Source organism: Comamonas sp. GW821-FHT11H03 (genome assembly GCF_058807955.1).
Genome location: NZ_JBXARF010000005.1, coordinates 177,606 through 222,149 on the forward strand (window position 1 = coordinate 177,606; position 44,544 = coordinate 222,149).

The following is a 44,544-nucleotide window of genomic DNA, read 5'->3' on the forward strand; positions in this document are numbered from 1 at the left end:
ATAAACCAGGGCTGGCTCAGGTTCAGCGAGATATCGTTCACCTCGAAAACCGTCGCGCCAAAGCGTCCCAGTTGCTCGCGCAGCGAGGCCTGCGCCTTTGCGGCATCGGTAGCGCTCTGGTGTTCCTGGTCAATGGCGGCCGCGCCGACAAAGCCGTCCTCATCGGTCAGCGTCAGCGCGAAGCCCGAAGCGGTCTCCTTGAACTCGGCCCACAGACCGATGCGGCGTTCGCTGGACTTCTTCTCCAGTGTGCGCACCCAGTCCATATCGCGGTTGCGGTTGATTTCCAGGCCCTTGCGCAGGTCCTTGAACTCGGCAATCTCGTTCTTGGGGAAGACACGCCAGATGCCTTTTTTGGCACTCACGCATTCGGCACGGTTGATGTGCACGCCCACCAGTTCCTTTTGCAGATCGTAGTAGCACAGACCGTCGCCGTTGTGCAGCTCGGTGGCCTTGTCGCTGGTTTCGATCTCGAACCATTTGTCGCCGACCTGTGTCACCCAGCCGATCGCACGACCCGGGGTCTTGGGCGTGTCGAAGGCGCCGATGTCATCCTTGCGTCCGTTGACGAAGTAGTCTGTGAACTCGCGGTTGAAATTCTGGTCCGGATCGGGTTCGAACGAGAAAGTGGTGCGGCCTGACGACGAGCGCGCCAGCGGCTGATCGGAGAACTCGCGCTCCTCGATGATTTCGTCTAGCAGTTTGCGGTAATGGGCCGTGATGTTCTTCACATAGCCCATGTCCTTGTAGCGGCCCTCGATCTTGAAGCTGCGCACGCCGGCGTCGATCAGGGCACGCAGATTGTCGCTCTGGTTGTTGTCCTTCATGGACAGCACATGCTTTTCGTGCGCGATGATGCGGCCGCTGGCGTCCGTGACCTCATAGGGCAGGCGGCAGGCCTGGTTGCAGTCGCCGCGGTTGGCGCTGCGACCCGTGTGGGCATGGCTGATGAAGCACTGGCCCGAGTAGGCCACGCACAGTGCGCCATGCACAAAGTATTCGATGGTAGTGCGGGCCGGGTCTGTCGCGGCGCGCACGGCAGCAATCTGCTTCAGATCCAGCTCACGCGCCAGCACGATCTGCGACAGGCCGGCGTCCTGCAGAAAGCGGCCCTTCTCGGGCGTGCGGATATCGGTCTGGGTGGATGCGTGCAGCTGGATGGGGGGCAGGTCCAGTTCCAGCAGACCCATGTCCTGGATGATCAGCGCATCGGCGCCGGCGTTGTAGATCTGCCAGGCCATATCGCGCGCGCCCTGCAGTTCATCGTCGCGCAAGATGGTGTTGAGTGTGATGAAGATGCGGCTGCCGAAGTGGTGGGCATGCTTGATGAGCCGCTCCAGATCGCGGATGTCGTTGCCTGCCGTCGCGCGCGCGCCAAAGGCCGGTCCGCCGATATAGACGGCGTCCGCGCCGTGATTGACGGCTTCGATGCCGATATCGGCGTCGCGCGCCGGGGACAGGAGTTCGAGCTGGTGGGGCAGGAGAGACATAGGGGCAGGATTATCTCAGCAAGCCCCGGTTTCGGCACAGTGGCGGGTAATCGCCTGGTTCAATGGCCGCGTGGGCTGAATGTGCGCGGAAATACCACGGGTCCGCTGCGGTCCGCCAGCCGGTAGCCCATGGCGGGGCGGTTCGACACACCTTCCACATGGCCGGCCTCGACCAGAAAGTTCGCTGCCAGCATGCGGGTGCGGAAGCCGCTTTTGTCCACGCTGCGCCCCAGCACGGTTTCATAGACTTGCTGCAGCTGGGGCAGGGTGAAGGGCTCGCTCAGCAAAAAAGCGGGCAGCGAGGTGTATTCGACCTTGCTGCGCAAACGCTCCACTGCCGCCTGCAAGATGGTGCCATGGTCAAACGCCAGAGCGGGCCGGCGCAGCAATTCATCCACTTCGAACCAGGCCACATCGGCCGCATTGGCGCCTTTCGTCAGTTGCAGCTCATGGGCGGGAATCAGCGCAAAGTACACATGGGTGGCCGACCAGCCACGCGGATCACGCGCCGCACTGCCCCAACTGCCAAGCTGCTCCAGATAGGGGCTGTCCACACCCGTCTTCTCCTTGAGCTTGCGCGCGGCGCAGGCCTGCAGATCGGCATCCAGGTCCACATTCACAAACCCTCCGGGCAGGGCCCAGAGGCCGGGAAACGGGTCGTCTTCATGGCCTGGGCGTTGCACCAGCAATACATTCAGATGGCCCTGGGCAATCGTGAAGATCACCACATCCACCGTGGTGTAGGGGCGGGGAAAGTCCGGCGCTGGCTTGGAGTGACGCTGTGTAACGGTCATGAATCAGGCTTGACTGGATGAATGTTGGGTTGTATTGTACAACTTGCATAAGTTGCTCAATACAACTTATGTCCTGTAGCTGGAGCCCAGACCAAGCATGCAGACGCATGCCAACAAAGCCTGGCCTGGGTTTGCGACAAGGCAGTGGCACCGTGGAAAGTACGACAAGGTCGGGTCCCGGTAGCGCAAGAGCCTGTCATGAGCCAGGCAGGCAGCTTCAAACAAAGAGAAAAAGAGAACAAGAAAATGAAAAACCCAAACACCACCGCTCGCAGCAAGTTCCTCAGCCTGGTGCTCAGGCACAGTCCCGAGACCATAGGACTCAAGCTTGACGAGGCGGGCTGGGCCCAGACCGATGAGCTGCTGGCCTGCCTGGCACGCTCCGGTCGGCCCATCAGTCTGGTGGATCTGCAGACCATGGTGGCTGACAACAACAAGCAACGCTATTCCTTCAGCGCGGATGGCAAGCGCATTCGTGCCAATCAGGGCCACTCCATCAAGGTCGAGCTGGGCCTTGAGGCAAGGCGTCCTCCGGCAGTGCTCTTCCACGGAACGGCCACGCGTTTTCTGGATGCGATTTTTCATGAGGGCCTGAACCGGCAGTCACGCCACCATGTGCATCTTTCCGAAAGCCAGGCAGTGGCTGCTCAGGTCGGCAGTCGCCATGGCAAGCTGGCCCTGCTGCAGGTGGATGCCGCGCGCATGCAGGGCGAGGGCCATGTGTTCTACCGCTCCGACAACGGTGTGTGGCTGACCGATGTCGTCCCTGCCCGGTATCTGCTGAAGCTGGCGCCATGAATGCCTCGGGAATCATCGCCGTCGACGCGGATGGCGTGCTGCTGGACTACAACCTGGCATATGCCTCAGCCTGGGAGCGGGAATTTGGCGAGCGGCCCGCGCTGAAGCGGCCTGACGCCTACTGGGCCATGGACCGCTGGGGTGTTGCCAGCCTGCAGGGCGAGGCCTTGAGCCGCTTTCGCACCAGCTTTGATGCGCAGTTCTGGTCAAGCATTCCCGCGATTGACGGAGCGCTCCAGGCTTGCGAGCAGCTGTGCGCTGCGGGGTATGAGCTGGTCTGCGTGTCGGCGATTCAGCCGCAGTTCGCCGAGGCCCGGCAGGTCAATCTGCGGCGGCTGGGTTTTCCGATCTCGCGTGTGATCGCCACCAGCGGCCGCACTGATCCGGGTCTCAGCCCCAAGGCACAGGCCCTGGCGCAGTTGCAGCCCCTGGCATTTGTCGATGACTTTCTGCCGTATTTCGACGGCGTGGGAGCGCGGATTCACAAGGCGCTGGTGCTGCGCGAGCAAGGTGGGTCACCCAATACGGGGCCGGGTTTGCAGGCCATTGACTCCACGCACGCCACGCTGGCGGACTTTTCCCGTTGGTGGCTGAACCATTATCAAGAAGAACAGACATGAACCGAGATTACGAAATTCGATCCGTAGCCGATCTGGTGGCCCAGCTCGACCAAGGCTACCGCCCCAAATACCTTTGTTTCTGGGGCCATCAAGCCGAAAGGAATGGCTCAGTGGGCAAAGGCTGCCTGAGCCAGTGGTTCTCTGCTCCATTCACTGTGCAGGGGGATCGCTTTGCCACGGCGGAGCATTTCATGATGGCAGGCAAGGCGCGGCTGTTTGGGGACGAAGAGGCGCGCGCGCAGGTGCTGGCTGCGCCGTCTCCGGCCAGTGCCAAGCAGATAGGGCGCAGCGTGCGCAATTTCAACGAGGCACGCTGGAAGGCCGAGTGCTTCGACATTGTGGTGAGCGCCAATGTCGCCAAATTTTCCCAGAACCCGGCCATGGGGGAGTTTCTGCTGAGAACCGGCGAGCGTGTGCTGGTCGAGGCCAGTCCGCGCGACCGCATCTGGGGCATCGGCCTGGGCGCTGCCCATCCCGATGCCGAGCAGCCGCGCAAATGGCATGGACAGAACCTGCTGGGTTTTGCGCTGATGGCCGCACGCGCTCAGTTGAGAGCCGGACAATGAGCACGCTGGACCGTTTTGAAGGCGCTCTGCTGGGCCTGGCTTGTGGCGATGCCGTGGGTACGACGCTGGAGTTTCGGGAGCGCGGAAGCTTTGTGCCGCTGACCGATATGGTGGGGGGCGGGCCTTTTTCACTGAGGGCTGGACAATGGACGGATGACACGTCCATGGCTTTGTGCCTGGCCGAGAGCCTGGTTGTCAAAGAAGGTTGCGACCCCGGGGACCAGATGACGCGCTACGCCAACTGGTATCAGTGGGGTTACTGGAGCTCCACCGGTCACTGCTTTGATATCGGCATGGCAACGCGCGAGGCGATACAGCACTATCTGCGCACCGGCAATGCGCTGGCGGGAAGTGACGATGCGCGCAGCGCCGGCAATGGCTCGCTGATGCGGCTGGCCCCGGTGGCCATGGCGTATGCCCATGATGAGCAAGAGGTGCAGGAGCGGGCGGCGCTGAGCTCTCGCACCACGCATGCGGCTGCCGAGTGTCTGGATGCCTGCCGTCTGTTCGCCGTGGCACTGAGCCGCGCCCTGCGGGGCGCAGACAAGGCGCAGGTGCTGGATCTGGCTGCGCTGCCGTTTGGCAGCCCGCGCATCGCCGAGATTGCACAAGGCAGCTGGCGCAGCAAAAGCCGCGAGCAGATCCAGAGTTCGGGCTATGTGGTGCACAGCCTGGAAGCTGCTTTGTGGTGTTTTGACAGGCTCGATAGCTTTGAAGCCGTCGTGCTGGAGGCAGCCAACCTGGGTGACGATGCCGACACCACTGCGGCCATTGCCGGCCAGATTGCGGGTGCGTTCTGGGGGCGCGGCGGCATTCCTGCGCACTGGCTGGAAAGACTGCATCAGCAGGCCGATATTCGCGCGCTGGCGCAATCGATTTATGCGCTGAATCAGGGGCTGGCCCGATAGATTTTGCGTGGCCATGCGCCCTTCGCGGGACCTGTTCACACCTTGCAAGTAGGTCGCAGGCCCTTGGTTGTTGCAGCGCAGGTCGCGAAAGCCGCACCGGGCCTGCGCGCTCTGCAGGTGCCTGCGGCCGCCGGCCTCCAAAAGGCTTGCCCGGCAGCCAGGAAAGCCGGGCGCAGCGTGCACCACCCCTGTCAACGCGGCACAATCAAGGCGCTGAGTCGGCGACGGTGCGAGGGCAAGGTCGGCCGCTTCAGCCGAAATCCGAAATATACCCAGCAGCCGGAGTCTGTGCTCAACGCCGCAAGAGTCGAGCCTGCTGGGGCTTGCTAGCAATTGCCCCAATGGAGTTCTGTTCCTTAGACTCCAGGGATTGCCCCTTCGCTTGCACATTGAACTGGTATCGCCGGCTTTGCCGCTACGCTTGAGGCTTTGGCCTGGCGTAGGCTTGCATGCCACAGCCTTCCGCTTCATCAAGGAGAAAGCATGTCCATGACTGATCGCTCGGCCCAGAGCCGCCGTGTCCGCACCTCGTGTTCCCTGAGCCTGGCGCTGGTCGCCGTGTCCCTGGCGTCCGCCCATGCAGCGGATGTAGAAAAGCCTCTGGTGGTACGCATCGCCCATGGCGGACCGGTCTCGGGTCCCATCGCAGCCCTGGGCAAGGATGAGGAAAACGGCGTGCGCATGGCGATTGACGAGCTCAACGCCCGCAAGCTGCAGCTGGGCGGCCGCCCCGTGCACTGGAAGCTGGAGGCCGGTGACGATGCGGGCGATCCCGGCCAGGCCACGGCGTTGGCACGCCGTTTCTGCGACAAGAAGGTGGCGGCCGTGGTGGGGCATCTTCAGTCGGGCACCACGCTGCCAGCGGCCAAGATCTACAACGAGTGCGGTATTCCAAACATCACCCCAGCAGCCACCAATCCTGCGATTACCGAGGCCGGCTATGACGACACCTTCCGCGTCATCGCCAATGACCGGGCCATGGTCAATGCCTTGCTGGACTATGCCGTCAAGCACCAGGGCGTCAAACGCATCGCGATCGTGGACGATCGAACAGCCTATGGACAGGGCATCGTCAAGCTGTTTGAGGCCGCAGCTGCCGAGCGCGATGTGCAGATTGTCGACAAGCAGTACACCAGCGACAAGGCCACGCAATTTGCGTCCATTCTCACGGCCATCAAAGGCCGTAAACCCGATGCGATCTTCTTCGGCGGGCTCGATGCGCAGGCTGGTCTCATGCTGCGTCAGATGTCGCAGCTGGCCATGAATCAGATGAAGTTCCTGGGCGGTGATGCGCAATGTTCGGAGCGCCTGCCCGCCATGGCTGACAAGGCGCCGACGCTCAAGAACGTGGTTTGCGTGATGAGCGGCAGCTCTCTGGGCAATATGCCTGGTGGTCTGCTCTGGAAGCAAAAGTACGACCAGCGCTTTCCCGGCCAGTATCAGGTCTACAGCCCTTACGCTTATGACGCGACCATGGTGCTGGCACAGGCCATGCTGAGCGCCGATTCGGCCCAGGCCGAGGCGTATCTGCCGCGCCTGCGCCAGACCCGCCACGACGGGGTGACCGGCACGATTGCCTTTGATTCGCAGGGCGAGCTGCAGAATCCGCGTGTCACGCTCTACGGCTATGACTCCGGCGAGCGCAAGGAACTGGTGATCAGCGGCCATTGAGCGGCGCTGGTCTTTTCAAGCAATTGTCATTCGGGCCTTGTCTGTCAGCCGCATAGAGCTATGAATCTTGATGCTTCCGTGCACGAACACTTCATGCGCCAGGCGCTGGAGCAGGCGCGCTGCGCCGCCGACTGTGGCGAAGTGCCGGTGGGGGCCGTGGTCGTCAAGGACGGGCAGGTCATAGGCCGCGGTCATAACAGCCCGCTCTCTGCCCAGGATCCGACGGCCCATGCCGAGGTGCTGGCTCTGCGCGAAGCAGCTCGGACTCTCGGCAATTACCGGCTTGAGGGCTGCACGCTGTATGTGACGCTGGAGCCTTGCACCATGTGCAGCGGCGCCATGCTGCATGCGCGTGTGGATGCCGTGGTCTATGGTGCGGCCGAACCCAAGACCGGTGCGGCCGGATCGGTGCTCGATGTCTTCGGCTACCCCGCCATCAATCACCAGACGCGGGTGCTGCGCGGTGTGCTGGCCGAGCAATGCTCGGCGCTGATGGCCGAGTTCTTCCAGCTGCGACGCCAGGAAAAAAAGGCGCAGCAGCCGCACCCGCTCAGGGACTGGGCGCTGCGCAATGCCGATGAGGCGTTTGCCGACCTGCCCGCCTGGCCCTGGCAGCCGCAGTGGCGCAGCGACCTGCCGGCGCTGCAGGGCCTGCGTCTGGCGGTGGTCGATGAAGGGCCGCAGGATGCAGCGCTGACCTGGCTGTGTCTGCATGGCAGCCCGGGCTGGGGCTATGGCTTGCGGCATCTGTTGCCCGATTTGCTGGCCGCCGGTCATCGTGTGGTGGTGCCCGATTTGCCGGGCTTTGGCCGCAGCGACCAGCCCAAGAAAGACAAACAGCACAGCGCGCAATGGCATTTGCAAGTCATCGCCGAGCTGATCGAGGCGCTCAACCTGCGGCGGCTGCTACTGCTCGGGCAGGGCGATGGCGGTCGCCTGGGGCTGGCCGTGGCGCAAGCCCTGCCTGAGCGCTTTGCCGGTGCCTGGCTCATCGATACCTGGCCGCTGAGCACGCAGCCAGAGCAGCGTCAGAAATGGTTTGAACAGGCTGCGCGCAAGCCCGGTTGGGATGTGGCCAGGGCCATGGCCGAATTGGAGGGGAGCAGCAATGCCGAAGAGGCCCGCGCCTGGAATGCCCCGTTTGCGCAGCCCGGTCATCGGGCCGCACTCAAGGCGTGGCCCCGCCTGCAGACCGAGCTTGCTGTGCCGCCCGTCGATCTGCTGCAGCAATGGGCGCAGGCCGGCAGGCTGTGGCTGCAGCCCGCAGCCACGCAGCAACCCGTATCTGTCGCGCAATGGCGGGCGGCCTGGCTGCAGGCCGTGCCGCAACTGGCGGCGCAGGCCAGTGTCTGGCGGCAAACCCGGCCTGGCGCTCTGGTTCCTGCAGCACGGCAGGGCGGCGGTGCAGCGGCTGTGGAATACTTTGCGCCGTAGCCCGCTCGGTCAGACCGGCGGAGCAAGCATTTGAACTAGGACTTACGCAAACAAGAATGCAACAAGGGCCCGCCTTCTGAGGCAGTCGCCCGGCCTGAAGCTGTTTTGCGCAAGTCGTATGAACTTCTGAATCTGCGGATTCATCCACTTTTTTTTCGGAGCATGCGGCCGATGGCCGCATGAAAAGGCTTTGGCAACCTCGCGCAAATCCCCTGCATCCACTGCAGCGCCCCAGCAGCAAGATCCGCAGCACCACGCCCAGGCTCACGGGCAGGAACCGTCTGGCGAGGCGCATGTGCATGACGAGCACTGCGGCCACGATCATCATGACCACGTGCACAGCGCCGATGGCAGCTGCTGCGGCCATGATCACAGCCATGGCGGCAAGCATGTCTATATCTATTCGCCCTCGGGTGCGGTGCGCGACAAGGCAGCCTTCAAGCGCGGCATCAAGCAGCTGGAGGCCCTGGGCCACGAGGTGGAGATCGATGCCGATGCACTGGCCAGCAGCCAGCGCTTTGCGGGTGACGACGCCACCCGTCTGGCGGCTATCCATCGCGCCGCCGCCAGCGGAGCCGATGTGGCGCTGATTTCGCGCGGCGGCTACGGTCTCACGCGCATCCTGCCGGGCATCAAGTACAAGACCGTGGCCAAGGCGATTGCCAATGGCACCAAGTTTGTCGGCCTCAGCGACTTCACGGCTTTTCAGCTGGCCATGCTGGCACAGACCGGTTCGGTCACCTGGGCCGGCCCCGCGCTCAATGCCGACTTCGGTGTGGACAGCAAAAAGACGGGCGAGCCCGTGGACGACATCATGCTGGACTGTTTCGAGGACCTGCTCAGCGGCCAGGGCGAGGGCGCGGGCTGGCAGATGCCCAGGATTGGCGAGTTGCCCAATGGCAAGCCCCAGCTCAAGGACTTCTATGTCCCCGGCGGAGCCACCCTGTGGGGCGGCAATCTGGCGGTGCTGGTGTCGCTGCTGGGCACGCCTTACTTCCCGCAGGTCGATGGCGGCATTCTGTTCATCGAAGACGTGGGCGAGCACCCCTACCGGATCGAGCGCATGCTGACGCAACTGCTGCTGGCGGGCGTGCTGCAAAAGCAAAAAGCCGTCGTCTTCGGCCAGTTCACCGAATTCAAGCTCACCACGCATGACAAGGGCTTCAAGCTGCAGACCGTCATCGACTGGCTGCGCATGCAGCTCAAGCGCCCCGTGCTGCAAGGCCTGCCCTTCGGCCATGTGCCCACCAAGGTGCTGCTGCCCGTGGGGGCGCAGGTGTCGCTGTCCGTGGAAGGGCGCGATGCGCTGATCTACTGGGGGCATGTCTGACGGCAGACGGCCGCTGAGGTTGCAGGGGCGTAGTGAACATGGTCTGCGCCTTCTGCTGTGCCTAAGTGATCTCTATTTTGATAGCTTTAAACGCAGGCTGCATATTGGATAAGTGCCGATCTGGCTTGTATTTTGGAAATCGGGAAGGACGCATGCATGGGCAAGGCTGCACTGCAGTGGACCGAGGAAATGCTGGCCCGCCTGGGCCAGGAGAAAGACGCAGTGCTGGCCGAGCGCTGGGGCACATCGGCCAAGACGGTCAACCTCAAGCGCAATGCGCTGGGCATTCCGGCCTTCGGGCATTTCCAGTGGACGCAGCCAGCGCTGGCTCTGCTGGGGCGGGAGGCTGATGCCGAAGTGGCCAAGCAGCTGGGCATCAGCAAGGCCAGCGTGGTGGCCAAGCGCACCGAGCTGGGCATTGCCTCGTTGACGGGTGCTGCTGCCCGCAGTGCTTTTGACTGGTGCGACGAGGCTGTGGCTTTGCTGGGCACCGCATCCGATGCCAAGATTGCCGATCAACTGGGCCTGAGCCGCCTGACGGTCTACAACGCTCGCATCGCCAGGGGGATTGCTGCAGCGGGCCGGGGAGCGGACAAGAGCTGCGAGCCATGAACCTCGCTGGCGCGCCAGTGACCGAGCCGGGGCTGACCCGGCCACAGACCCTGCTGCGCGCGGTATTGCTGGGCTGGCTGTGGCTGGCGGCCCTGGCCGGCTTTTCCCATTGGCTGACGCGCTTGCCGCCCTGGGGCTGGCTGCTCGCAGTCTTGCTGCTGGCGCTGCTGCCAGCCTGGGGGCATTGGCTGCTCCTGATGCTGCGCAAAAAGCTGCTGCGCATGCAGTTTGCGCCACAAGGGCATATAGGCCGCTGGCTGTCCGGGGGCTGGTGGCCGGCCTGCAAGGCATTGGCGCTGGCCTTGCTGCTGTGCACCAGCGCACTCTGGCAGGCATGGTTTCTTGCGCCCTGGGAGTGGACCCTGCTGGCGCTGGCTCCCTTGCTTTATGCCTTGCTGGCCCATGGCATGCAGGCGAGCCTGAGGCGAGAGTTTTCATCCACGGCCTTTGCCTGGGCCTTCACTCAGCGCGCTGCTACTTGGCTGCTGCTGGTACTTTTGGGCGGTGGCTGGCTCTATGGCATGGCCAGTCAGCAGGATATGGGGCGGGCGCTGGCGGCCGGCATGGAGCCCGAAGCGCTGAGTCTTGCTCTGGCGCAGATTCATGCCGCGCCCTCGGGGCTGGTGCGCTGGGGGCTGGATGCCCTGCTGGCCGTGCAGCTGGCCAGTGGCGCCATGGCCGATCTGCCCCAAATGCCCGTGCTGCGCCTGTTGCTGCTGGCTTTGTTTGGCCCGGTAGGCGTGCTGCTGTGCCTGGGGCGCGCCATGCAAGGGGCATCGACTTCCTCGGCTCTCCTGCTGCAGGCCAGGCCTTTGGCGGCAGTGCGCAATGCCGGGCCTTCGCCGGCAGCGCCTTTGCTGGCCCTGGTTGCCGTGCTGGTGCTGGGTATTCTGGTGCAGACCACGGCCGCCCTTGACGGTCTGGCCCGTGCGCAGGAGAGCCCGCTGGCGCTCAAGCGCCTGCCCGAGTGCGAGCGCATCGGGCAGCAGCTCTACAGTCTCGGCACGCTGGACGCCACACGCCAGCAGGTTCTGCAGCTGCTGGGCCGGGCCCAGGCCGGGCAGGCCTTGTGCCAGAGCATCCCGCAGATGAACCGGCAGCTGGATGCGGCCGTCGAGCGTTATCTGGACTGGTATTTCAGCCTGGGCGCGGAGTGGGGGCGCATCCTCAGTCTGCTCACGGGCGATGTGAGCCAGTTTCTGCAGAACAAGCTCAGCGAAACCCTGGGCGACACGCCAGGACTGGAGGGCTGGGTGCAGGCTTTACAAAGGCAGGCACTGACCAGCGGTGCCGCTCTGGCCGAGGGCCAGCAGCGCATCGAGGAAACCCTGGCGCGCCATCATCTGGCCTTGAGTTCCGAGCAATGTCTGGTGCGTGCCGAGGTTGCCAGTCTGCCTGCGCTGGAGCTGCTGGGCGATGCACGCCAGCGTCTGACGGCCAGCGCCCTGGCGGGCGCGGGGGGCGGTGCTTTTGCCGCAGCCGTTGCAGGCAAGGCCATGGCCAAGGTCTCGATGAAGGCCGCCAGCAAGGTGCTGGCCAAGGCCGCTGCCAAGCAGGGGCTGGGCAAGGCCGGGGCAGCGGCAGCCGGTGCGGCCCTGGGCTCCGTGGTTCCCGGTGTCGGCACCGCCGTGGGGGCGGTGGCGGGAGCGGTCGCCGGTGTAGTGCTGGGCGTGGGCATCGACTGGGCGGCACTTTATGCCGAAGAACTGCTGACACGCGATGCCATGCGCGCCGATCTGCGTGCCGCGCTGGACGAGCAGTTGCAGGGCCTGAGTCGGGCCATGGGCTGTCCCTAGCTGACTCCGCAGTCGGCCCGGCGCTGCGCCAGTAGCCACGAAAACCTGTGCTGCTGGTGCTGTCTAGGGCTGCATTCCTGCGAGTGCAGGCGTACAGTGAAGTTTCGCTGCAGGAGTTGCATATGCTCAATTACTCCCTCATGAAACCCGAAGGCATCTTGCTGCTGGAGCCCAATGGGCCCCTGACCGAGCAGGATTTCGACGGCGTCAGTCAGGACGTGGACGATTTCCTGGCCGAGCATCCCAAACTGCATGGGGTGATGATTCAGTCCAAGGACTTTCCCGGCTGGGAAAACTGGGCCGGCTTCAGCGCCCATATGGGCTTTGTCAGAGACCATCGCCATCAGGTGGAGCAGATCGCTCTGGTGACCGACAGTCATCTGGCGGGCATGGCCGAGTTCGTCGGCAGGCATTTCACGCATGCCCAGGTCAGGCATTTCCCCTTTACCGACGAGGCCATGGCCATGCAGTGGCTGCATGCGGCCTGAGCCGCCTGTCTGAACCAGTGCTGCAACTGTGCCGGCGAGCCGTGGCACAGTTGCCCGGATCAGCCTAGCCCTGTTTCCGGTGGCCGGTCGCTGCGCCAGAAGCATGCGCACTGGCGGCTGCCTGCTGCGGGGCCTGTGCGTAGCGCTTGAACTCCATGGTGTAGGTGGCGCGCCCCTGAGTCATGGAGCGCAGGTGCGTGGCATAGCCGAACATTTCCGATAACGGCACCTCGGCCCTGATGGTCTTGCCGTCGCCCGCCATATCGTCCATGCCCTGCACGGCACCACGGCGCGAGGACAGATTGCCCATCACGGCGCCTGCGTATTCCTCGGGTGTTTCCACCTCGACGGCCATGATGGGCTCCAGAATCACCGGGTCGGCTCTCTTGCAGGCCTCCTTGAAGCCCAGGATGGCGGCCATGCGGAAGGCCTGCTCCGATGAGTCCACCTCGTGGTAGGAGCCGAAGGTCAGCCGCACTCGCACATCGACCACCGGGTGGCCGGCCAGAACGCCCGAGTTCATGGCTTCGCGCAGGCCTTTTTCCACGGCGGGGATGAATTCGCGTGGAATCACTCCGCCCTTGATGTCGTCGACGAATTCAAAGCCCTTGCCCGATTCCAGCGGCTCCACGGTCAGCACCACATGGCCGTACTGGCCCTTGCCGCCGGACTGGCGCACGAACTTGCCGTCCACATCGCTGACTTTCTTGCGAATGGTTTCGCGGTAGGCCACCTGAGGCTTACCCACATTGGCGGCCACATTGAATTCGCGTCTCATGCGGTCGACGATGATTTCCAGGTGCAACTCGCCCATGCCGGCAATGATGGTCTGGCCCGACTCCTCGTCGCTGCTGACTCTGAAGGATGGGTCTTCGGCCGCGAGGCGCGCCAGTGCCTGGCCCATTTTTTCCTGGTCGGCCTTGCTCTTGGGCTCCACGGCCTGGGCGATCACGGGTTCGGGAAAGGAGATCTTCTCCAGCACGATGGGCGCTTGCGGATCACACAGCGTCTCGCCCGTGCTCACGTCCTTGAGACCCACGCAGGCCGCAATGTCGCCTGCGCGGATTTCGTCGATCTCCTGGCGTGCGTTGGCATGCATCTGCACGATGCGGCCTATGCGCTCCTTTTTACCCCGGGTCGGGTTGTAGACCAGATCGCCCTTGGTCAGCACGCCCGAGTAAACACGCACAAAGGTCAACTGGCCCACGAAGGGGTCGGTCATGAGCTTGAAGGCCAGGGCGGCGAATTTCTCGTCATCGCTGGCATGGCGTATCAGCGTGGTGCTGGCGCTGTCGTCTTCGCTATGGCCTTCGATAGCCGGAACATCGAGCGGCGAAGGCATGAGCTCGACAATCGCGTCGAGTAGACGCTGCACGCCTCGGTTCTTGAAGGCCGAGCCGCAGAGCATGGGCTGAATTTCGGTGGCAATGGTGCGCAGCCTCAGGCCGGTGATGATGTCCTCGGCGCCGAGGTCGCCGCTGTCCAGGTACTTCTCTGTCAGTGCTTCACTGGCCTCGGCAGCGGCCTCCACCATCTTCTGGCGCCATTCCTGTGCGCTGGCCAAAAGCGCTGCCGGGATCTCCCGGTACTCGAATTTCACGCCCTGCGACTCGTCGTCCCAGAAGATGGCTTTCATCTTGATGAGGTCGACGAGGCCGTGAAAATCAGCCTCGGCTCCGATGGGGATGACGATGGGAACCGGGTGGGCCTTGAGGCGGTCCACCATCATCTGGCGCACACGAAAGAAGTCGGCGCCCACACGGTCCATCTTGTTGACGAAGGCCAGGCGCGGCACCTTGTACTTGTTGGCCTGGCGCCAGACGGTCTCCGACTGAGGCTGCACGCCGCCCACGGAGTCGTAGACCATGACAGCGCCGTCGAGCACGCGCATGGAGCGCTCGACCTCGATGGTGAAATCCACGTGGCCGGGGGTGTCGATGATGTTGATGCGATGGGCCGGGAAGTTGTGCTCCATGCCCGACCAGAAGGCCGTGGTGGCCGCCGAGGTGATGGTGATGCCGCGTTCCTGCTCCTGCTCCATCCAGTCCATGGTGGCCGCGCCGTCATGGACTTCGCCGAGCTTGTGGTTGACCCCGGTATAGAACAGTATGCGCTCGGTGGTGGTGGTCTTGCCGGCATCGATATGCGCGGAGATGCCGATATTGCGATAGTGCTCTATGGGCGTGTGGCGAGCCATGATGACCTCCCTGAAACACAGTTCTGAAACTGAAGCGCCGGCACCATGGTTGCGGAGCCGGCAAGCAGAGGAAACGCACAGGAAATACTAGAGAGATGGCTACAAACTCACTGCCAGAGTGGGTATGCCCCGCGGCATAAAACATCAAAAGCCGGCTGTGGCCCAGGGCCTGTAGCCTGGCAGGCATCCGGCTTTACCTTCATTCAGGAACGAGGACTTGCGAACATGACAGAGCAGAGCATTCAGACAGCCGCCCACAAGATGGTCTACATCCTGGTGGTGGAGCAAAGCTTGCGTGCCGGCGAGGGCATGAACGAGCAAGCGCTTGGCGCCGATCTTCAAAAGCATGGCATCGGCGAAGGCGAGCGTCAGTCCGCGCTGGACTGGGCCGTCTCCAGGGGCTGGCTGCAAAAAGCAGGCGACGAGGTGCGCTTGACCGAAGCCGGCTTCGATATGAATTTCACACAGTAGCGTCAGGGCAGCGGCCGCTGCCCGCGCCTATTCCAGATAAACGCCTTTTTCCTTTTTGCGCGCCCGCATGCCGGTGCGCAGGAACAGCTCGCTGCCGCCTTGCACGGCCAGGGGCTGACTGGGCTTGCCGGCTGATTTGGCCAGATGGGCATCGGCGCGCGCATTCCAGTGCTCCAGCAGATCCTGCAGGGCATGGCGCTCTGCTTCGGTCAACTGCGGATGCTGCTCCAGGAACTCCCGCAGATACTGGCGTGCATCCAGCTCCAGCTGCTCGCGCGTGGTCGCCAGCGAGATATAGCTGATGTCATCGTCGCGCCCGCTGGTATGCGTGCCCAGCAGATAGCAGCCGATATAGTCGCCCCGGGGCTGACCCACGGCCGGGTCCTGGCTGAGTTTCTTGAACAGACTGAAGGGCCACATGCGTTGAATTCCTTGGGACTGACGCAAACAGGGAGGCACGACGGGCCTTTCCATCGACAAAGCACCATGCCTGATCCGAGTCTGCGTAAGTCGTTTACCTAACACCGGGCCGTGGCCCAAACGGGTATTGTCGCCCATGGCTGGACGCGATCAGCATGTGGATGTTGCGCACCGGACGCATGACAAGAGGCGATATGGGAGACATCACTTCAGCGGCAGAGCCCTCTGCCCATCCCTGGCTCAGGCGCACACTGCATCTGGCGGCCGCGGCCTGCGGACTGGTCTTGCTGGCAGGGGCCGCGTTGGCGGTCTATGGCGTTCGAGCCCAGCCGCGCATGGACGGCAAGCTGCTCCTCGCCGGGCTTGAGCGCAGCGTGTGGGTCAGGCGCGACGACTCCGATGTCACGCATATCAGCGCCGACTCGCCGCAGGATGTCTGGCGGGCCCTGGGCTTTGTCCATGCGCAGGAGCGCGGCTGGCAGCTGGAGTTCAACCGCCGTCTCATGCAAGGGCGCTTGTCGGAGGTTCTGGGGCCGGCCACGCTGGAGCTGGACAAGCTGATGCGTGCTCTCGATATTCATGGCGCGGCGCGTCGCCAGTACGCGGCGCTGCCTCCCGCCGTGCAGGAAGCCCTGCAGGCCTACAGCCAGGGTATAGCCGCCTTTTATGCCAGGCCCTCGCAGGCGGCAGCGCCGGAGTTCCTGCTGCTGGGCACCAGGGCCGGAGCAGGAGGGCCATCGACCTGGGAGCCTGAAGACACCGTGGGCTGGGCGCTGATGATGGCGCTGGACCTGGGCGGCAACTGGGGCAACGAGTTCGCGCGGCTGAATCTGCTGCAGGTCCTGAGCACCGAGCAGCTGTGGCAACTGATTCCGGCCTATCCGGGCGAGCCGCCCGCGACGGCGGTGGATCTTGCCAGCCTGTACCGCCAGCTCGGAGTCTACCGGGAGGCGGATGCCCTGCCCAAGGTCTCGGCACCGGCCGGGCAGATGCAATCAGCCTTGCAGCAATGGGCGGCCTCCATGGTGCGGGACATGGGCAGCAACGACGGACTGGGCAGCAACAACTGGGTGGTGGCCGGCAGCAAGACCCAAAGCGGCAAGCCCTTGCTGGCCAACGATCCGCATCTGGGCCTGAGCGCTCCGGCCATCTGGTATTTCGCGCGCCTTCAGTCGCCTCAGGGTCGGGCCAGCGACGGCAGCGTCCTGAGCGCGCTGGACGTGACAGGGGCCACCTTGCCCGGCATGCCCTTTGTGGTGCTGGGCCGCACGGCGCAGGTGGCCTGGGGCTTCACCAACACCAACCCCGATGTGCAGGACCTGTATCTGGAGCAGATCAACCCGGCCGATGCCAGCCAGTACCGCACGCCCACGGGCTGGGAAAATTTCACCGTGCGCGAGGAAGTCTTCAAGGTCAAGGGCCAGGGCGATGTCAGGGTGACGCTGCGCAGCACGCGCCACGGCCCCGTGATCAGCGATGCGCAGCAGCAATACGGCAAGGTCATCAACACCGAGCGCTATGCACTGGCGCTGCGCTGGGCGGCTCTGGACACGGACAACCGCACGGTGGAGGCCGGCCTCCGGGCCAACGGTGCCCGGACCGTGTCCGAATTGTTCGAGGCGTTTTCCATCTACCACTCGCCCATGCAAAGCATTGTGGCGGCCGATGTGCAGGGACATATCGGCTTCAAGGCCGCAGGCCGGGTGCCGGTGCGTGCGCCGGGCAATGACTTGCGCGGCGTGGCGCCGGCGCCTGGCTGGGATGCGCGCTATGACTGGCAGGGCTGGCTGAGCTACGAGCAGACGCCGCAGGACGATGGCGGCACGCACGGCTTTGTGGCCACGGCCAACCAGCGCGTGACGGAGGCTGGCTATGCACATTTTCTGACCCAGGACTGGAGCCTGCCCTATCGCCACCAGCGTATAGAGCAACTGTTGGCGGCCGGCAGCCAGCATGATGTGGCCAGCATGGCGGCGATCCAGAACGATGTGCAGTCCCTGGCCACCCGGGCCTTGCTGCCCGTGCTGCGCAAGGCCCAATCGGGCCATGCCCTGGCAGCGCAGGCGCAGCAACTGCTGGCGGGCTTTGAGGGGCAGATGGAGCGGGACAGGCCCGAGCCGCTGATCTTCTCGGTCTGGGTCGACGAGCTGACGCGCGCCCTGGTGATTGCGCGCATCGGCGAGCAGCGCTTTGCCATGAGCTACGGCAAGCGGGACTTCCGTGCCGGGCTGGAGGGAATGCTGGCGCGCAATGACGCCTGGTGGTGCGCGCCGCTGAACTGCGAGCAACAGGCAGGACAGGCGCTGACCCGCACGCTTGACAAGCTGCGGGCCGTCTACGGCAATGACCCGCGCCAATGGCGCTGGGGCGCGGCCCATCCGGCGCTCAGCGCGCACAAGCCGCTGGGCTCGGTGGCGGCGCTGGCCGGCGTGTTCAATGTGAGCGTGGCCTCGGGCGGTGACACCTATAGCGTCAACGTCGGGCAGTACAACGCCAATCCGCCGCCCGCCGATGCCAAAGGCCCGCTGGGCGGGCGCTTTGTCAGCCGCCACGCGCCTTCGCTGCGCGCCATCTACGACCTGGGCGATCCGGAGTCCTCGCAGTTCATCTACCAGACCGGGCAGAGCGGGCTGGCGCTGTCGGGCCGCTATGCGGACATGAGCCGGGAATGGGCCGACGGCCGCTATCGCAAGCTGCAGATGCAGCCCAGGCGCTGGCGCCATGTGCTGGAGCTGCAGGCCGGTCAGGGCGTGGGTAGCTATTAATAAGTGAGCTTATATCGACTGTAGTACATTAATTTCAGATATAAAAGATACTGAAAATCAATGTTTTCATGCGATATAAGCTACTTTAAAGATAGCGGTTGTGGTTGAAGTCGCAGTCGCAGTTGCAGCCGTTCAGCGCAAGAAATCCTCGATCAGGCCGGCCACGGCCTCCGGCTGGTCGTGGTGCAGCATATGGCCTGCGTCCTGCACGCGGGCTGTCTCGCATTGCGGGATATGACGTATGCGCTCGTGGTATTGCTCCAGCGTATAGCGGCCCTGATGCCACTGGCCCAGGCTGTCGTCCGAGGCTTCGACCGACAAGGTGGGTGCGGCGATGGCGGCAAGGCAGGCCAGAGCCTCGTCCACGCGATACAGATAGGGGTTGGAGAGCTTGTGCGCGGCGTCGCCCAGAATATGCCAGCGGCCCTGGGCATCGGGGGCCGACCAATGGTGAGCCAGCCACAGCGCCTTGTCGCGGGGCAGGCGGCGATTGGTTTTTTGCAGGCGATTGGCAACGGCCTCCACGCTGTCATAGGGTGCGAGTCCCAGGCCGCCCGCGCGCTGCTCGCGCAGCTGATCCATCCACTGGGCCAGACGCCCGGGGGCCTGCTCGGGCGTTGTGGGCGCCATGCCGAAGCCCTCCAGATTGACAAAGCGGCGAATGCGCTCGGGCCGCGCGCCCGCATACATGCAGGAGATATTGCCGCCCATGCTGTGGCCGACCAGATCGATGGGCTGATCGGGCGAGATCTGCTCCAGCAGCATGTCCAGGTCGGCCAGATAGTCGGTGAAGTAGTAGCTGTCGCAGGGCTCGGTGCTGCGGCTCAGGCCGAAGCCGCGCCAGTCGTGGGCAACGATGCGGCGGCCCTGCACAAAAGCGTCGCTGAAGGCGTCGACCACAAACTGGTAGGAGGCGGCCACATCCATCCAGCCATGGGCCAGCACCAGCACGGGCAACTCGGGATCGATTCCGGACGCTGGCTCGGGCTCCCAGCTGCGCAGGTGGGAGTGCATATTGCGCACGGGCAGCATCTGCGAGCGCCACTGGCGGCGCGGCTGATAGGGCGTGATATCGGTGAGCTGGCCGGTCTGCGTGGGGTGGTGCGTTGTCATATTGTCTCCGTTGTTTTGATTATTGCTGCGCTTGCAGCATGGCCCGTCGTGCACGGGACAGCTGTGTCAAAAAACAAGGAGTCTGCCCTGATCTTGCCCTGATCTTGTACTGTCAGGCTCTAAACTTGAAAGCATGACTTCTGCTGCATCCACTTCCCGTCTTTCCATGAATCCCGTCGCTCTGGGGCAGAGCGATCTGCGCGTCAGCCCCATCTGTCTTGGCACCATGACATTCGGCGAGCAGGTCGACGAAGCTGAAGCCTGGCGCATCATGGATCGCGCCGTGGAGCGCGGCGTGGATTTCTTCGATACGGCCGAAATGTATTCCGTGCCGGCCCGTGAGGCCACCTTTGGTGCGACGGAATCCATCATCGGCCGCTGGCTCAAGGCCCGCCCCGGCATGCGCGATCAGATCACGCTGGCCAGCAAGGTGGCCGGCCCCTCGCGCGGCATGCCCTGGGTTCGTGAAGGCTCGGGCCTGTCGGCGGATGACATTGTTCGCTCCTGCGACGCCAGTCTTGAGCGCCTGCAGACCGAGGTGATCGACCTCTACCAGATCCACTGGCCCGAGCGCCATGTGCCGGCCTTCGGCACCATGTACTACGACCCGCAGAAGGAAAGCTCGCTCACGCCCATCCACGAGCAGCTGCAGGCGCTGGCCGGTCTGGTCAAGCAGGGCAAGATCCGCCATATCGGCCTGTCCAATGAGACGCCTTATGGCGTGCACGAGTTTGTGCGCCTGGCCGAGCAGCACGGACTGCCGCGTGTGGCCGCGATCCAGAACCCTTACTGCCTGGTCAACCGCAGCTATGAAAACGGGCTGGACGAAACCTGCCACCGCCTCGAAGTGTCGCTGCTGGCCTATTCGCCGCTGGCGTTCGGCCTGCTGACGGGCAAGTTCGATCAGTTTGCACCGACCGAGGAGGGCGCTCCCAAGCAGGCACGCATTGCCAGGTATGAATCAGTGCAGAGGCAGCGCTGGGGCCGCCCCGATGCGCTGGCTGCCGCGCGCCGCTACAACGCGCTGGCCCAGCAGCATGGCCTCACGCCGGTGCAGCTGGCGCTGGCGTTCTGTTATACCAAGTGGCAGGTGGCGAGCACCATCATCGGTGTGACCTCGGTGGCCCAGCTTGACGAGGATCTTGACGCCTGGGGCACGCAGTTGCCTGCCGAGCTGCTGGCCGCAATCGACGCCATCCGCTGGGAGATGCGCGACCCCGCAGTCTGATCGCTTTATTGAGGGAGAATGGCTGCTCTCCCATGTAGTTCATGGGTTAGCAGCTATCAAAATTGAATCATGGCCAAAAAAGACAAAAACACCCATGTCAGCGAGACGCCGGCCACGCAGATGCTCAGGGCCCACAAGGTAGAGTTCACCGAGCACCCTTATGACTATGTCGAGCATGGCGGCACCGAGGAGTCGGCGCGTCAGCTGGGGCTGGACGAGCATGCGGTCGTCAAGACCCTGGTGATGCAGGATCAGGATGCCAGGCCGCTGATTGTGCTCATGCATGGCGATTGCAAGGTATCGACCAAGAACCTGGCGCGCCAGATCGGGGCCAAGAGCGTGGAGCCCTGCAAGCCCGAAGTGGCCAACCGCCACAGCGGCTATCTGGTGGGCGGCACCTCGCCGTTTGGCACCAGGCGCGAAATGCCGGTCTATATCGAGGAAACCATACTCGCGCTGCCACGCATCGCCATCAACGGCGGACGGCGCGGCTATCTGGTGCAACTGGCCCCTGAGATCTGCACCCGTTTGCTCGATGCCCGACCGGTGCACTGCGCGCTGGCAGAATAGGGGCTGGCCAGCCGGGGGCAGACGCCGGCCGGCAAAAACGCAAACAACAAGGACTTACGCAAACCAGGATGCACGAGGGGCATGACGGTCGACAAACCGCCATGCCTGATCCGGATTGCGCAAGTCGTGACAACAATCGGTGCCGTCGACTTTGGTTGGCGAGCCTAAGGGCCAGTCTCTGGCCGAGGAATTCCTTTGAACGCCCTCTATCCCGTTATCGCCGTCATCGCGGCCTATCTGATTGGTTCGCTGTCCTTTGCCGTCATCGTCAGCCGCGTCATGGGCCTGAACGACCCGCGCACCTATGGCAGCGGCAACCCCGGTGCCACCAATGTGCTGCGCTCGGGCAGCAAGGCGGCTGCGGCTGTCACGCTGGTGCTGGATGCGCTCAAGGGCCTGGTGCCCGTGGTGCTGGTCAAGGCCTTCGGCGAGCCGTTCGGTCTGGGCGACAGCACGGTGGCACTGGCCGGTCTGGCCGCCTTCCTGGGTCATCTGTACCCGGTGTTCTTTGGCTTCAAGGGCGGCAAGGGCGTGGCCACGGCGCTGGGCGTGCTGCTGGGCATCAGCGGCTGGCTGGGTCTGGCGACGGCGCTGACCTGGGTCATCGTGGCCGTGTTCTTCCGCTATTCCTCCCTGGCCGCGCTGGTGGCCTCGGTGTTCGCGCCCGTGTACTACGTGCTGTGCAGCGGCATCGTCTGGGATGCGGAAACGCCCATCACTGCCGCGATTGTCGTGATGGCGATCCTGCTGGTCTGGCGTCATCGCGAAAACATCCAGCGCCTGATTGCGGGCAAGGAATCCAGGCTGGGACAGAAAAAGACCGACGGCTCCAAACCTGCAGAGGGCGCGGCCCGCAAGAGCAAGCATCGCTAGGACGCTCCCGCAGATAGTCCATGAGGGTCGCCAGACCCTATATATACAAGCGCAAGCAGCTCTTAATTTAAATAGCAAAAAGATATGGCTTCCAGCCCATCGCAGCGCGACTACAGCGCTCCCTGTCCTGGTTGTGGCGCGCCGGTCCACTTCGCCAGTGCGCAATCGAGCTTTGCCGTCTGCGAGTTTTGCCGCAGCACCGTGCTGCGCGATGGCGAGACGCTCAAGCGCATTGGCTCCATGGCCGAGGTGTTCGAGGACTACAGCCCGCTGCAACTGGGCGCCTCGGGCATGGTCAAGCGCAACGGCAAGCCCGAGCCCTTCACCGTCGTGGGCCGCGCGCAGTACAAAAGTGCTGCAGGCAGCTGGTCGGAATGGGTGGCTGCCCTCAGCAACGGCGAGCTGGCCTGGCTCAGCGAGGACAACGGCAGCTTTGTCTTTGCCGTGAACTGGCAGCCGCCGGGCTGGAACGTGAAAGAGTTCCAGCAGCGCGAATGGCGCATGGGCCGCGAGCTCAAGGCCGGCACTGAATCCTTCACCGTCACCAGCATTCAGGATGCGCAGCTGATGGCGGCCCAGGGCGAGCTGCCCCAGCTGCCCCAACTGGGCAAGAGTTTCAAGCTGGTCGAGCTGCGCAGCGACAAGAACCAGATTCTCTCCATCGACTTCAGCGACAAGACACCGGCCTTCAGCCTGGGGGCTGCCGTGGCGCTGGAGGCTTTGCAGATGCAGGGACTGCGCAGCAGCGCCCAGCAAAAAGCCCAGGGCCGCCACTTCAACTGTCCCAAGTGCGGCGCCGTGGTGCCCGTGCGCTTTGACACCACCAAGGCCCTGAGCTGCCCCAGCTGCGGCAGCCTGATCGACATGTCCAAGGGCATGGGGGCGGAGCTGAGCTATGCCGAGCAGCGCCGAAAGGTCAAGCCTCTGATCGCGCTGGGCAGCGAAGGCACGCTCGATGGCCTGAAATGGCAGCTCGTGGGCTTTCAACGGCGCAGCGGGCGTGGTCTGGGCGAAGATGAGGACGACAGCTTCACCTGGGACGAGTACCTGCTCTACAACAAGAAGGCTGGCTTTTCGTTCATCGTCGATTCGGAAGACGGCTGGAGCACGGCGCGCGTCATCACCGGCGCACCCAAGCTCAGCAAGAACGGCGCCACTGCCACCTATCTGCAGCGCAAATATCAGCGCGACTACGCCTATCTGGCCGAGACGGAATATGCAGAGGGCGAGTTCTACTGGCCCGTCTTCAAGGGCGCCAAGTCCAGCAATGTGGACTATGCCAATGCAGGCAAGCAGTCCACGCTGGCGCTGGAGACCGCCAACCAGGAAACGACCTGGACCCATGGCCAGCGCGTTTCGGCGGAGACGGTGGCCCAGGCGTTCGGCACGGCCAAGCTCAAGGATCGCTCCCAGGTCAGTCCTTTGTCGGGCAGCGGCTTCAGCTGGGGCACGATTCTGTTCTGGTTGTTCCTGCTGCTGTTCATCCTGCCGTTCCTGCGTGCCTGCATGTCCAGTCCCAACTGCGATCCGCGCACCGACCCCAATTGCAGCTACAGCCGCTCCAGCAGCGGCTCCTATGGCGGCTATACCTCCGGCGGAAGCCACAAATAACACCCCTATCTCATTCGAGGAGAGAGATCATGTTTGACTGGTTCAACCCCCAGAACTTCTTCGGCTCCATCATCTACGCCCTGGTGGGCGTGGTGGTGTTCTGGCTGTGCTTCATCATCATCGACAAGATCACGCCCGTGGACATGTGGGCCGAGATCGTGGAGAAGCACAACAAGGCGCTGGCCATGGTGGTGGCGGCCATGTGCCTGGGCATCAGCATCATCGTCGCTGCGGCGATACATTGAGGCTCCCCCTGAGGCGCTGCGCGCCTTCCCCCTCTCTCTACGCGCTGGGCGCTAGGGGAGGGGAACGACAGCTTCGCCGCGGGGCGGCCCTTGCTCGCTGTCCCTGGCAGGCAGAGGACGGCGCGCCTGTTTTACGGTTAAAGGAATTAGATGACTTCGATGGTGGCCGAGGAGCATAGCGCTGGCCAGGGGCCTCGGCCCATTGATGTGGCGCTGCTGGCCAGTGTCTTCGTGATCGCGGCCTGCGGCCTGCTCTACGAGCTGGCGGCAGGCGCGCTGGCGTCCTATCTGCTCGGCGATTCGGTGCTGCAGTTCTCCACCATCATCGGCACTTATTTGTTTGCCATGGGTATAGGCTCGTGGCTGTCGCGCTATTTCGATGATCAGCTGCCCGCGCATTTTCTGCGTGTGGAGCTGATGGTGGCGCTGGTCGGCGGTGCCTTGCCGGCCGTGCTGTTTCTGGCCAATGCCTATGCGCCGGGCGCGTTCCGCTTTCTGCTCTATGGCATGGTGATGGTGGTGGGCACGCTGGTGGGGCTGGAGATCCCGCTGGTGATGCGCATCTTGAAGCGCAATGCATCGCTCAAGGATCTGGTCTCCAAGGTGCTGACCTTCGACTATCTGGGGGCCCTGGCTGTGTCGCTGGCGTTTCCCATCGTGCTGGTGCCCAAGCTGGGCCTGGTGCGCACAGGTCTGCTGTTCGGCTTCATGAATGCGGCCATCGCCGTCTGGGCCCTGGTGCTGTTCAAGCACGAGCTGCGCAATCTGCGTGCCCATGCCTGGGCCTGCGCGCTGGTGCTGCTGGCCCTGGGCGGCGGCATCGCGGGCGCGGATCAGCTGACCCGGCTGGCCGACGATCATTTCTACCAGGACCGCATCGTGCTGAGCAGCAGCTCGCCCTATCAGCGCATTGTGGTGACGCAGGGACGCCAGGGCGCGCGGCTGTATCTGAACGGCAATCTGCAGTTTGCCCAGAGCGACGAGTACCGCTATCACGAAGCGCTGGTCCACCCCGCCATGGCCGCACATGGCGCGCCGAGGAAGGTTGCGGTGCTGGGGGGCGGCGACGGCATGGCCGTGCGCGAGGTGCTCAAGTACCCGGGCGTGGAGTCCGTGGTGCTGGTGGAGCTGGACCCGGCCATGACTGATCTGTTCAAGAGCAATGCCATGATGACGGCGCTCAATGGCAATGCGCTCAACGACGCCCGCGTGAGCATCGTCAATACCGATGCGTTTCACTGGCTGCAGCAAAGTGCGGAGACTTTCGATGTGATCGTGGTGGACTTTCCCGATCCCACCAATTTCGCCATCGGCAAGTTGTTCACCAACAGTTTTTATTCGCTGCTGGACAAGCGTCTGGCAGCCAGTGGCTATGCCGTGATTCAGACCACCTCGCCGCTGATTGCGCGCCAGAGCTTCTGGACCGTGGTGCAGACCGTGGAGTCCGTGGGCCTGACGGCCAGGCCCTATCACGTGCATGTGCCCAGTTTTGGCGAATGGGGCTTTGTGCTGGCCAGCCACCGTCCCTGGCGCGAGCCCGAGGCGTTGCCCGCTGGCATGCGTTTTCTGACTCTGCCCACGCTGCGCCTGATGTTTGACTTCCCTCTCGATATGGCGCGCGTGCCGACCGAGGTGAATCGCCTGTCCAATCAGGTGCTGGTCAACACCTATGAACGCGAGTGGGGCAAGGTGGAGCATTGATGCCGGACGATTTGCATCGGCGTGACTGGCTCAAGCGGGCGACTGCCGGTGCCTTGGGCGTCTCTGGCGTCTCAGGCGCTTTGGGTGCTTTGGGGGCTTTGGGTGCGGCCGGCCTGGCCGGCTGCAGGCAGGAGTCGCCCAGGCTGGACGATCTGCCCGGCGGCTTCAGCGGCGTGTCGCTGGAGCGCGGGCATGGCCTGCGCCCTTTCTGGCAGCGCCTGGCGCAGGGTCTGGAGCTGCCCGCACCGGCGCTGGTGCACCGGGCGCCGGTCGTGATTGTGGGCGGGGGCATGGCCGGGCTGGCAGCGGCGCGCGCGCTGGAGCTGGCCGGCATTCAGGGCGCAGCCCTGCTCGATACCCAGGCCGCCATGGGCGGCAACAGCCAGGGCGGGCAAGTCAAGGGCATAGCCTGCCCGCTGGGCGCGCACTATCTGCCCGTGCCCGGCGACGATGCCCATGAGGTGCAGGACTGGCTGGAGGAGCTGGGCGTGCGCCAGCGCTTGGCGGGCCGCTGGCGCTACGACGAGCGCTATCTCTGCCACAGTCCGCAGGAGCGCTTGTACTGGCAGGGCGGCTGGCATGAGGGGCTGCTGCCCGTGCAGGGCGTGAGCCAGCGCACGCTGGAGCAATATGCGCTGTTTGAAAAGCAGGTCGAGGCAGCGGCTCGGGCGGCGGCCTTTGCCATGCCATCGATCCGTGTCTGGCAGCGCGAAGCGGGCTTGCCGGCTTCCCATGCCGTGCTCGATGCACAGCGTTTCGACCAATGGCTGGCGGCGCAGGGCCTCGATGACGAGCGCCTGCTCTGGTATCTGGACTACAGCTGCCGGGATGATTTCGGTGCCGGTCTGAGCCGCGTCTCGGCCTGGGCGGGGATTCACTATTTCGCCAGCCGCCATGGTTTCCACGCGCCGCGTCCGCAGTCCGAGCACGAGAGCGAAGCGGACGGCGAGCAGGTGCTGACCTGGCCCCAGGGCAATGGCTGGCTGGCGCAGCAACTGGTGGCGGGACTGAAAGCCACGCAGCTGCAGACCGATTGCAGCGTGCTCGCCGTCACCGAGGACGCGGGCAGCGTGCAGATCGAGGTTTATCACCATGGCCGCCAGCAGCATGAACGCTGGCTGGCGCGCCATTGCGTGGTGGCGCTGCCCAGCTTTGTGGCCGCAAGAGTGCTGCGCAATGCGCCCGATTTTCTGCGTGCCGTGGCGGCTCGCCTGGACTGGGCCCCCTGGCTGGTGGCGAACATCCATATCGACCGACCGCTGGCCGACTACCCAGGCGCCGAGCCCGCCTGGGACAATGTGCTGTATCGCGATGGCAATGCGGGTGGGCTGGGCTATGTGGATGCGGGCAATCAGCGGCTGGACCGCATCCGCAGCCAGCCCACGGTGCTGAGCTACTACCAGGCGCTGGGTGACTGGCCCGATGGGCGCAGGCAATTGATGCAGCAGCCGTTTGCCTTCTGGCGCGAGCGCATCGTGAACACGCTGAGCGAGCCGCATCCAGACTTGCTGCGGCATGCCACACGCATGGAAATCACCCGCTATGGCCATGCGATGGCGATTCCGCGCCCTGGTGATCAGCAGATATTGAGCGAAATAGCCGTCAAGTTCAGTTCCAGCAAGCGCAATCTGCGATTGAATGGGGAGCGAGTGCAGGGTCTGCCCACGCCTGCGACGGCGCGGCTGAGCTTTGCACATTCGGATTGGGCCGGCTATTCGGTGCTGGAGGAGGCGTTCACGCGTGGCCACCATGCAGGGTTGAGGGCGGCGCAGGGCGCTTAGAACGTCAACCAGCTCTTGGAAAGAATCAGCGTCTGCTGCCTGGCAGTTTCACCATGCGGTACAGCTCGGCGTTGCCGCGTGCACTGTGAATGCCCAACTGTGCCATGGAGCGCAGGTCCAGATCCAGCGTCAGCGACGAACGTGCCAGCGCGGAGGTGATGGCCGGCCTGCGCCCGTCCAGATGCCAGATGGGCGGGTACATGCTGTGGCCGTCGCGGTCGATCACGCTGGCAATCTCGGGCTCCTCCAGACTTTTTCCGCGGCGCAGCACCACTGCTACCTCGCCGTTGTCCAGCTGTACATAGGTGCCGGGCGGGTACAGGCCCACGACATCGATCAAGGCCTGCTTGACCTCATCAGCGTATTGACCGCCCTGCTGCAGCACTTGCAAAGACTCGGTGGCCGAGCGGCCGCTACGGGTCTTGCGCGGGCTTATCAGGGCCGCATAACGGTCTACCGTGCCCAGAATGCGTACCAGACGCTCCAGCGGCTGCAACTGTGCCAGCGGCGCGGGCTGCAGCACCACATGGTGGTACTGCACGCTGTCCAGCCAGAGCGGATCACGCACCATCAGCCTCTCCAGCATCAGGCGGCCCTCTGTGGGGTGCTGCTTGACGGCTTCGGCCTGCTGGCTGCTCAGCGCAGTGCGTTGCTCGGCCAGCTGGTTTTGCAGCACGGTCATGCCGATGTTCATGGTCAGCGCGGCCCGGATCAGCGTGTCGCGCTCGGATTGAGGCAGCTCAAGCTCCTTGGCAAGGATATGGCACAGGCCCGCGCAGACCACGGCGTGAGACGGGCTGTAGCCCACGGTTGTCGAGCTGGCACGCTGAAACATCAGATACAGCGCGGCATCGCTGTCCTGCGTGATGAGGTCTTGCAGCCATAGATCAAGCTGGCGCAGCTTGATGGCAAAGCCAGGGATGCGCAGCGGCTCGGTCAGCAAAACCGCGAGTGCGGCCTCCAGATCCGACCAGAGGCCCAGCAGGTCTTCATAGGGGTCGTCGTAGCGTGCGTGCATGTGCGAGAGGCGGGTTCAGTTCTTTTCCAGAACCATCTCATTGCCCTTGCGGGTCATCTGAAACTGGGTCAGCACATTGTTGCCCAGCAGCACATAGGGCATGGACTGGGGGGCGACGACGGCCTCTATGCCGTAGACCTCCATTTCGCCCAGTTTGACGCTGTCGAGCTTGATGCGCCAGCCCTGGGCAGTGCCGTTGGCCGTGCGCATCAGGACGGGAACACCCTGCTCGTAGGGCAGGCCCATGCGATCGGCATCGGCTCGGCCTATGGCAATGGTGCTGGCGCCGGTGTCCACCATGTACTGCATGGTTTTGCCATTGATATAGCCACGATCGACGAAATGGCCGCGCGAGTCGGCGATCAGGACCAGCCGGCCCGAGCGCGCGGCACCACCGATGCCGCCCCGGCTGCCTACGCTGACCGGAGCTGCTCCCAGGTGCACAGTCTGGCGCTGGCCCTTGATATCCACCACGGCGGAGTCGCCGCTGACTTGCAGCAGGCGCACGTTCTTGTGGCTTTCGTTGACGGCCAGCGCCTTGGGGGCGCTGCCATCAATGACCAGCAAGGCCTTGCTGCCCAGCACGCCGGTCAGGGCCACGGACTGTCCAAAGGCGCCGCTGCAGGCCACAGCGACTGAAAGCATGAGCCCCATGCGACGCAGGCCAGAGGCGCCGGGCAAGAGCCTGCACTGGCCGCGTCGCCCTGCGGCAACGGCCTCGTCTCCATCCCGCAAGGCGAGAGAAGGGGAAGCAGCGGAGCTGCGCAGGGGGGGCTTCATTCAATCGCGGAAGTTGTTGAACGACAGAGGGTGGTCGGCCAGATCCTTGCGGATCAATGCCATGGCCGCCTGCAGATCGTCACGCTTGGCTCCGGTGATGCGGACCTTTTCTTCCTGAATGGCGGCCTGCACCTTGAGTTTGCTTTCCTTCATCAGCTTCTGGATCTTCTTGGCCAGCTCGGACTCGATGCCGTTCTTGACCTTGATGAGCTGCTTGACCTTGTCTCCGCCAATCTTCTGTGCCTTCTGGATGTCCAGGAAGCGCACGTCCACATTGCGCTTGGTCAGCTTGTTGCGCAGCAGGTCTTCGACTTGCTGCAGCTGGAACTCGGCATCGCCGTACATGGTGATTTCCTTGTCCTTGAGTTCAACGGCGGCCGATGTGCCCTTGAAGTCGAAACGGGTGCCAATTTCCTTGGTGGCGTTGTCAACGGCGTTCTTCACTTCGACGAAATCGGCTTCGCAAACAGTGTCAAAAGAAGGCATGTGTAATTCCTATCAGTATCAGAGCGGTAAACAGCCACAGTGCGCCGGGCCGTGATGTGCTGCTTGCCAGCAGCAGAGCAGGCGCAGTGCGACAATTGGATGGATGTTAGTCGAGAAAAATGTTCCCCTGCAGCATTGCAACACCTTTGGCATTGCCGCGCGCGCCGAAACGTTGGTGCGCATTCGTAGCCAGGACGATATCCGCCAGTTTCTCGCCGACCCGCTATGGGGACGGCAGCCTGTGTTCGTCCTTGGCGGTGGCAGCAATGTGGTGCTCACGGGCGATGTGGCCCCCGTGGTGCTCAAGATGGAAATCATGGGCATGCGGCTGCTGCGCGAAACCGACAAGCACTGGATTGTCGAGGTCGGGGCGGGCGAGCGCTGGCATGACATGGTGGCATGGACGCTGGCCCAGGGCTATACAGGCCTTGAAAACATGGCCTTGATTCCAGGCACGGTCGGCGCGGCACCGGTGCAGAACATAGGCGCGTACGGGCTGGAGCTGCAGGATCGCTTCGACTCTCTGGACGCGATCGATCTGGTCACCGGCGAGCAGTTCAGCCTCAATGCTGCGCAATGCGCCTTCGGTTACCGTGACTCGGTGTTCAAGCATGCACCTGCTCAGCCCAAGTACTGGCCCGTGACGGGCTCGACGGCTGTCCCTCGCGGCCTGGGCCTCAAGGGGCGGGCAGTGATCACCCGGGTGCGTCTGGCGCTGCCCAAGAGCTGGCAGCCGGATCTGGGCTATCTCGATCTGCAGCGCAAGCAGGCGGAGAAAGGCATAGAGCAGCCGAGCGCGCAGCAGATCTTTGAATGGGTCTGCGAGATCCGCCGTGCCAAGCTGCCGGACCCCGAAGTCATTGGCAATGCGGGCAGCTTTTTCAAGAACCCCACGGTGACGACCGAGCAATGCGCGGACATCATCGCGCGCGAGCCCAAGATTGTTCACTACCCCATGGATGACGGCTCCATCAAGCTGGCGGCCGGCTGGCTGATCGATGCCTGCGGCTGGAAAGGCAAGACCATGGGCCGGGCGGGCGTCTACGACAAGCAGGCGCTGGTACTGGTCAATCGAGGAGATCGCCACAGCATCGACGCCAGCGTGACCGGCGGCGAGGTGATGACGCTTGCCGGGGCCATCCAGACCAGCGTCTACGAGCGCTTCGGGATTCGTCTGGAGCCCGAGCCGGTGGTGATCTGAGTTTGCGAGAGCCCATAAAAAATGGAGCCGGGAGGCTCCATTTTTTGATGGTGAAAAGCGCTTATTTCCAGAATGCCGGGCGCAGCAAAATGCCAGAAATACGGTAAGGAGCCTTGGGCTCGACCGCCAGTTCCATGGGCACAAAGCCCTTGGTGCAGCTCAGCAGCACGCTGGTGGCCAGAGGTGTGGAGCTCTCCATGCGGCCAACCGCCTGGCAGCTGCCGACGCCGGTGCGCACGGAGTCCAGGGCTTTCTGCACGGTGTCGATGGGGGAGTTCTTGAGGAACTCCTCGTTGAAGTTGTTGGCAGCCAGCTTGGACTTGCCGTCCATGGCGGCGACAACTGCCTGCAGGCGCTTGCGCAATGCGGCGTCTGCTGCAGCGGCGTCCACGTTGGCAGGGGCTGCCTGCGCTGCGGGTGCTGCCTGCGGCGCAGCGGCCTTGGCGGCATCGGTCGCAGCTGCATCGGGCTGAGCCTGCGCCGCAGTCATGAAGCCGGCAGCAGCCAGCAGGGCGGTCAGACAAACAGCATTGCGTGTTTTGGTGGTAATCATCCGTTGAGCCTTTCGTCAAACAACGACAGGCACTGTAAACCTTCTGCAAGCTTGATTTCGATACACGGCAAACTGTTTTTTGTGAATAAATGGCAAAGACCTGATGCTGGCTGTGACGGTGGTGCGACTTTGTTGCAGCACGGATAAGCTGGGCTGTCAGGGTTACTGCTTGCCGATGAGGCTTGTGCACTGCCTAAAATCTGTTGCACTGCAATAGCTCAATTGACGACGGGGCCGACCCCAGAACATAAAGGATTTGCGATGCAAGAAAACAAAGAGGGCAAAGAGGGTGATGTCCAGGTGGGGAACCAGAGAATCATCAAGAAGTATCCCAATCGTCGCCTCTACGACACCAATACCTCTTCATACATCACGCTGGCCGAAGTCAAGCAACTGGTCATGGATAGCGAGCCGGTGGTCATCAGGGATGCCAAGACCAATGAAGACCTGACGCGCTCCATCCTGCTGCAGATCATTCTGGAGGAAGAAGCCGGTGGTGCCCCCATGTTCTCCGAGGCGATGCTGGCCAACATCATTCGCTTCTATGGGCATGCCATGCAGGGCTTCATGGGCAGCTACATCGAAAAGAATGTGCAGATGTTCACAGACTTCCAGAGCAAGCTGGCGGGCCAGCCCCAGGGTATGAACCCCGAGGCCTGGAAGCAGTTCATGAGCATGCAGCCTCAAGCCATGCAGGGTTTGATGGGCAGCTATATGGAGCAGTCCCAGAGCATGTTTACCCAGATGCAGGAGCAGATGCAAAAGCAGACAGAACAGATGCTGGGTGTGTTCGGTATCAAGCGCTGAACGAAATCTGCTTTTCCCGAGCGGGCCAATGGCCCGCTTTTTTTTGTCTGTTGCTGGCGTTTGCCTGTGCTAGTCCTAATTGACGATGCTTGCGACTGTCAATGCTCGAACAATGATTACGTTGCTTCGCAATTGCGAGTCGACAAGGAAGAAGAACGATAAGAGAAATTCAATGACAGGTAGATGCATGGCGGATGCATCCAAGGAGACTAGGCATGAAGTTAGGAGAGGGACCCCGTTTGCTGGTGGTCTTGGCTGCAGGTGTATTGGTTGTGGGGGCGGCCTGGGCCAAGGCGACGCCCGATGAACTGGCCAGGCTGGGCAAGTCGTTGACCTGCACGGGGGGAGAAAAAGCGGGCACAGCCAGTGGAGTGCCCGAGTTCACAGGGAAATGGCTGGGTACGCCGCCCGGCATTCAATACAACCCGCACGCTGGCCAGCACCCGGTGGACCCCTATGCCAGTGAAAAGCCGTTGCTCACCATCACGGCTGAGAATCTGGCGCAGTATGGCGAGCGCCTGAGCGAGGGTCAGAAGGCCATGTTTGCCAAATACCCCAAGACCTACCGTATCCCGGTCTATCAGGGCCACCGTGACTTCCGCTTCCCGGATGCCGTCTGCGCGGCGGCCAGAAAGAACGCCCAGGATGCCGTAATGAACGCAGACGGTCAGGGCACAACGGGTGCGGTCAAGGGTGCGCTGCCTTTCCCGTTCCCCAGAAACGGACTTGAGCTGGCCTTCAACAATCTGCTGCCCTCGCGTGCTTTCACCGAACACACGCTGCGTGACAACGCCAATGTGTTGGGCGATGGCAGCATCGTCTGGGGTCGTGCCGACAATCGCGCCTTCAGTCAGATCAACGACCCGGCCAATGCAGGTCAGCCACTGAGCAGTCCCATGTCCCAGGGCATGAACGCGGTCAAGTTGCCCGAACGCGAGAAAGGCAGCGTCAGTGTGGTGTCCGAGCCGGTTGAGTTTGGCAAGGAAAAGCGCCTGGGCTGGAGCTATGACCCCGGCACCCGTCGTGTGCGCCAGATTCCCGAGTACGGTTTCGACCAGCCTCTGTCGGGTACCGGTGGCAAGCTGACGATTGACTCCGATCGCCTGTTCAATGGCTCGCCCGAGCGCTACAACTGGAAGTCGCTGGGCAAGAGGGAAATCTATGTGCCGGCCAATGCCTTCAGGATTCACGGCAGCAACGTGAAGTATGCCGACCTGCTCAAACCCGGTCATGAAAACCCCGACTACATGCGCTATGAGCTGCGCCGTGTCTGGGTGCTGGAGGCTTCGCTCAAGGACGGCTATCGCCACATGTTCGGCAGGCGCGTGCTGTTCCTCGATGAAGATACCGGCCAGGCGCTGATGAGCGATTACTACGATGCCCGCGGCCAGCTGTGGCTTCAGTCGGTGGTCAATCATTACTACGCCTTCGACGCCAGGATCTGGCATGCGGGCACCAGCTTCTATCACGATCTGAACTCTGGCGGCTATGTGGCCTACAACCTGTTCCAAGAACGCCCTCAGGGCCCTGTCTTGAACAAGGGCGATATGACTGCGGCCATGTTTACGCCCGAAGCGGCGCGTAATGCAGGCAACTAAAAGATGAATCCGGCAAACAGCCTGTGGCGTAACTTGTGCCGCTGTGGGCTTTTGCCATTCAAGCCAGGAGGCGCTTGCGCGTCCTTTTTTATGTGGCAGCAGCAATGCCCTTCCCAGGGCTTTGAAAAAAAGAGGAGACGTAGATGACAAATCGTTTGCAGGGCAAGGTGGCGTTGGTCACTGGTGGCGCCAGCGGTGTGGGTCTGGAGGTAGTGAAGCTGCTTCTTGGTGAAGGCGCCAAGGTCGCATTCAGCGATATCAATGAAGCGGCGGGGCAGCAGCTGGCGGCTGAATTGGGCGAACGCTCCATGTTTTTCCGCCATGACGTGAGCAGCGAGGCGGACTGGACGCATGTGATGGCGGCGGTGCAGCAGCGTCTGGGCACGCTCAATGTGCTTGTCAACAATGCCGGCATCCTGCTGCCTGGTGATATGGAGACGGGGCGTCTGGAGGATTTCAGCCGCCTGCTCAAGGTCAACACCGAGTCAGTCTTCATTGGTTGCCAGCAGGGCATTACGGCGATGAAGGAGGCGGGAGGCTCGATCATCAATATGGCCTCGGTATCGAGCTGGCTGCCCATAGAGCAATACGCCGGCTATAGCGCCAGCAAGGCCGCCGTGTCGGCACTGACCCGCGCCGCTGCACTGAACTGTCGCAAGCAAGGCTATGCGATTCGCGTCAATTCCATTCATCCCGATGGCATCTATACGCCCATGACGCAGGCTGCGCTGCCAAAGGGCGTGAGCAAGGAAATGATCTTGCATGACCCCAAGCTCAACCGTGCCGGGCGCGCCTATATGCCCGAGCGCATCGCCCAGCTGGTGATGTTCCTGGCCAGCGACGAGTCCAGTGTCATGAGTGGTAGTGAGCTGCATGCCGATAACTCGATTCTGGGCATGGGTCTGTAGATGACGGCTTGATGCCGACAAGCAGCCACCAAGGTCTTGAATCATTTCAAGGCCTTTGTGTTTTGCAGGCTAGGATGACGGCTGCTGAACGACAAACAGGCATGCGTTCAAGGTTCAAATTCGCTCAAGCTTTGAGAAAGTGTTTTCATGAAATTGGGTTACACAATCGTCTACGTCCCGAATGTCCCGGCATCTCTGGAGTTCTTTGGCCGGGCATTTGGGCTGCAGCGGCGTTTTCTGCATGAATCCGGAACCTACGGAGAGCTCGAGACAGGGCAGACCACGCTGGCATTTGCCGCCCATGAACTGGGCGCGCTGAATTTTCCTGGAGGCCATGTCGAAGCGCACAGCTCGGCCAAGCCATTGGGTTTCGAAATCGCGCTGGTCACGGAGGATGTCGAGCAGGCCCATCGAAACGCACTGGGCGCTGGCGCTGCCGAGATGGCTGCACCGACAGCCAAGCCCTGGGGGCAGATAGTGTCTTATCTGCGTTGCCCCGATGGCTGCGTGGTAGAGCTTTGTACGCCCATGGCTGGCTGAGCCGTAGAGATGCCTGGCCGCAGAGACGCAAGGTCCAGACCAGGTTTTCCGCACTGTTTGCCGTACCGCGAACATGCCGCGCACATTGCACGCTGGCAGAGCTTGATCGGGAATAGTTTGAACGGGATTAGTTTGAGCGGGCAGATCTCTTTGCTGCGTGGCCCGAGAGAGCCTCCAGCAGCAATGCTGTCCCGAGACAAGAAAAGCTTCACGGGCACATAACGGCTCTGTGACGACAGTCCAGGGCGAGCCCCATCGGCAGTCCTGTCCGCGCTGAGTCGGGTCAGTATGATTTTGATAGCTGTCTAGGCTTTATGGACAGGGTATTGCTTCTCTATACTCACTTTTTTTGTGTGAACAGGGGAAGCGATGCTTGCGCGATGGTCTGGTGCTTTGGTGTTGTCGGCTTGGCTGTCAGTGTGGGGGTGTGCGCAGGCTCAGCCCAGCGAAATGGTCAATGCCGCGAAGACAGGCGATGTCACGGCACAGTACGAGTTGGGTAAGGCCTATCTTTACGGCCAGGGCGTGCAAAAGAATGCCGACGATGGCTTGCGCTGGCTGCGTCTGGCCGCTGAGCACCATCATGCGCCGTCGCAGTATCTGCTGGGTCTGGTCTATGTACTGGGTGCCGAGGGTGTGAAAAAGGATCCTGAGGCAGGCCTGGCATACATTCATCAGGCTGCAAACGCTGGAAATCTCGATGCGCAGAACCTGCTTGGAACTATTTATCTAAAAGGCGAAGCGGTTGAAAAGGATGCCGCAACAGGTGTCGCATGGCTGGAGCGCGCCGCGCAACAGGGCTCTGCTGCGGCACAAAATAGCCTGGGCTTCGTCTACCGCAAAGGCGAGCTGCTGGCCCAGGATTTGCAGGCCTCGTTTGGCTGGTATTTGAAGGCGGCCCAGCAAGCCGATGTGCTTGCGCAGTTCACGGTGGCCGAGATGTATTACCTTGGTGAAGGCGTGCAAAAGAACCATGCCGAAGCCGCGAAATGGCTGACCCCGCTGGCAGACAAAGGCGTGCAGAAGGCCCAGTTGCTGCTGGGAAAGATCTGCTTCGAAGGCCAGGGTGTGGACCCCAACTACGAGCGGGCCGTACTGTTGCTGCACGCTGCAGCCATCCGTGGCTCGGGTGAGGCTTACTATGAACTGGGCCGCCTGTTCGAACAGGGAGAGGGCGAGTATCGCAACGAAAAAGAAGCGATTGCCTATTACACCCAGGCGCTGAAGTACCAGCATGCAGCGGCGGTGCAGCGGCTGGAACAGCTCTCCGCTTCGTCGCCCCAGTCCGCGGAGTTTGCGCAGTCCATGGAATACATAGAGAACCTGAACTCTGCTCTCAAGGGCAATGTTCTGGCCCAGTACAACGTCGGCGTCTTTCAATATCTGGGCAAGGGCTTTGCGCAACCCAACTACACCGAGGCCGCCAAGTGGTTCGCCATGGCAGCCAATCAAGGCTATGCCAAGGCCCAGTACAACCTAGGCACCTTGTATGAAAACGGCGAGGGGGTGGGCAAAAGTCTGTCGCAGGCGCTGAAGTGGTACCGTCTGGCCGCCGAGCAGCAGGATGCCCCGGCCCAGTATGCGTTGGGCACCTTGTACCGGGACGGTCAGGGTGTGAAGAAGAACGCCAAGCTGGCGCGTGAATGGTTGCAGCGTGCTGCCGAACAAGGCCATGCACCGGCAAAAAAGGCCCTGGCACAGCTCTGACACAGCTTTGGCCTGACAAGCGGGGGCCGTTTTCGCGGTCCCCGGCTGGCCCGGGCGAGGGCGAAGGCGGCTAGGCCGGCTCCGAGATCTCGATGAGGTTCAGGTCGGGGTCACGCAAATAGATGGAGCGGATTCGGGATGTGGCTCCAGTGCGCATGACGGGGCCTTCGGCGATGGGCGTCGACAACTGCTGCAGACGGGCGATGACCTCGTCCAGCGGCACGGAGGCCAGAAAGCACAGATCCAGAGCTCCGGGTACCGGCGTATGAGCCTTGGGTTCGAACTCGTGGCCCTTCACATGCAGATTGATTTTCTGCTGGCCGAACACAAAGGCCTTGCGCTGCACGGGCGGGGTGCCGCCGATGAAGGATTCCAGCCGCATGCCGAGGACTTCGGTGTAAAAGCGTATGCATTGCGCTTCATTGGCCGTGGTGAGAACCAGGTGGTCGAGGTGACTGATCATGACAAGGCTACTGTCCGGTTGTGAAAACGAGTGTGAAGGCACGCGCGCTCGGGTTGCAGGGCCGCAGCATGACCAGGGTGCAACTGGAGGCCGGCATCGCCGTTAGGGCTGCAGTCCGGGTCGATTGTGTCAGGCTGTCGCCGTTCCGTCCTGGCGCAGGATCCCCTGCAAAAATGCCTGCTCTGCAAGCTGTGCCAGCGGGGCACGGGGGATGCGACCGCGGCGCTCTCCATCGATGAGTGCGATCACGGTTCCCAGCCATAACTCGGTCAGCGTTGCGGCACTGAAATCGATGCGGAACACGCCTTCCTGTTGGCCGCGCAGGAAAAAAGCGTCGACCTTGGGTTCCCAGATCGCATTTTCCTCCATGGGTTTTTCGACTTCGTTCCAGTAGTAGGTCAGGAACAGCGTGAATTCGCGATGTTCAAGATGCTTTGCATTGAGGCGCTTGAGTGCTTCGAGCACCGGGCCTTCCTCGATACGGGCTTCGTCCAGTGCTTCGTCCAGCGTGCGCAGGCTTTGCTCCAGCAGGCGCTTGATCAGCAGATCGCGCGTGGGGCAGAAGCGATAGAGCGTGGCCTTGCTGATGCCTATGGCCTTGGCCAGCTCCTGAAGCGTGGCGCGTGGGTGGTTGACCAGGGCCAGGGCCAAGGGGGGGAGGATTGCTGTGTTGTCGTGGGGGGCTGTTGTCATTCGTGGCTCCGGTTGGGGCGGATACGGATGAACCTATTTTGATTCAAGCAGCGAGCCTAAAAGCTTGAGATAGCAACTTTACTTGGTATCAAAATGCCATGAATCAATATAGGTCTTAATGAATCAAATTTGATTCAAAAAATATTTTCATGCATCATGCACTTCTTTCAAGATTTGACAAGACTCAAAAGCCATGAAGAAGAACAGCCAGAATGTGCGTGCCTGGCCGGCCCTGGCCGCATTGGCGGCCGCAATGATGTTGGCCGGCTGCATCCAGTCGGAAGCGGGCAGCCCGCCTCAGGAGTTGCCGCTGGTGGATGTGGTGACCATCAAGCCCAGGGCGCTGAGCCTCAGCGCTGAACTGCCCGGGCGCATCGAGCCTGTGCGTGTGGCGGAGGTGCGTGCGCGGGTGCCGGGTATCGTGCTGAGCCGCAACTTCAAAGAGGGCTCCGATGTGAAGGCCGGCGAGGTGCTGTTCAACATCGACCCGGCGCCGCTGCGCGCGGCGCTGTCGCGGGCCCGGGGCGAGCTGGCGCGAGCCGAGGCCGCGCTGTCTGAAGCGCAGTCCGTGGTGCGCCGTTACGAGCCGCTGGTGGCGCAGGAAGCCGTGAGCCGCCAGGACTTCGACAGCGCCAAGGCTGCGCTGCACAGTGCCATGGCCACGCGTCAATCGGCTCAGGCCGAAGTGGAGGCGGCGCGCCTGAACCTGGACTATGCGACGGTGAGGGCCCCGATTGCGGGCCGCATCGGCCGTGCGCTGGTGACCGAAGGCGCCCTGGTCGGCCAGGGGGAGGCCACACCGATGGCGGTGATACAGCAGCTTGACCCCATTTATGCCGATTTCCGTCAGACCGCAGCGCTGGCCACGCGCTTGCGTTCACAGCAGCAGGGGGCGCAGTCGCAGAGCAGTGCTCCCGTGACGCTGATGGCGGACGGTCTGGACGAGAAGCGCCAGGGGCGCATGCTGTTTTCGGATGTGACGGTGGATCGCGGCACCGGCCAGCTGGCGCTGCGTGGTGAATTTCCCAACAAGGATGGCCTGCTGTTGCCCGGCATGTATGTGCGTGTGACCCTGGGGATGGGTGAGGATCCCGCAGCCATTCTCGTGCCTCAGCGTGCGGTGCAGCGCGGCAGCGATGGAGCGGCCCATGTGCTGGTGCTCGACGAGCACAACGTTGTGCAGTCCCAGAAGGTGAGCGCTGGCGCCATGTACGGATCCGAGTGGCATATCACCGAGGGCCTGAAGGAAAACGCCAGGGTGTTGGTCGGAGGCCTGGCTGCAGCCGTGCCCGGCACCAAGGTGCAGATCAGGGCTGCCGCTGCAAATGTCGCCGACGCCGTCAAAGACGCGGAAGCCACTGTAAAAAAATGAGCAATATGCGCCGCTCCTGCAAGCGCTGAATGCCAAAACGACAAGCCTTATTCAAGGATAGATAATGTCCCGGTTTTTTATTGATCGCCCCAAGCTGGCCTGGGTGGTCGCGATCTTCATCCTGCTTGCCGGCCTGCTGGCGATCCCGGCTTTGCCAGTGGCGCAGTTTCCCAACGTGGCTCCGCCGCAGATCTCCATCTCTGCAACCTATCCGGGGGCATCGGCCACCACGGTAATGGAGTCGGTGACCAGCGTCATCGAGGAGGAGCTCAATGGCACCAAGGGTCTGCTGTACTTCGACTCGTCCAGCGGCGCCACGGGTCTGGCCGAAATCACGGCCACCTTCGCGCCTGGTACCGATCCCGCACTGGCCCAGGTCGAGGTGCAGAACCGCATCAAGAAGGCCGAGGCCAGACTGCCCGCATCGGTGATGCAGATGGGTCTGCAGGTAGAGCAGGCCAGCGCCAATTTCCTGCTGATCTATTCGCTGACCTACAAGGGCGACGACAGCGGCAAGAACGAGGTCCGCCTCTCCGACTATGCGGTGCGCAACATCAATAACGAGATCCGCCGCGTGCCCGGGGTGGGCAAGGTGCAGTACTTCGGCGCTGATGTCGCCATGCGGGTCTGGGTCGATCCGCAGAAGCTGCTGGGCTACGGCCTGTCGGTGGCGGATGTGAATGCGGCCATTGCCGCGCAGAACGCCCAGGTGCCGGCGGGCAGCTTCGGCAGCCAGCCCGGATCGTCCGAGCAGGAGCTCAGCGCCACGATTGCCGTCAAGGGAACGCTGAGTTCGCCCGAGGAGTTCGGCCAGATCGTGTTGCAGGCCAGGGCCGATGGCTCGGCCGTGCATCTGGCCGATGTGGCGCGTCTCGAAGTCGGCCAGCTCGATTACAGCTTCGCCTCGCGTGAGGACGGCCACAAAGGAGTGGCGGCCGCCGTGCAACTGGCTCCGGGTGCCAATGCCATGCAGACAGCCAAGGCGGTCAAGGCGAGGCTAGCCGAGCTGTCGCAGAACTTCCCGGACGATATTCAGTACGCCGTGCCCTACGACACCTCGCGCTTTGTGGAAGTCGCCATCGGCAAGGTGATCCAGACCCTGGTCGAGGCCGTGGTGCTGGTGTTTCTGGTGATGTGGCTGTTTCTGCAGAACCTGCGCTATACGCTGATCCCCACCATCGTGGTTCCGGTGTGTCTGGCCGGCACCCTGGCCGTGATGTATGCGCTGGGCTTCTCGGTCAATATGATGACCATGTTCGGCATGGTGCTGGCCATCGGCATTCTGGTCGACGATGCCATCGTGGTGGTGGAGAACGTGGAGCGTCTCATGGCCGAGGAGGGCCTCTCGCCGCTGGCCGCCACGGTGAAGGCCATGCAGCAGGTCTCGGGGGCCATCGTCGGCATCACGCTGGTGCTGGTGGCCGTGTTCCTGCCTCTGGCCTTCATGAGTGGCTCGGTGGGCGTGATCTACCGTCAGTTCTCGCTGTCGCTGGCGGTCTCCATCCTGTTCTCGGGCCTGCTGGCGCTGACTTTCACGCCGGCGCTGTGCGCCACGCTGCTCAAGCCTGTTGCCAAGGATCACCACGAGGAGAAGAAAGGCCTCTTTGGCTGGTTCAACCGCCACTTTGCCAAGCTGACCGAGCGCTTTTCGCTGCTCAACCAGCGTCTGGTCAGGCGCACGGGCCGCTATATGCTGATCTATGCGGCCATCGTGGGCGGGCTGGGCTTTGCCTATACGCGCATGCCCGAGTCCTTTGTGCCTTATGAAGACATGGGCTACTACATCGTCAGCGTGCAACTGCCGCCTGGCGCGACCGAAGCACGTACCGAGGCTGTGGTGCGCGACATGGAAGCCTATGTGCAAAGCCGCCCCGCCACGGCCCAGGCCGAGTTCCTCATGGGCTACAGCTTCTCGGGCATGGGGCAGAACGCGGCCATGGCCTTTGTCACGCTCAAGGACTGGTCCTTGCGCGGCAAGGGTCAGGCGTCGTGGGACGAGGTCCAGGCCTTCAACGAGCGCTTCGGCAGCTTGTCCGATGGTGCGGCCATGGCAGTGGATCCCCCTCCCATTGATGGCCTGGGCAATTCCGGCGGCTTTGCGCTGCGTCTGCAGGATCGCGCCAATCTGGGCCGCGAGGCCCTGGTTGCCGCGCGTGACGAGCTGCTGAAGAAGGCCAATGCCTCGCCGGTGATCGCTTACGCGATGATGGAAAACCTCGAGGACGCGCCGCAGCTGCGCCTGGACATAGACCGTCGCCAGGCCCAGGCCCAGGGCGTGAGCTTTGGCAGCATCAGCGCCGTGCTGTCCACGGCCTATGGCTCGGCCGTGATCAACGAGTTTCCAAATGCCGGGCGCCTGCAGCGTGTGGTGGTGCAAGCCGACAAGGCCGCGCGCATGACGCCCGAGGCCCTGCTGCGCCTGTATGTGCCCAATGCCCAGGGCGAGCAGGTGCCGCTGGCCTCGTTTGCCAGCGTGAAATGGGAGCAGGGGCCGGTGCAGATCTCGCGCTACAACGGCTACCCGGCCTTTCGCATCGCGGGCGATGCCAAGCCCGGCCACACCACGGGTGAGGCCATGGCCGAGCTCGAACGCATCCTGGGCGAGATGCCGCGCGGCATAGGCTACGAGTGGACGGCTCTGTCCTATCAGGAAAAGGCCGCTGGCGCACAGGCTCCCAAGCTGTTTGCTCTGGCCATCGTTGTGGTGTTTCTGCTGCTCGTGGCCCTGTACGAAAGCTGGAGCATTCCAGCCGCCGTGATGCTGATCGTGCCCATCGGCGCGCTGGGATCGGTGCTGGCCACTTCGGGGCTGGGTCTCTCGAACGACGTGTATTTCAAGGTCGGCCTGATCACCATCATCGGCCTGGCAGCCAAGAACGCCATCCTGATCGTGGAGTTCGCCAAGGACCTGCACGAGCGCGGCCATTCGCTGTCGGAGGCGGCATTGCAGGCAGCCCGTTTGCGCTTCCGTCCCATCGTGATGACTTCGCTGGCCTTCATCCTCGGGGTGGTGCCGCTGGCACTGGCCACCGGGGCGGGGGCCTCCAGCCAGGCCGCCATCGGCGTCGGCGTGATCGGCGGCATGCTCAGCGCCACCTTGCTGGGCGTGCTGTTCGTGCCCATCTTCTTTGTCTTCGTGCTCTCTTTGCGGCGCAAGCGCCGCGCAGTGCCGGAGGAAAAAAACACAGACTCCGAAGGAGAACCCGCATGAACGGGCGAAACCCCATGCGTGCCGCGGCGCTGACGCTGATTGCTGCGGTGCTCTCCGGCTGCTCTTTTGCGCCGACCTATGACAGGCCTGCTGCGCCCATTCCCGGCACCTGGAGCGCTGCATCATCGGCCTCGACGGCATCGGTGCAGAGCTTGCACTGGAAGGAGTTCGTGATCGATGAGCGCCTGCGCTCGCGTATCGAAACGGCGCTGGCCAACAACCGCGATCTGCGCCAGACACTGCTCAATGTGCAGACTGCTCGCGCGGCCTATCACGTGCAGCGTGCGGACCAGCTGCCCGCTCTGGAAGCACAGGCCGGCGGCACCCGCCAGCGCCTGCCCGCCGACCTGAGCGGCACAGGAGCGGCCAGGGTGCAGAGCAACTATCAGGCGGGCGCCGGGCTGATGGCTTTCGAGCTCGATCTCTTCGGCCGTGTGCGCTCTCTGTCCGAGGCCGCGCTCATGGAGTATCTGGCCACCGAGGAGGCTGCGCGCAGCGTGCAGATCAGTCTGATCGCAGAAGTGATCCAGGCCTCGCTGGCCCAGGACAGCGCACGGCAGCGCCATACCCTGGCGCTGCGCACCTTGCAGGCGCGCGAGAAGGAATGGCAGCTGATGAGCGAGCGCAGAAAGGTCGGCACGGCAAGCCGTCTGGACGAGCAGGAGGCGCAAGGGCTGCTTGAGCTGGCGCGCGCCGAAGTCGAGCGCTTCGAGCGCGAGCTGCGCCAGGCTTCAAACGCACTGGACTGGCTGGTGGGTGATGGCTCGGTGCAGGCAGTCGTGGAGTTGAATGCCAGACCCATGGTGCAGGAGATTGGAGCCGGTCTGCCGTCCGAGCTGCTGGTGCTGCGCCCCGATATCCGCGCCGCCGAATATCAGCTGCGCTCACGCAATGCAAGCATTGGCGCGGCGCGGGCAGCGTTCTTTCCGCGCATCTCGCTCACGGGCTCCTATGGCTCGGCCAGTGCCGAGCTCTCCGATCTGTTTGCCGGCGGCCAGCGCTCCTGGTCATTCATGCCGCAGCTGAGCCTGCCGATTTTTGATGGAGGCCGTAACCGCGCCAATCTGGAAATCGCGCAGCTGCGCAAGGACATGGCGGTAGCCAGCTACGAGCGCAGCATCCAGACGGCGTTTCGTGAAGTCAGCGATGCACTTGCCTCCGTGGAGACGCTGAGGCGCGAGGAGCTGGCTCGCCAGCGTCTGGTGCAGACCAGCGCGAATACGCTCAAGCTTGCCGAGCTGCGCTATCGCGTGGGGGTGGACAGTCATTTGCGCTATCTGGATGCGCAGCGCACCGATTTTGCGCAACAGATGGCTCTGATCGAGGTCAGCGCGCAGCGGCAGATGGCGCTGGCCACGCTGTTCAAGGCCTTGGGTGGCGGCTGGGGGCGAGCGGCGGGTTGAGTGTGGCCGGGCTTGTCGCCCGGCAACCCGCTTCACGCGAGCTCGCCAGGCGGGCCCGGCCGCCCGGAGCCATCCAGCGGTGCAGGCGAGAGAGCCAAGGACGCAGTCCTGGCTCTTTTTTTTGCGCGTGGGCGGCGGCAAGAGCAGCCTGTTGGCTCGCAAGACCATGCAGTCCCTCGCACTCGCACTTGCCGTCGCCAGGCTGGATGTGCGTGGTGCCCATGCTGCGCCGTGAATTCAATTCGCATCACGCTCGAATGCGGTAAAAAGAAAAAAGGCCTTGAATTGCTTCAAGGCCTTTTATCATTTGGCGGAGCAGGCG

39 protein-coding genes (1 of these 39 cut by a window edge) are annotated in these 44,544 nt (G+C 63.0%); 28 read left to right on the top strand and 11 right to left on the bottom strand.

Annotated features, from left to right (window positions below; genetic code table 11):
- Together AC1RTQ_RS13250 and AC1RTQ_RS13255 are read right to left on the bottom strand one after the other, a co-directional pair.
- On the bottom strand, nt 1-1,490 hold the 5' portion of the coding sequence (locus tag AC1RTQ_RS13250; RefSeq protein WP_492876364.1) for a peptidase U32 family protein. 517 nt of this gene lie to the left of the window's left edge; only the first 1,490 of its 2,007 coding nucleotides appear in the window; its start codon is at nt 1,488-1,490; its stop codon lies off the left edge, out of view.
- 59 nt (nt 1,491-1,549) lie between these two features.
- The gene (locus tag AC1RTQ_RS13255) at nt 1,550-2,284 is read right to left on the bottom strand and encodes an NUDIX hydrolase (protein WP_492876366.1); all 735 of its coding nucleotides are present in this window, start codon (nt 2,282-2,284) and stop codon (nt 1,550-1,552) included.
- 246 nt (nt 2,285-2,530) lie between these two features.
- On the opposite strand from AC1RTQ_RS13255, the gene AC1RTQ_RS13260 reads away from it, so the two are divergent.
- From AC1RTQ_RS13260 to AC1RTQ_RS13305, 10 genes are all read left to right on the top strand, one after another.
- Nucleotides 2,531-3,082 carry an RNA 2'-phosphotransferase gene (locus tag AC1RTQ_RS13260; RefSeq protein WP_302091301.1) on the top strand — a complete coding sequence of 184 codons (552 nt, stop codon included), beginning with the start codon at nt 2,531-2,533 and terminating at the stop codon, nt 3,080-3,082.
- Nucleotides 3,079-3,702, top strand: coding sequence for a 5' nucleotidase, NT5C type (locus AC1RTQ_RS13265; RefSeq protein WP_492876368.1), 624 nt, complete (start codon nt 3,079-3,081; stop codon nt 3,700-3,702). Before AC1RTQ_RS13260 ends, AC1RTQ_RS13265 begins: the two co-directional genes overlap by 4 nt.
- Nucleotides 3,699-4,268: a riboflavin biosynthesis intermediates N-glycosidase gene (ybiA, locus tag AC1RTQ_RS13270; RefSeq protein ID WP_492876369.1), complete on the top strand. Its 570-nt coding sequence runs from the start codon at nt 3,699-3,701 to the stop codon at nt 4,266-4,268. The genes AC1RTQ_RS13265 and ybiA overlap by 4 nt, the downstream gene beginning before the upstream one ends.
- Nucleotides 4,265-5,176 (top strand): ADP-ribosylglycohydrolase family protein, encoded by a 912-nt coding sequence (locus AC1RTQ_RS13275; protein ID WP_492876370.1) that lies wholly within the window; start codon nt 4,265-4,267, stop codon nt 5,174-5,176. The genes ybiA and AC1RTQ_RS13275 overlap by 4 nt, the downstream gene beginning before the upstream one ends.
- Before the next feature lie 483 nt (nt 5,177-5,659).
- Nucleotides 5,660-6,847 carry a branched-chain amino acid ABC transporter substrate-binding protein gene (locus tag AC1RTQ_RS13280; protein ID WP_492876371.1) on the top strand — a complete coding sequence of 396 codons (1,188 nt, stop codon included), beginning with the start codon at nt 5,660-5,662 and terminating at the stop codon, nt 6,845-6,847.
- Between the two features lie 60 nt (nt 6,848-6,907).
- Nucleotides 6,908-8,281: a tRNA adenosine(34) deaminase TadA gene (gene tadA / locus AC1RTQ_RS13285; RefSeq protein ID WP_492876372.1), complete on the top strand. Its 1,374-nt coding sequence runs from the start codon at nt 6,908-6,910 to the stop codon at nt 8,279-8,281.
- Nucleotides 8,282-8,576: 295 nt separating this feature from the next.
- Nucleotides 8,577-9,611, top strand: coding sequence for an LD-carboxypeptidase (locus AC1RTQ_RS13290; RefSeq protein ID WP_302093100.1), 1,035 nt, complete (start codon nt 8,577-8,579; stop codon nt 9,609-9,611).
- Nucleotides 9,612-9,767: 156 nt separating this feature from the next.
- The gene (locus AC1RTQ_RS13295) at nt 9,768-10,223 is read left to right on the top strand and encodes a hypothetical protein (RefSeq protein WP_492876373.1); all 456 of its coding nucleotides are present in this window, start codon (nt 9,768-9,770) and stop codon (nt 10,221-10,223) included.
- Complete coding sequence (locus tag AC1RTQ_RS13300) at nt 10,220-12,019, top strand: hypothetical protein (protein ID WP_492876374.1); 1,800 nt, start codon at nt 10,220-10,222, stop codon at nt 12,017-12,019. The genes AC1RTQ_RS13295 and AC1RTQ_RS13300 overlap by 4 nt, the downstream gene beginning before the upstream one ends.
- Nucleotides 12,020-12,141: 122 nt before the next feature.
- Nucleotides 12,142-12,507, top strand: a complete 366-nt coding sequence (locus tag AC1RTQ_RS13305; RefSeq protein WP_492876375.1) for a SpoIIAA family protein — start codon at nt 12,142-12,144, stop codon at nt 12,505-12,507.
- A gap of 64 nt (nt 12,508-12,571) precedes the next feature.
- Here AC1RTQ_RS13305 and fusA read toward each other — a convergent pair whose 3' ends face one another.
- Nucleotides 12,572-14,704 carry an elongation factor G gene (gene fusA / locus AC1RTQ_RS13310; protein ID WP_409812924.1) on the bottom strand — a complete coding sequence of 711 codons (2,133 nt, stop codon included), beginning with the start codon at nt 14,702-14,704 and terminating at the stop codon, nt 12,572-12,574.
- Between the two features lie 225 nt (nt 14,705-14,929).
- Between fusA and AC1RTQ_RS13315 the strand changes: the two genes are divergently transcribed.
- Nucleotides 14,930-15,175, top strand: coding sequence for a hypothetical protein (locus tag AC1RTQ_RS13315; protein ID WP_492876376.1), 246 nt, complete (start codon nt 14,930-14,932; stop codon nt 15,173-15,175).
- Between the two features lie 27 nt (nt 15,176-15,202).
- Here the strand turns inward: AC1RTQ_RS13315 and AC1RTQ_RS13320 are convergent, their stop codons facing one another.
- Entirely contained in the window at nt 15,203-15,595 is a 393-nt protein-coding gene (locus AC1RTQ_RS13320; RefSeq protein ID WP_492876377.1) for a hypothetical protein, read from the bottom strand.
- A 194-nt stretch (nt 15,596-15,789) separates the two neighbouring features.
- Between AC1RTQ_RS13320 and AC1RTQ_RS13325 the strand changes: the two genes are divergently transcribed.
- A complete protein-coding gene (locus tag AC1RTQ_RS13325; RefSeq protein ID WP_492876378.1) occupies nt 15,790-18,360 on the top strand; it encodes a penicillin acylase family protein in 2,571 nt (856 codons plus the stop codon).
- A gap of 132 nt (nt 18,361-18,492) precedes the next feature.
- Here the strand turns inward: AC1RTQ_RS13325 and AC1RTQ_RS13330 are convergent, their stop codons facing one another.
- Complete coding sequence (locus AC1RTQ_RS13330; protein ID WP_492876379.1) at nt 18,493-19,473, bottom strand: alpha/beta fold hydrolase; 981 nt, start codon at nt 19,471-19,473, stop codon at nt 18,493-18,495.
- 166 nt (nt 19,474-19,639) lie between these two features.
- On the opposite strand from AC1RTQ_RS13330, the gene AC1RTQ_RS13335 reads away from it, so the two are divergent.
- From AC1RTQ_RS13335 to AC1RTQ_RS13365, 7 genes are all read left to right on the top strand, one after another.
- Entirely contained in the window at nt 19,640-20,701 is a 1,062-nt protein-coding gene (locus tag AC1RTQ_RS13335) for an aldo/keto reductase (RefSeq protein ID WP_492876651.1), read from the top strand.
- A gap of 69 nt (nt 20,702-20,770) precedes the next feature.
- Entirely contained in the window at nt 20,771-21,271 is a 501-nt protein-coding gene (ybaK, locus tag AC1RTQ_RS13340; protein WP_492876381.1) for a Cys-tRNA(Pro) deacylase, read from the top strand.
- Nucleotides 21,272-21,466: 195 nt separating this feature from the next.
- Entirely contained in the window at nt 21,467-22,144 is a 678-nt protein-coding gene (plsY, locus tag AC1RTQ_RS13345; RefSeq protein ID WP_304351009.1) for a glycerol-3-phosphate 1-O-acyltransferase PlsY, read from the top strand.
- An 84-nt stretch (nt 22,145-22,228) separates the two neighbouring features.
- Nucleotides 22,229-23,755 carry a DUF4178 domain-containing protein gene (locus AC1RTQ_RS13350; RefSeq protein WP_492876383.1) on the top strand — a complete coding sequence of 509 codons (1,527 nt, stop codon included), beginning with the start codon at nt 22,229-22,231 and terminating at the stop codon, nt 23,753-23,755.
- A gap of 29 nt (nt 23,756-23,784) precedes the next feature.
- The gene (locus tag AC1RTQ_RS13355; RefSeq protein ID WP_003056416.1) at nt 23,785-24,000 is read left to right on the top strand and encodes a DUF350 domain-containing protein; all 216 of its coding nucleotides are present in this window, start codon (nt 23,785-23,787) and stop codon (nt 23,998-24,000) included.
- 150 nt (nt 24,001-24,150) lie between these two features.
- Nucleotides 24,151-25,701 (top strand): polyamine aminopropyltransferase, encoded by a 1,551-nt coding sequence (locus tag AC1RTQ_RS13360; RefSeq protein ID WP_302091282.1) that lies wholly within the window; start codon nt 24,151-24,153, stop codon nt 25,699-25,701.
- A complete protein-coding gene (locus AC1RTQ_RS13365; RefSeq protein WP_492876386.1) occupies nt 25,701-27,482 on the top strand; it encodes an NAD(P)-binding protein in 1,782 nt (593 codons plus the stop codon). The genes AC1RTQ_RS13360 and AC1RTQ_RS13365 overlap by 1 nt, the downstream gene beginning before the upstream one ends.
- A 25-nt stretch (nt 27,483-27,507) precedes the next feature.
- Here the strand turns inward: AC1RTQ_RS13365 and AC1RTQ_RS13370 are convergent, their stop codons facing one another.
- The 3 genes from AC1RTQ_RS13370 to AC1RTQ_RS13380 all read right to left on the bottom strand — a co-directional run bounded on the left by AC1RTQ_RS13370 (nt 27,508) and on the right by AC1RTQ_RS13380 (nt 29,766).
- Entirely contained in the window at nt 27,508-28,500 is a 993-nt protein-coding gene (locus AC1RTQ_RS13370; RefSeq protein ID WP_492876388.1) for an HD-GYP domain-containing protein, read from the bottom strand.
- 15 nt (nt 28,501-28,515) lie between these two features.
- Nucleotides 28,516-29,145, bottom strand: coding sequence for a retropepsin-like aspartic protease family protein (locus AC1RTQ_RS13375; RefSeq protein WP_302091279.1), 630 nt, complete (start codon nt 29,143-29,145; stop codon nt 28,516-28,518).
- Between the two features lie 135 nt (nt 29,146-29,280).
- Complete coding sequence (locus AC1RTQ_RS13380; protein ID WP_302091278.1) at nt 29,281-29,766, bottom strand: YajQ family cyclic di-GMP-binding protein; 486 nt, start codon at nt 29,764-29,766, stop codon at nt 29,281-29,283.
- Between the two features lie 103 nt (nt 29,767-29,869).
- Here AC1RTQ_RS13380 and murB point away from each other — a divergent pair, with 103 nt between their 5' ends.
- Nucleotides 29,870-30,967: a UDP-N-acetylmuramate dehydrogenase gene (murB, locus tag AC1RTQ_RS13385; RefSeq protein ID WP_304351003.1), complete on the top strand. Its 1,098-nt coding sequence runs from the start codon at nt 29,870-29,872 to the stop codon at nt 30,965-30,967.
- A 61-nt stretch (nt 30,968-31,028) separates the two neighbouring features.
- Here murB and AC1RTQ_RS13390 read toward each other — a convergent pair whose 3' ends face one another.
- A complete protein-coding gene (locus AC1RTQ_RS13390; protein ID WP_492876391.1) occupies nt 31,029-31,520 on the bottom strand; it encodes a hypothetical protein in 492 nt (163 codons plus the stop codon).
- Nucleotides 31,521-31,781: 261 nt separating this feature from the next.
- Here AC1RTQ_RS13390 and phaR point away from each other — a divergent pair, with 261 nt between their 5' ends.
- The 5 genes from phaR to AC1RTQ_RS13415 all read left to right on the top strand — a co-directional run bounded on the left by phaR (nt 31,782) and on the right by AC1RTQ_RS13415 (nt 37,080).
- Nucleotides 31,782-32,327 (top strand): polyhydroxyalkanoate synthesis repressor PhaR, encoded by a 546-nt coding sequence (phaR, locus tag AC1RTQ_RS13395; protein ID WP_302091275.1) that lies wholly within the window; start codon nt 31,782-31,784, stop codon nt 32,325-32,327.
- A 215-nt stretch (nt 32,328-32,542) separates the two neighbouring features.
- Nucleotides 32,543-33,925 carry a DUF1329 domain-containing protein gene (locus AC1RTQ_RS13400; RefSeq protein WP_492876393.1) on the top strand — a complete coding sequence of 461 codons (1,383 nt, stop codon included), beginning with the start codon at nt 32,543-32,545 and terminating at the stop codon, nt 33,923-33,925.
- A 143-nt stretch (nt 33,926-34,068) separates the two neighbouring features.
- Nucleotides 34,069-34,833, top strand: a complete 765-nt coding sequence (locus AC1RTQ_RS13405; protein WP_492876395.1) for an SDR family oxidoreductase — start codon at nt 34,069-34,071, stop codon at nt 34,831-34,833.
- Nucleotides 34,834-34,980: 147 nt separating this feature from the next.
- Nucleotides 34,981-35,373: a VOC family protein gene (locus tag AC1RTQ_RS13410; protein ID WP_492876397.1), complete on the top strand. Its 393-nt coding sequence runs from the start codon at nt 34,981-34,983 to the stop codon at nt 35,371-35,373.
- Nucleotides 35,374-35,823: 450 nt separating this feature from the next.
- Complete coding sequence (locus AC1RTQ_RS13415) at nt 35,824-37,080, top strand: tetratricopeptide repeat protein (RefSeq protein WP_492876399.1); 1,257 nt, start codon at nt 35,824-35,826, stop codon at nt 37,078-37,080.
- A gap of 70 nt (nt 37,081-37,150) precedes the next feature.
- On the opposite strand, the gene AC1RTQ_RS13420 is transcribed toward AC1RTQ_RS13415, so the two are convergent.
- Both AC1RTQ_RS13420 and AC1RTQ_RS13425 read right to left on the bottom strand, forming a co-directional pair.
- The gene (locus AC1RTQ_RS13420; protein WP_492876401.1) at nt 37,151-37,543 is read right to left on the bottom strand and encodes a VOC family protein; all 393 of its coding nucleotides are present in this window, start codon (nt 37,541-37,543) and stop codon (nt 37,151-37,153) included.
- A gap of 129 nt (nt 37,544-37,672) precedes the next feature.
- Nucleotides 37,673-38,236, bottom strand: coding sequence for a TetR/AcrR family transcriptional regulator (locus AC1RTQ_RS13425; RefSeq protein WP_492876403.1), 564 nt, complete (start codon nt 38,234-38,236; stop codon nt 37,673-37,675).
- Nucleotides 38,237-38,429: 193 nt separating this feature from the next.
- Here AC1RTQ_RS13425 and AC1RTQ_RS13430 point away from each other — a divergent pair, with 193 nt between their 5' ends.
- The 3 genes from AC1RTQ_RS13430 (at nt 38,430) to AC1RTQ_RS13440 (ending at nt 44,222) form a co-directional block, all read left to right on the top strand.
- Nucleotides 38,430-39,608, top strand: a complete 1,179-nt coding sequence (locus AC1RTQ_RS13430) for an efflux RND transporter periplasmic adaptor subunit (RefSeq protein WP_492876405.1) — start codon at nt 38,430-38,432, stop codon at nt 39,606-39,608.
- A 64-nt stretch (nt 39,609-39,672) separates the two neighbouring features.
- On the top strand, nt 39,673-42,819 hold the full coding sequence (locus AC1RTQ_RS13435) for a multidrug efflux RND transporter permease subunit (RefSeq protein WP_492876407.1): 3,147 nt from the start codon (nt 39,673-39,675) through the stop codon (nt 42,817-42,819).
- On the top strand, nt 42,816-44,222 hold the full coding sequence (locus AC1RTQ_RS13440) for an efflux transporter outer membrane subunit (RefSeq protein WP_492876409.1): 1,407 nt from the start codon (nt 42,816-42,818) through the stop codon (nt 44,220-44,222). Before AC1RTQ_RS13435 ends, AC1RTQ_RS13440 begins: the two co-directional genes overlap by 4 nt.
- The last annotated feature ends 322 nt before the right edge of the window (nt 44,223-44,544 follow it).

Bases quoted from the DNA above. Each gene is read 5' to 3' on its own strand.
- AC1RTQ_RS13295 (WP_492876373.1), top strand. From the start codon at position 9,768: ATGGGCAAGGCTGCACTGCAGTGGACCGAGGAAATGCTGGCCCGCCTG.
- AC1RTQ_RS13380 (WP_302091278.1), bottom strand. From the start codon at position 29,766: ATGCCTTCTTTTGACACTGTTTGCGAAGCCGATTTCGTCGAAGTGAAG.
- AC1RTQ_RS13350 (WP_492876383.1), top strand. From the start codon at position 22,229: ATGGCTTCCAGCCCATCGCAGCGCGACTACAGCGCTCCCTGTCCTGGT.
- AC1RTQ_RS13365 (WP_492876386.1), top strand. From the start codon at position 25,701: ATGCCGGACGATTTGCATCGGCGTGACTGGCTCAAGCGGGCGACTGCC.
- ybaK (WP_492876381.1), top strand. From the start codon at position 20,771: ATGGCCAAAAAAGACAAAAACACCCATGTCAGCGAGACGCCGGCCACG.
- AC1RTQ_RS13300 (WP_492876374.1), top strand. From the start codon at position 10,220: ATGAACCTCGCTGGCGCGCCAGTGACCGAGCCGGGGCTGACCCGGCCA.
- AC1RTQ_RS13280 (WP_492876371.1), top strand. From the start codon at position 5,660: ATGTCCATGACTGATCGCTCGGCCCAGAGCCGCCGTGTCCGCACCTCG.
- fusA (WP_409812924.1), bottom strand. From the start codon at position 14,704: ATGGCTCGCCACACGCCCATAGAGCACTATCGCAATATCGGCATCTCC.
- AC1RTQ_RS13275 (WP_492876370.1), top strand. From the start codon at position 4,265: ATGAGCACGCTGGACCGTTTTGAAGGCGCTCTGCTGGGCCTGGCTTGT.
- AC1RTQ_RS13335 (WP_492876651.1), top strand. From the start codon at position 19,640: ATGAATCCCGTCGCTCTGGGGCAGAGCGATCTGCGCGTCAGCCCCATC.
- ybiA (WP_492876369.1), top strand. From the start codon at position 3,699: ATGAACCGAGATTACGAAATTCGATCCGTAGCCGATCTGGTGGCCCAG.
- AC1RTQ_RS13265 (WP_492876368.1), top strand. From the start codon at position 3,079: ATGAATGCCTCGGGAATCATCGCCGTCGACGCGGATGGCGTGCTGCTG.
- AC1RTQ_RS13435 (WP_492876407.1), top strand. From the start codon at position 39,673: ATGTCCCGGTTTTTTATTGATCGCCCCAAGCTGGCCTGGGTGGTCGCG.
- AC1RTQ_RS13360 (WP_302091282.1), top strand. From the start codon at position 24,151: ATGACTTCGATGGTGGCCGAGGAGCATAGCGCTGGCCAGGGGCCTCGG.
- AC1RTQ_RS13325 (WP_492876378.1), top strand. From the start codon at position 15,790: ATGGGAGACATCACTTCAGCGGCAGAGCCCTCTGCCCATCCCTGGCTC.
- AC1RTQ_RS13440 (WP_492876409.1), top strand. From the start codon at position 42,816: ATGAACGGGCGAAACCCCATGCGTGCCGCGGCGCTGACGCTGATTGCT.
- AC1RTQ_RS13400 (WP_492876393.1), top strand. From the start codon at position 32,543: ATGAAGTTAGGAGAGGGACCCCGTTTGCTGGTGGTCTTGGCTGCAGGT.
- AC1RTQ_RS13375 (WP_302091279.1), bottom strand. From the start codon at position 29,145: ATGCTTTCAGTCGCTGTGGCCTGCAGCGGCGCCTTTGGACAGTCCGTG.
- AC1RTQ_RS13330 (WP_492876379.1), bottom strand. From the start codon at position 19,473: ATGACAACGCACCACCCCACGCAGACCGGCCAGCTCACCGATATCACG.
- murB (WP_304351003.1), top strand. From the start codon at position 29,870: ATGTTAGTCGAGAAAAATGTTCCCCTGCAGCATTGCAACACCTTTGGC.
- AC1RTQ_RS13255 (WP_492876366.1), bottom strand. From the start codon at position 2,284: ATGACCGTTACACAGCGTCACTCCAAGCCAGCGCCGGACTTTCCCCGC.
- AC1RTQ_RS13315 (WP_492876376.1), top strand. From the start codon at position 14,930: ATGACAGAGCAGAGCATTCAGACAGCCGCCCACAAGATGGTCTACATC.
- phaR (WP_302091275.1), top strand. From the start codon at position 31,782: ATGCAAGAAAACAAAGAGGGCAAAGAGGGTGATGTCCAGGTGGGGAAC.
- AC1RTQ_RS13305 (WP_492876375.1), top strand. From the start codon at position 12,142: ATGCTCAATTACTCCCTCATGAAACCCGAAGGCATCTTGCTGCTGGAG.
- AC1RTQ_RS13425 (WP_492876403.1), bottom strand. From the start codon at position 38,236: ATGACAACAGCCCCCCACGACAACACAGCAATCCTCCCCCCCTTGGCC.
- AC1RTQ_RS13355 (WP_003056416.1), top strand. From the start codon at position 23,785: ATGTTTGACTGGTTCAACCCCCAGAACTTCTTCGGCTCCATCATCTAC.
- AC1RTQ_RS13390 (WP_492876391.1), bottom strand. From the start codon at position 31,520: ATGATTACCACCAAAACACGCAATGCTGTTTGTCTGACCGCCCTGCTG.
- AC1RTQ_RS13430 (WP_492876405.1), top strand. From the start codon at position 38,430: ATGAAGAAGAACAGCCAGAATGTGCGTGCCTGGCCGGCCCTGGCCGCA.
- AC1RTQ_RS13420 (WP_492876401.1), bottom strand. From the start codon at position 37,543: ATGATCAGTCACCTCGACCACCTGGTTCTCACCACGGCCAATGAAGCG.
- AC1RTQ_RS13405 (WP_492876395.1), top strand. From the start codon at position 34,069: ATGACAAATCGTTTGCAGGGCAAGGTGGCGTTGGTCACTGGTGGCGCC.
- AC1RTQ_RS13415 (WP_492876399.1), top strand. From the start codon at position 35,824: ATGGTCAATGCCGCGAAGACAGGCGATGTCACGGCACAGTACGAGTTG.
- AC1RTQ_RS13370 (WP_492876388.1), bottom strand. From the start codon at position 28,500: ATGCACGCACGCTACGACGACCCCTATGAAGACCTGCTGGGCCTCTGG.
- AC1RTQ_RS13320 (WP_492876377.1), bottom strand. From the start codon at position 15,595: ATGTGGCCCTTCAGTCTGTTCAAGAAACTCAGCCAGGACCCGGCCGTG.
- AC1RTQ_RS13260 (WP_302091301.1), top strand. From the start codon at position 2,531: ATGAAAAACCCAAACACCACCGCTCGCAGCAAGTTCCTCAGCCTGGTG.
- tadA (WP_492876372.1), top strand. From the start codon at position 6,908: ATGAATCTTGATGCTTCCGTGCACGAACACTTCATGCGCCAGGCGCTG.
- AC1RTQ_RS13410 (WP_492876397.1), top strand. From the start codon at position 34,981: ATGAAATTGGGTTACACAATCGTCTACGTCCCGAATGTCCCGGCATCT.